Below are 57,671 nucleotides of genomic sequence, written 5' to 3' on the forward strand. Positions count from 1 at the left end.
GGTGAAAATCTCTCTAACCGATTTTATTGCTCGCGCTGTTGTTTTTTCACTTCAAGAACATAAACAAATGAATAGTGCCTATAGCGATAACGAAATTCATCTCTATAACCATGTTCATCTTGGAATGGCCGTAGCTTTAGAAAATGGGTTAGTTGTTCCTGTTATGCAACATGCTGAAAAGATGTCGTTAGTTGAATTAGCTGCAGAGCTTAAAACACGAGCAGCGGATGCTCGGCAAGGTCAGCTGAGTGCTGATAGAATGCAAGGTTCTACATTTACTATTACTAATCTAGGTGCTTACGGAGTAGAGTATTTTACACCTGTATTAAACCCGCCTGAAACAGGAATTCTTGGTGTTGGAGCTACTGAAGATGTACCGATGTATCAAGGAGACGAATTACAAAAAAGAAACTTGCTGCCTTTAAGCCTGACGTTTGATCATCGCGTACTGGACGGAGCACCTGCAGCCAATTTCCTTGGAACCATCAAACAATACTTAGAACAGCCTATTTTACTACTCTTATAGAAAGATGGTGCATTCCGTGAAACCTTTAGTTGTCATTGGCGGCGGCCCTGCAGGATATGTGGCGGCCATTACCGCTGCCCGGCAAGGGAAACAAGTTACGTTAATCGAACAAAAAGATTTAGGTGGAACCTGTTTAAATGAGGGCTGTATGCCAACAAAGTCATTATTAGCAAGCGCGGAAGCCTACGAGAAAATCAAGCAAGCTGAGCAATTCGGCATCACTCTTCCTTTGGAACAAGTGAAAATTAACTGGGATGGCGTGCAGCATCATAAAACAGCCATTGTTAAAAAACTGGTTCAAGGAATTGGCTATTTGATGAAAAAGAACAGTATTAAAGTCATGAAAGGTGAAGCTTCGTTTTTGACAAATCATCGTCTAGCCGTACAAAACGAAAACCAGGTAGAAGAGGTAGAGGCTGAACAGTTTATTATTGCTGCGGGTTCAGAACCTGCTAGCCTGCCATTTGCTCCTTTTGATGGAAAGTGGGTCATTCACAGTGGACAAGCGATGTCGCTGCCTGCTATTCCTTCATCTCTTTTAATAGTAGGAGGAGGTGTAATTGGATGTGAATTTGCAAGCATTTACAGTCAAATGGGAGCAAAAGTAACGATTGTGGAAGCTGCGGACCAGCTGCTTCCTGGTGAAGATGCCGACATCGCATTTACGTTACAGGAAGAGTTAGAGAAAAAAGGAGTAGCGATTTATACATCCGCTTCGCTAACAGAAATGCAGCCAGAACATAAAACGGCTCTATTTAAACATAAAGAAGAGCTGCATGAATTGCAAGCTGAGTATGCATTAATTTCAATTGGAAGAAAACCTAGAGTGCTAGGTTTGGGTTTAGAACAGGTTGGCGTACATTTTTCAAAACAAGGAATTGATGTTAATAAGCATATGCAAACGAATATACCTAACATCTATGCTTGTGGAGATGTAGTTGGCGGAATTCAGCTTGCTCATGTCGCCTTTCATGAAGGCACAGTTGCTGCTTTACACGCATGTGGAAAAGATAAGAGCGTAAATTATCGAGCTGTACCTCGCTGCATTTATACTCACCCTGAAATTGCAAGTGTCGGTGTGACAGAAAAGCAGGCTCGAAGCGAATACGGCGATATTCGCGTCGGAGAATTCTCGTTTACAGCAAACGGCAAAGCGATGATTGCCAATGAGTCCGTTGGAAAAGTGAAAGTAATCGTAGAACCACAGTTTAATGAAATTATTGGGCTTTCCATTGTAGGTTCACATGCTACAGAATTAATTGCACAAGGAACCATTATGATGCATGGAGAGTTGACCACAGATATAATGGAAGACTTTATCGCTGCCCATCCTACATTATCTGAAGCCATTCACGAAGCTCTTTTGCAGTCAGCGGGTCAGGCCGTTCACTCATGATTATACAAGTGCTCAAGTTATTAAGCTCTTTAAGGATGAAAAGTAAAAATGAATGATTTAAAAAGTAAACTAGAGGATGAAGGAATCATGGGAGAGGTATAGGGATTTTCCTGCATCCTCGTCTAGTTTTTCTATTAATTTTTACATAACGTAAGCTTAAGAATCTATCTTTGATAATGATAACGTTTTCTTTGTGATTTATAATAATAGTAACAAGCCTTGATTTACTATATTCAATCAAGTTTATAGGGGAGAGGTAAGAAATGGAATCTACACTTTCTTTAAACACATGGAAACGTTTTGTAAACGAAGGGGCACTTGAATCGTCAAGGTTAAACGACATTATTGTAAAATCATGGCATCGTTGTAAAAGCGCAGATGTTAATCCTTACCTAGATAAAGGCAGATCAATTTTAAGAAACGAAGATTTTCATTCTCGAAAACAAATGAATTCTTTATTTCTTGAAACGGCTTTGCCGCACTTAGAAAGAATAAGACAATCAGCGGCAGATTTAGGAATGGTTGCTCTATTAATTGACCCAGAAGGCTATATTTTATCTATTACAGGAAATAGACTTACACTGAATGAAGCAAGAAAAATTAATTTTGTGGAAGGTGCTTGTTGGACAGAGAAAGAAGTAGGAACAAATGCAATCGGTACGGCTCTGCAAACGGAAGAACCCATTATGATAACAGGTACAGAACATTATTCGATTGCTTCGCATCAATGGAGCTGTTCGGCGGCGCCTGTTCGAAATGACGACGGAAATTTAATTGGGATTATTAATATTTCCTGTCCCGTAAACAGAGCGCACCCTTATATGCTTGGAATGGTTACGTCCATTGCGTATACAATCGAACGGGAGCTAAGCATTCGAATGCATAAAGACGAAATTGAGTTGGTTCATGCTTCTATGAATTTTGTCGATAGCAAGCAGCTCTTGCTTCTTTGCAATTACAAGGAAGTAATTGTAGGAGCAAGTAAAACCGTTCGGGAATGTATACCTAAATGGTCAGGCCAACAGTTGAATACGATTGTACAACAGGGATTTCGTATAGTGATGGAAGTGCCTGTAATTTCAAAAAAATACGGTCATTCTATTGGAAAGATTGTTTACTTATCAGAAGAAACGACTTATAACCAAACAACTAAACAGATCTCTGCTCAATCATTTTGTTTTAAAGGAGAAGCAGGCATAAGCCAATCTTTTCAGCGAACACTAGAAGAAATGAAGCATGCGGCTCCTACGGATACAACGGTCTATATTTTAGGGGAAACAGGCACTGGAAAAGAAGTAGTGGCGAGAACGATTCATGAAAACAGCTCGCGTAAAAATGGACCTTTTATTGCTCTTAATTGTGGTGCCATTCCGAAGGAACTTATGGAAAGTGAATTATTTGGCTATGCGGAAGGAGCTTTTACAGGAGCACGGCGTCAAGGATATCAAGGGAAGTTTGAACAGGCTAATCATGGTACGATTTTTCTTGATGAAATAGGTGAACTTCCTCATTCTATGCAAGTTTCTTTGTTAAGAGTATTGCAAGAGCGCAAGGTCACGCCTGTGGGAAGCAATCAGGAAATTTCGGTAGACATCCGGATTATTACCGCTACTCATCGAGATCTTCGCCAACTTGTCAATGAAGGGAAGTTTCGAGAAGATTTATATTACCGACTTCACGTGTATCCCGTGCATGTTCCGCCTTTACGGGAAAGAAAAGAAGATATTCCGCATCTTATGCGGTACTTTTGTCAAACGAATGATTGGAATATGAATTTCCCCAAGGAATTAGTGGATAAATTGATAGATTACCAGTGGCCCGGAAACATTCGAGAATTATTTAATGTACTTGAACGCTTGAAGATTTCGCTAAACACGGACTCAGAAAAAGAGACAATATTGAATTATTTGAGTTCTTTAAACCTTGGTGGTCAGAGGAACCTCTCTCACTCTGATACTTCACAAGAAATAGAAGAAAACGATTTCACGTCCTTACCCGCACTCACATTTCGTGAAAAAGTTCAAAAAGACTTAATGATGGATGCTTTACGTAAAACGCAGGGAAATGTGTCACTGGCCGCTAAGCTGTTAGATATACCACGAAGTACATTTTATAACAGATTAAAAAAATTCAATTTGTAAGCTGAGAGTTTTTAACTGTTTTAAATTTAGAAGAAGTAAAAAACGAACCATTGATTGATCAAGATTTTTGATTAGTGGTTCGTTTTTTTTGTTATGATAAGCGTGGTTTCGATTTGTTTTAAGTTCTTCTAGCAGTTGATTGGAGGGCAAGACGAAGACTCCTGCGGGCTCAGCGGCCGCCCACGGCGGAAAGCGAAGTCTTGCACGGAAAGCAACTGCCGTGTCACAAGCGGTTCAGCTCATGTATCCTATTTGTTCGTCTTTAGATTGAATTGATTTCGTTATATCTCAATTTTTTAAAAATTTAATGAGAAATGTACGTATATTTTATTATCAGATTATTCTGTACTATATACAGTATATTGTATACAATATATAATCTAATCAATATCTAATTAACAAAACCAGAGGTGATGAGTGAATGACAGACAAACAGTTTGGAAATGTACAAGACGGAACAAAAGCGGTATGGGCAGGAGAAAAAGAATCGCTTGCTTATAATGCCACTCAAGTTCCCGTCGTCTTCAGCGTAGCTTATAATTATGATGATGTAGACGAATGGCAAGAAGTTGCGTTAGGAAACAAACCAGGCTATACGTATAATCGCATGAGTAATCCTACGGTTAAAGCTTTTGAAGAAAAAGTAAGGATACTCGAAGAAGCAGAAGAAGCGGTCGCATTTTCCTCCGGAATGGCGGCTATTAGCAGCACATTGTACACGTTTTTAAAACCGGGAGACAGAGTCGTATCAGTAAAGGATACATATGGAGGAACAAATAAAATCTTCACTGAGTTCCTTCCTAACATCGGAGTGGATGTAACCTTATGTAATACGGGGAATTATGAAGAAATTGAAGCGGAAGTCAATAAAGGATGTAAAGTGCTGTATTTAGAGTCACCTACAAATCCTACGATGAAAATTATTGATATTGAAAGAATAGCGAACGCAGGAAAATCGGTAGGGGCATTGGTCATTATCGATAATACGTTTGCGACACCAATTAACCAAAACCCTCTTCAATTAGGAGTAGATCTTGTTATTCACAGCGCCACAAAATTTTTAAGCGGACATGCGGATGCTTTAGGCGGGATAGTATGCGGCTCTAAAGAGTTAATGCAGCATGTGTATCACTACCGTGAAATCAATGGCGCGACCATGGACCCCATGTCAGCGTATCTTATTTTAAGAGGAATGAAGACGTTAAAATTACGTATACGTCAACAAGAACGAAGCGCTTTGGAAATTGCTAAATTTCTTCAAAAGAAAGAAGCTGTAGAAGCCGTCTATTATCCTGGGTTGGAAACACACCCTCATCATCATATTGCCAAAAAACAAATGAAAGGCTTTGGCGGAATATTAAGCTTTGTTTTAAAAGGAGAAATGGAAGCTATTAAAATTTTGCTGCCAAAGTTAACGTATGCAAATAAAGCCGGTAATTTAGGAGCGGTTGAAACGATTTACGGCCCGGCAAGAACGACTAGTCACGTAGAATGTACGCTTGAAGAACGTAAAGCTCTTGGAATATCAGAAGGACTGGTTCGCATATCTGTAGGAATTGAAGATACGGAAGATTTAATTGTAGACTTAGAACAAGCATTTGCTCACTTAGAATCTGCATCATCTATTAGTAATTAAAAAGACATGTATTACTTTTTTTTATAAAAATAAGGTAAGCAACTCTTTTTAGCTGGTAGACATTACTTCAAAATTGCAGAGATGTTGTGGAATAAAGCTGATAAATTAAACTGCACGTGTATTTTTTCGTCTGATTTTGTAGGTATGCTGATAAATTAGATAAAATAAAAATGTTTTTACACGCTTTAAAAATAAACTAACTTACAATAGCCTACAAATAAGGAATGATAGTATGTCGAAACAAGAAAGTGAATACACAATAAAAGATGCATCATTGTTTGGATTCAAATTAATGCAGGTAAGTAAAGCCATCTGGAGAGCTGCAGAAGATGATTGGGAGCAATGGGTGAAACCTTATGGTCTGAATGTAAATGAGCATCATATTTTATGTTTGGCTAGCAGCACGGGAGAAATCTCTATGTCAGAGTTAGCTAACTTAGGAGCTATGCATATCTCTACAGCATTTAATTTTTCGAAAAAATTAGAAAATCAAGGATATCTGCATTTGTTCAAAAGAGAAAATGATAAAAGAAACACCTACATCAAATTGACTGAAAGCGGAGAACAATTATTGCTTGATACGCTCAAAGGGTATGAACCACATAACAGTAAGGTATGTAAAGGCGCACTTCCTTTAAAAACGTTATACGGCAAATTCCCCGCTTTTCCAGAGCTCGTAACCGTTGTTCGCCACGTTTGCGGCGGCGAGCTAGTGACCGTTGCTGATCAACCTTTTGTGAATATAGAAGAAGCGGGAATAGAAGAAAATGAAGATAAGAAAGAAGTCCAGCTAACTAGTAATTGAACGCAGTGAATAATATGCAGACAATAGGGCTTCATGAAAATAAGTGAATAACAGGCGGAGCTGTTTTATACGTGAGAAATACGACGTATAAAACAGCTCTTTTTTATTTTTGGAATAATGATTCTCCATTATATTATGAGAAATTTAGGATAAGCTACCAGTAGTAAATTTTCTGAAGAGAAGGAGTGATTACCATGAATAAGTCAGACTCAATTTCTGTTTTTCAATTGATCCTTCTTTCAATGACGTTTATTGGCTTAAAAACTCATGTGATGCTCATATCTCCATTAATTAAAACGGCAGGACGAGATGCTTGGATCACCGTTCTTCTTACTTGTCTTTTAACGCTCATATGGGTTCCTTTACTCGTATATGTAAATAAAAAAACAAAGGGCGAACATCTTTTTCAATGGATGAAAAAACATATGAATAAGCCATTTACCAATATCGTTATTTTTCTTACAATCGCTTATTTGACCATTAGGGAGATTGTCACTTTACGAGAGACGACTACGTGGATTAATATTATTTTTCTTCAGCGAACACCTTTAATTATCCTCGTTTTACTATTTGGTTTTACCTGTTGCTTACTTGCCGCTACGAGCATTAGGACGATTAGTATTGTAAACGTGTTTCTTTTATGTTTTATTGTACTATTAGGTTTTTTTGTTTCTTTTACAAACTTTCAATTTAAAGATTATTCTTTATTGCAGCCTGTTTTAGAAAATGGCTATTTTCCTGTTATTAAAAGGAATTTTTTCTGAGAATAAAATCAAAGGGCTGAGATGGATAACGGATGAATTTGTACGAGCTGGTTTACGGGTAAGGCTGCCTAATCATTCCGATATTGATCTTGTAGTAGACAAGAAAAAAGTAAAAATTGAACCTGTTATAAAAGGTAGTAATTTAACATTTAATATAAAAGTTCGTGCAAAAGCAACGATTTTAGTTATGCCGCAGCACGAAAAACTATCGACTATAAAAAAAGAAGCTGAACAGAAAATTAAGAAACAAATTATTGAAACGTACACGCAAGGCTTAAGTATAAACAGCGATGTTTACAGGCTTTCTCATGTTCTTTATAAAAAAGAACTGCGTAAATGGAAAGCTGTTCAAAGCAACGGGGCAATTCCTTTAACAAAAGACTCAATACACGTGAAGGTCAACGTACAGGTTAAGCACGGAAACAAACAGCGAATAGGTCCAACTGTAGATTAAAATACTGAAAACCTGCATACCTCACCTAATAATGTCAAATCAAAAGTGGAAGAATAGATAAAATAGAAAAGACCAACCTAAGAACAAATCGAATTAGGAGATTATAGATGGAAACAATCAAACCAACTAAAATAGTTTCAAAAAAAACAAGCGTGAAAGAGAAATTAACAGCCCCCGAAATGGGTAAACTTTGGGCAACCTATATGGGCAACAGCATGTCTTCATATATTTTAAGTTATTTTCTTGAACACGTTGAAGATCCGGATATAAAAAAGCTGTTACAACATGCAAAAGGTTTAACGGAAGAATTTCAAACTAACGTAAAAGACATTTTCACAAAAGAGAATGTGCCAATTCCGTATGGATTTACACAAGAAGACGTGAACCTAGGCGCTCCAAAGCTGTTTGAAGATGAATTTTACGTGCACTATTTAAAATATGCTGCTAAAGCGGGACTAAGCATTTACAGTATCGCACTGCCCCTAATGTATAGAGAAGATGTAAAGACATTTTTAACGTATTGTATGAAAGCTACAATGGAGCTGATGGAGCAAATAAAAGCAATCTTAATGGATAAAGGACTTATTATTAAGCCGCCAATTATTCCCGCACCAGAAAAAGTGAATATCGCTACTACTCATTATTTAAGCGGGTTTATAGGAGATGTTCGACCTTTGCATGCATTAGAAATTGCTCATCTGTATGATAACATCGAGAATAATGTGACAAGCAAAGCCTTAATTTTGGCATTTAGTCAAGTTGTTAAAAGTGAAAAAATCCGTGCGTTATTTGTAAAAGGTGAAGATCTGACAAATAAAGCGGTAGAACGCTATATTGAAAAACTTCATCTAGATAATTTACCAGCGCCATCCTTTCTTGATCACTTAATTACTACTTCGACTTTTTCACCGTTTTCGGATAAATTGATGCTGTTCCATAAAATGGATATGTTCTCGATGAAAATGAGGGCTTTTGGAAATTCAGTGGCCGTCAATGGAAGACATGATTTGGCGCTGTTATATGGAAAATCAATGACAAATATCTCAAAGTTTGTAAAGGAGGCTGCGGATATTATGATGGAAAATGGCTGGATGGAAACACCGCCAGAAGCGGCAGATAGAGATCATTTAAACTCCAACTAGTTACTCAACGCGTCATAAAACAACGAGAACCAGTTTAGAAACAGGTTCTCGTTATGTTGTTAAGTTAAAGGAGCAGGGTTAAAAAGACATAAATCATTATGCAGCCCCCAATAATCACTCCACGTTTTCTTATGGCCGCTTGCTATTTCTATAATTAAGTGAAAAAGTTCCCAACCCACCTCCTCAATGGTTGCCTCTCCTTGTGCTATTCTTCCTGCATCTAAATCTATTAAATCATCCCATTGCTCAGTTAATGAACTTCTAGTAGATACTTTAAGAACAGGTGCCATTGCCAGGCCATATGGAGTTCCTCTCCCTGTTGTGAAAATATGCATGTTCATCCCAGAAGCTAACTGTAATGTTCCGCATACAAAATCACTCGCCGGAGTTGCTGCATAGATTAAGCCTTTTTTAGTCGGTTTTTCTCCAGGCGATAAAACTTCGACGATTGGAGTTGTTCCTGCTTTAGCTATAGAGCCAAGTGCTTTTTCTACTACGTTTACAAGTCCGCCTTTTTTATTTCCAGGTGAAGGATTTGCACTTCTATCAGCTTCGCCTCTTTTTAAATATTGATCATACCACTTCATTTCATTAATTAGAGATTGACCGACTTCTTCATTAATTGTTCGTGGCGTTAACAAATGAATAGCATCTCGAACTTCAGTAACTTCAGAAAATAAAACAGTAGCGCCTGCTCTTACTAGTAAATCTGCCGCATATCCAACTGCTGGATTGGCGGTAACACCGGAAAAGGCATCGCTTCCTCCACATTGTAAACCTACCGTTAAATCAGATAGGGGGCAGGTTACGCGCGTCCTGTTATTTAGCTTAATTAATTTTTCCTCTGCCATCTCTATGATTGTAGCAACCATTTGCTTAAAGCCTGTCTGGTCCTGCAAACGTGTTATATTTCCTGAATCCTCCTGGGGAATCAAAAGTTCAGGAAGAAGCTTTTCACACCCTAAGCCAACTACTAAAACTTCACCCCCGAAATTTGGATGGGTAGAAAGATTTTGTAATGTACGAATCGGAATGACGGCGTCCGGTGCATTAATGGCAACTCCGCAGCCATAATTATGAGTTAAAGCTACTACATCCTCTACATTTGGATAAGAAGGAAGAAGCTCTGTTTTGATTTTTTTAACCGCATAATCAAGTACTCCTGCTACACATTGAACACTTGTCGCAATTCCAAGTATATTTTTTGTTCCAACACTTCCATTTGTATTTTTATAGCCTTCAAATGTGTAACCTTCTAAAGGAGGTAAAGGGGCAAAAACTTTAGTTTCCAAAGGCAACTTTTCTAAAATAGGAGGATCAGGCAGGGTAACATATGATTCTTTTACCCAAGTTCCTTGAGAAATTGGTGAGGAAGCAGTTCCGATAATTTCTCCATAGCGAATAATTTTGTCATCTTTCTCAAAGTTTCTTAATGAAACTTTATGCCCTTGAGGGATATATTCTTTTAACTCTAACCCAGATGGAAACACAGTTCCTTTCGGCAATCCTTTTGAGTTTACAATAGTAGCAACATTATCGTTTTCATTTACTTTGATATAAAGGGGTTTTTCCGTTTGATTGATTTGCAAAGACATGATTCATCTCTCCTTAATCGCTTTTAATTTCTTTCTAAACATGTTCATCTTTATTTATTGCAATAAGCATGCCAAGTGCTTTAACGGGTAAAAAAAGCCTTTATATCGAATAAAAGTGATGAAATATACAACAATTGTTGTACATAAAGCAACAATTGTTGTGTCAATACGTTATAATAACTAGAATATTCTAACTAATAAGGAGGGAACGAATATGTCAAAAATTGCTTTTATTGCTCCAGATAAACAACTGTTTTTACAAGGGAGAAGAGTAATTCAAGAGTTAGGATTACAAGGAGAGGTTGAAATCTATCTTGCAAGGTTAAGTCGCGCCGTAAAACTCGCCAATAAATTAGAATCCAGTTGTGATGTTATCGTTTGCAGAGGAGGGACTGCAAGGTTAATTACTGATTCTGTAAGCAGAATTCCTCTAGTTGAAATTCCAATTACAGGACAAGATTTAGCTCAAGCCTTTTATAAAAGCAAGAAGGAAACAGGCTTAGAGAATCCTAAAGTGGCCATGCTCGCGTTTCAGAATATGAAAAATGATGTGGGGATTTTAGCAGATATTTTGGATATCAACCTTTCTATTTATCCTCTTAATTCAGTTGAAGATATTTCAACTTGTATTGAGCAACTTTCTTCAGTAGAAACAGATATTGTTATTGGCGGAATGAAAACAACTACTTTATCGCTTAGGAAAGGCTTTAAGGCAATTCCTATTGAATCTGGAAACTCCGCTGTTAGAACAGCATTTTTAGAAGCTAAAAAGATTTCTTTAGGAAGAAAAATTGAAAAAGAGCGTTCCCAAACAGTTAAAGCCCTTATTGATTATTCTATACAAGGAATTATTAGTATTAATAGAAATAAAAAAGTAGAAGTATTTAATCATGCTGCTGAGCATTTACTAGAATTAAAAAGGCAAGAAGTGCTAGGAAAGCAGATCGATGCTGCTATGCCTTTTTTACCTATTAAAAATTGTTTTGAAGGAGAAGAGCATCTAGGTATAATCAAAAAAATTAAAAATAAAAGTTTAATATTTAATATTGCTCCAATTAAAGTGGAGAAAGACATTATTGGAGCAATGATAACTTTTCAAGATATTACAAGTATTCAAGAAATGGAAGCTAAAATTAGAGGGGAAGTACTGTCAAGAAAGTTCGAGACACGCTATACATTTTCTGATATTTTAGGACATTCTAGGCAAATTTTTGAAGCCAAACGGATTGGACAGACAGTGTCTTCGGTAGATGCAACCGTTCTAATTTATGGGGAGTCTGGCACTGGGAAAGAGTTATTTGCTCAGAGTATTCATGCAGAAAGTTTGCGGAAAAACGGTCCTTTTGTTGCTGTTAATTGTGCCGCCATTCCGCCTAATTTACTGGAAAGTGAGTTATTTGGATATGTAGAAGGGGCCTTTACTGGGGCGACCAGAAAAGGAAAGCAAGGTTTGTTTGAGATGGCGCATCGAGGAACGATTTTTCTGGATGAAATCTCTGAGATGGATACATATGGACAATCGCGCTTACTGAGAGTTTTACAAGAAAAACAGGTTATGCGCTTAGGTGATAATAAATATATTCCTGTAGATGTAAGAGTTATTGCAGCAACGAACAAAAATTTATTAAAAGTCGTAGAAAAAGGCGAATTTCGAGAGGATTTACTTTATAGGCTTAAGGTCTTAACTATAAATATTCCACCGCTCCGTAAAAGAAAAAGTGATATTCGTTATCTTGCTCAGCATTTTTTAGTCTATTACACTAATCTCTATAAAAAGAAAAATATAGAAATTACAGAAAAAGCTTATTCACAATTAACTACCTATGAATGGAAAGGAAATGTAAGAGAATTAATGCATTTTATTGAAAGATTAGTAGTAATCAGTAAAAATAATGTAGTTTCGGCTCAGGATATGAAAGAGCAGCTAAATGAAAATGTTTTTGAAACAAATTACCTCGGTGAAGAAGCGGAAACTAACAATCATCTTCAATCTGAAAAAGAGCAAATTTTGCTTACTCTAAGGGAAACCCATTCCAATATATCTCAAGCAGCTAAATTGTTGGGAATTGATCGAAGTACACTTTACCGTAAGTTGAGAAACTATGAAATTGAAATAAAAAAAGCGTATAAATAGAAACAAAACACACCTCTAACAAAGAGGTGTGTTTTGTTTCTATTTTAAAATCCTTTATTTAATAATTTAAGTTTATTTATTTTATTGACAAACAATTTAATTTGTCTTACAATAAAAAAGTAAAAATTATCTGAAAATTTATAGGAGGATATGCATGTGAATATGAATAGAAAAGCACCTACAGGAATTTTAGGTTTCCCCGTTGCTCCCCTTAATAACCAAGGAAAATTAGATGAAAAAGCTTTAGAAACAAATATTCAATTTTTATTAGACGAAGGATTAGAGGCTATCTTCATCGCTTGCGGTTCAGGTGAATTTCAATCCTTAAATACAAAAGAATATACAGCAATGCTAGAAGTAGCTATATCTGTCGTCAACGGAAAAGTTCCCGTTTATACAGGTGTGGGCGGTAATCTTTCTACAGCTTTAGAATGGGCTCGTATTTCAGAGGAAAAACAGGCAGACGGCTATTTAATTTTACCTCCATACTTAATTGAAGGTGAACAAGAAGGCCTTTACAACTATCTAAAAGCAATCATTGAGCATACACATTTAAACGCAATTGTTTATCAAAGAGACAATGCCATTTTACAGTTGCCAACTTTAGAAAAACTTACAGAATTAAACCAATTAGTAGGATTAAAAGACGGATATGGAAATATGGAATTAAATATAGAATTAACCCAGTCTTTACGAAAGCGACTAGGCTGGCTAAACGGAATGCCAATGGCTGAAGTAACGATGCCAGCATACGCTCCAATTGGATTTGATTCTTATTCGTCAGCAATTTCTAACTATATTCCGCACATATCAAGAATGTTTTACAACGCTTTATTAAGTCACGATCAAGAGTTACTAAGTGAACTCTACCAAAATATAATTCTTCCAATTAACGATATTCGCAAGCAGAAAAAAGGATATGCTGTTTCATTGATTAAAGCAGGAATGGAAATTATAGGTCTACCTGTTACAGATACAGTAAGGCCTCCTATTGTTTCAGTAGATAAAGAACATTACGCACAGCTCGAAAAGATTTTAACACGAGCATTTGATCAATATCCTAAATCCTCTAAACAAGTTTTATCTTAACCAATAAAATGTAAACGCTTTATAAAAAGGAGAGTTCATATGACAATTAGTGTTCAAAACAAACAATACTTAAATTTTATTAACGGAAAAGGCGTGCCATCATCGTCTCAAGAGATGATGGAAAGTCTAAACCCAGCCAATAAGAAAGAGGCTGTAGGATATGTACAAAAATCAACTCTTGAAGATTTAAATCTAGCGGTAAAAGCAGCTCAACAAGCTCAAGAAAAATGGAAGCGCTTGTCAGGCGTAGATCGCGGACAGTACCTTCACAAAGCTGCGGATATTATGGAAAATAGACTAGATGAAATTGCGGAATGTGCTACCCGTGAAATGGGAAAAACCTTGTCTGAAACAAAAGGAGAAACAGCTCGCGGAATAGCTATTCTTCGATACTATGCGGGAGAAGGTATGAGAAAAATGGGAGATGTAATTCCTTCTACCGATGCTGAAGCATTGATGTTTACATCTCGAGTGCCGTTAGGTGTTGTTGGAGTTATCACCCCATGGAACTTTCCTATTGCTATTCCTATATGGAAAATAGCTCCGGCACTTGTCTACGGAAACACTATCATAATTAAACCAGCTACCGAAACAGCTATTACGTGTGCTAAGATTATCGAATGTTTTGAAGAAGCAAAAATTCCAGCGGGTGTAGTAAACATGATTACTGGCTCAGGGTCAATCATTGGTCAAGCTATTGCTGAACATCCAGAAATTAATGCGATTACATTTACAGGTTCCGATCGAGTAGGTAAACAAATTGGTCAAAAGGCTTTCGTTCGAGGAGCTAAATATCAGTTAGAAATGGGGGGGAAGAACCCTGTAATTGTAGCGGCGGATGCAGATTTAGATTTAGCAGTAGAAGGTACAATCAGCGGGGCATTCCGTTCGACAGGTCAAAAATGTACTGCGACGAGTCGTGTAATTGTTCAGCACGAGGTATATGAAAAATTCAAACAAAAGCTATTAGCAAAAACAAAAGAAATTACCGTTGGAGAAGGGTTAAACGGGGAAACGTGGATGGGGCCATGTGCAAGCGAAAATCAGTTACAGAACGTATTGTCATATATTGAAAAAGGAAAAAGTGAAGGTGCAACTCTTTTATTCGGAGGACGTCAGTTAACTAACGGGGAATACGAAAATGGATTTTACGTAGAACCTACTATTTTTGAAAACGTAGAATCGAATATGACGATTTCACAAGAAGAAATTTTTGGTCCTGTCATAGCGCTGATGAAAGTAGAATCCATTGAGGAAGCATTAGCACTAGCTAACGATGTTCAATATGGGCTAAGCGCTTCTATTTTCACTACAAATATTTCTCATATGCTTTCATTTATTAATGAAATGGATGCTGGACTTATTCGAATTAACTCGGAAAGCGCAGGCGTTGAACTTCAGGCACCGTTTGGAGGCATGAAACAATCAAGTTCTCACTCTAGAGAACAAGGGGAGGCTGCTAAGGAGTTTTTCACTGCTATTAAAACTGTTTTTATAAAAAGTTAAATACCTTTATTGTATTATGAACCTTTTATTCTCTTGAAAAGGAGGAAAATTCCTTCTTTTTAAGAGAGATAAACATAGGAAAAGAACAAAACAATAAGAGGGGGATGGAATAGGTGATTATGCAAGCTAAACCAAAATTGGAAGCGGGAAGCAGCAAAAAAAGCCATGTACGCTGGTTTGTCGTATTTATGCTTTTCGTTTTGACGACAATTAATTATGCAGATAGAGCGACGCTGTCCATTGTAGGAGACTCTGTTCAAAAAGAATTAGGCTTAAATTCAGTTTCAATGGGGTATGTTTTTTCAGCATTTGGATGGGCTTATGTAATTGGTCAGCTTCCTGGAGGGTGGTTTTTAGACAAATTCGGATCAAAGACAATCATTGCATGCAGTGTATTTTTTTGGTCTATTTTTACCTTTTTTCAAGGATTTATCGGCTTTTTTAGTGGCGGTGCTGCTATAATTATCTTATTTACGCTTCGTTTTATGGTTGGGTTAGCTGAAGCCCCTTCTTTTCCAGGAAATAGCCGTATTGTAGCGGCCTGGTTTCCAAAATCTGAACGTGGGACAGCCTCTGCAATTTTTAATTCGGCTCAGTATTTTGCACTAGTATTATTTTCGCCTATTATGGCATGGCTCACTCACAGATTCGGCTGGCATTTTGTATTTATTATTATGGGTGTCTTAGGGGGAATCTTAGCTGCTGTTTGGATGAAAGTGATCTATAGTCCAAGCAAACATCCTCGCATTACAAAAGAAGAAGTAAATTATATCCAGCAGGGCGGCGGGCTCATTGATATGGATGATAAAAAAATAGAAACAAAGAAAAATACCGGCCCGGGATGGAATCAAATTAAACAACTTCTTAAGAGCAGAATGTTGTTAGGGGTTTATATTGGACAATATTGTATTACGACGCTCACTTATTTCTTTTTAACATGGTTTCCTGTTTATTTAGTTCAAGCACGCGGAATGTCAATTTTGGAAGCTGGATTTATTGCTTCTTTGCCTGCTATATGCGGATTTTTAGGAGGGGTGTTAGGAGGAATTGTATCTGATTTCTTTTTAAAGAGAGGTCGTTCATTAACGTTTGCACGTAAAACACCTATTGTTATTGGCATGTTGCTTTCCTGTAGCATGGTTGCTTGCAATTATGTAGATGCTGAATGGATTGTTGTAGTAATTATGTCACTTGCTTTTTTTGGAAAAGGCTTTGGAGCATTAGGGTGGGCTGTTGTGGCTGACACTTCCCCTAAAGAAATAGCGGGTTTAAGCGGCGGGCTTTTTAACACATTTGGGAACATTGCTTCTATTACAACACCTATCATTATTGGGTACATTGTCAATGCAACAGGCTCTTTTAATGGAGCATTGGTTTTTGTGGGCGCTAACGCTCTTGTAGCTATTCTCTGCTATCTTCTTTTAGTGGGAGAGATTAAACGAGTAGAACTAAAGAATATCCCCGCAAAGGATGAAAGTACGTTTAATATGTAAGCGGATACATCAAAACCTAAATTAGGAGTGGAAATCATGAACAATTATGTCCTTACAAATAGTGAAATTCAAAACGAAAAAAAATCGTCTACGCCTCAAATTATAGATATGCAGGTCATACCAGTGGCTGGGTATGATAGTATGCTGCTTAATCTCAGTGGAGCTCACAGTCCCTTTTTTACTCGAAATATTGTTATTTTAAAAGACAGTACCGGAAGCACAGGGGTGGGAGAGGTACCTGGAGGTGAAAACATTCGTCAAACCCTTGAAGATGCGAAAACATTTGTAGTAGGTGAATCAATCGGAAATTATAATAACATCTTAAATACAGTACGTAAAAAATTTGAAGATCGAGATATGGCAGGCCGAGGCCTTCAAACATTCGATTTACGGACGACTATTCATGCTGTTACAGCGTTGGAGGCGGCGTTATTAGATTTAGTAGGAAAATTTCTTGATGTACCAGTTGCAGCATTATTAGGAGAAGGACAACAAAGAGAATACGTGGAAATGCTAGGTTATTTATTTTATATTGGAAATCGCAAAAAAACCGACTTGGACTATCTAAGTGGTGAAAATGAAAAAGTGGAGTGGTTCCGACTTCGTCATGAAGAAGCTCTGACTCCTGAAGCAATCGTAAAACTTGCACAGGCAGCTCATCAGCAATATGGATTTAATGATTTTAAATTAAAAGGCGGTGTACTTCAAGGTGAGCAAGAAATAGAAGCGGTAGCAGCATTAGCTGAAAAATTCTCTGAAGCTCGAATTACCTTAGACCCCAACGGAGCTTGGTCTTTGGAAGAAGCTATTCAACTATGTAAAAATAAACATCATATATTGGCCTATGCAGAGGACCCTTGCGGAAGCGAAAATGGATATTCAGCAAGAGAAACAATGGCGGAATTTCGCAGAGCAACTGGACTGCCAACTGCTACGAATATGATTGCTACAGACTGGCGTCAAATGGGGCATGCTATCCAGTTAAACGCTGTAGATATTCCTCTAGCAGATCCCCATTTTTGGACGATGCAAGGCTCAGTTCGTGTAGCTCAAATGTGTCATGATTGGGGTCTTACATGGGGATCACATTCAAATAATCATTTTGACATTTCACTGGCCATGTTTACTCATGTGGCTGCTGCCGCTCCTGGAAAAATAACGGCTATTGATACACATTGGATTTGGCAAGATGGTCAGCGATTGACAAAAGATCCTTTTAAAATTGAGAGAGGAAGAGTAGCAGTACCTAAGAAACCAGGACTTGGCATAGAGGTGGATTTAGAACGAATCGAGCAAGCACATCAGCTATATAAGAAAATGCAATTAGGAGCACGTGATGATTCAAAAGCTATGCAGTATTTAATTAAAAATTGGAGCTTTGATAATAAACGTCCTTGTCTGGTACGTTAAAAATTTTTTCAAAAATAATTATAGGGTGCTTTTAGCTCGAACAATTCTACGTCTTTGTTCGAGCTTCTGTTTTTATAATAACGAGCAGTTTAATACATAATCTTATGTAGATAAGAAATAAGAATAGTTAAGAAGTAGTGGTTGGTAATACATAAAAAAATTCTATATGATATAATTAGTCTTACAAATAAACAATATTCAGAAAAGGGTGGATGAAGATGAGTGGTTCGACTAAAAAAGTGTCATTTGAATCCGTTAATCGTAATACGCTGGCAAAACAAGTAGTCGACCGTATTATTCAGTTATTGGTCAGCGGGCAATTAAAGCCAGGAGACAAACTGCCAACTGAAATGGAGTTATTAGACGTACTGAATGTAAGTCGCCCTGTATTGAGAGAAGCCTTGAGTGCATTAGAAGTACTTGGTGTAATTACACGAAAAACTCGTGGAGGTACGTATTTTAATAACAAAATAGGAGCACATCCTTTTTCCGTTATGTTAGCGTTATCAATCGATAATTTACCTGCAGTAGTGGAGGCGCGCATGGCACTAGAACTGGGCCTAGTAACCATGGCGGCGGAAAAAATAAACGATGATCAATTAAGCCAGTTAAAAGAAACGATCGAGGAAATAAAAAAGAGCAAAGATAACAATTACGGTGCAGCGGATAAGGAATTCCATCGAATTATTGCTGTTAGCGCGGATAATCCAGTGGTAGAAGGTATGATTAATTCCCTGCTTTTCACTCATGAAAAAACAGATAGCGAAATTACCTTTAGAGAACCAGCACTTACTGTAGAACATCATACCGCTATTTATAATGCGTTAGCTAATCATGACCCAGATGATGCATTCAAGAAAATGTATCATCATCTTAAATATGTACGTGATAAAGTTCTTAAACAATATAATCCTACTAAATAAAAAAAACACACAAAGCAGATGTAAAGAATTTGTTTTGTGTGTTTTTTTATGAAGTGATACAGATACATGAAGTAAGAAAGAGAGTTTCCATTTTATAGGATCGCTTTTTTCAGTGAGTTATATATTTTAATTTAATGCATTCAGATATACGAATGCTATTTATTCGCTGCTCTTTATTTTAAAGAAATTACTATACATTTATAAAAGATTAAAAAGAAATTAAAGAAATTATAAATATTGTTAAAACTGATATTGGTAAAAAGCTTCTGCTGACTGAGTTTAAGGGGTATTAAGGAATCAAAAAAACTGCAGTTAACAACAAGAATTTTCACGAAAAAATATAGGATTTTTTTATAACAGCCATATTTTCTACGCAATCGATCGGAAAATAACGTTTATTTATTGTCTTTTTTGTTCATTTAATTGATTTTTTTCACGAAAATGAAAATCATTATCATTTAAAGGGATTTATTATAGTTAATAGACAAATATATTTTAGTAAGTTAAAGAGAAAGAAAGAATGGGAGGGAAATAAAGTAGAGGTGAGTAAAAAAAGGCATAACAAAAAAGAGTATTATAGAGCGTTAATTTTTGCCTGATAATACCCGTTGGCAATTTTGCGGATATACGTAAAGAAGTTTGACTCCATTTCATGCACAAGAGGGCGAAATGCATCCATACTTTCTTCTATGTAAGTTTGTTGTAAGTAACGCTGAACGGACGTTAATGATTTTTCGATTATATCTAAACCGAATTCATGTACAATGGAATGAATATCTTCTTTTTTAATGGAATAATGGCCAAAAGATTTAAAGAAATTCTTAAACTGAGCAAATGCATGTTCTCCACGGATTTTTTCGATTTCTTTTTGTTTTTTACTATCATGAGCACCAGTTAAATTGAAGCTTAAAATAAAACCATCCTTAATTTTTTCAATAATTGATTTTCTTGGCTGCTTTTCTTCTAATAATGTTTTGACACAATCATCTTTTTCTAGCACATCGATACGGAAAATTTTACTCAATTTACTAGCCATTTCTTTAATAGCAGCTTTATAGCCAATGTATTTCGGAAGAATGTGTTTTACCTCGGTGTAAGATAAAAGGGCTTCTGAATCTTTCTTTACGTTTACATCAGATTCGTATACATACAAAGCACGTAAAGCCAGGCGCAGCATGTTAATATTTTTGATAGCCAGCAATTGATAAATCACTTCCATTGAAACAGAAGTGTAACCACCTTTTGAAGTATATGTATTGTGATCTTTATCAAGCATTTCCGGAGTATATGATATGTTTTGAGCATCAGCAGCTTCTTTTATATGTAAATCTAAAAAATCCTCTAAATAGTTGTTTAAAGAAACTTGAATATAGTCTCCCCATAAACGATCCCAGCGAATGATGTCGTAGTCTTCTAAAAGCTTATTATTATTTTGAACGGTCCGAACGGAACATTGGATTGTATTAGCCAGTTCTTGCTCAGAAATAATTGAAATATGACCTTGGCTGTTACATTTGGCTACGTAAGCTAAAATTTGCTTCATCAGAGAACCCGTCCACTTTATGTCTACAAAGTTTTTCGCTAGACCAAATGAATGTTTTTCATAGTAATAGCTGTTGTCTCGTTTCGTCTCTCTATTTAAACCACTCATGACAATCAGCAGCTTGTTTGCTATCAGGGTGTGCCGTTTTAGTGCCAGCTTTTGTATACTCATGTAGTTACCTCCTTCCCAAAACTATATACGTCGTCTTTTACAGTATAGACACAGTCATATAGGCTGTAAAATGACATATTTGCACGGAAAAATGGTGCATTTTTTTAAAAGACTAGTGATACCAAGGGACGAGACATCTATTTACAAGGTGACATATTTGCACGGAGATGTGGAGCAAAAATAGCGTTATATTTCATAAACGTTGATAAAACAGCATTCTTAAGACAAATGTCGTATTATGACGGATGAAATACACAAAATGCGACAAATTCAAAAAAATTTTGATGTAAAAATGACATATTTGCACGGAGAATAGGAGCAAAAATGATAAAAATAAAGATTTGGGCGACAAAGTGACACATTTGCACGGAAAATAGGGACAAAAAACAAAAAAATGCCCTTTTTTAGACACAGAAAGTTCACATTTTTACAGAGAATAAATGAACATTTGCAGAAAAAATCGCGTTTTTTTAAAAAAGTGGCATATTTGCACGGAAATCTGGAGCAAAAAACACTTTTGCACGGAGATTTGGAGCAAAAAATGCAGAAAACGGAGGGGGAAAGTCGCTGTCCCAAGAAAAATTATGTAAAAGTGGCATATTTGCACGGAAGATTGGAGCCAAACTTATAGTAAATGCAGTATAGAAAGAAAAGTGACACTTTTGCACGGGAACCTGGAGCAAAAATTAGTTGTAACACTTCTTTTAGACACAAAAAGTTCACAAAATGATAAGAAAGGTGAAGTTTAATAACTATATCAGCAGGGGAAATAGTATGTTTATATGGAGAATTGGAGCAAAAAAACACTTTTGCACGGAAATGTGGAGCAAAAAATGCAGTAACTAATGGTAGGCTAAAAAAAGAATGCTCTTATAAAGATCATAAGAGCATTCTTTTTTTAGCCTATAGAACTTGTTACGTTTTGATAGATAGAAAGGGGAGCATATTCGTAATCACCGGCTAATAAGTCTTTTACTTCACTTTCTCCCACAGGAATAAAGGTGATCTGAAACACTTGGCCCACTCTTTTATAAGATTGGACAGCTAGTTTTTGTTCGACTAGCTCATCTAAGGCTGTTTCAATTTCGACAAGGTTTTCTTTTTTGCGTCTTTTTCGAAAGCGGACTCTTGTCGAAAAATATAAATAATCTCTTGTGACATTGTATGAAGATTTTGTTTCATAGCAAATGAGACGCTCTTTTTGCATAACGAATAGCAAATGGTAAGCGGCGTCTAAACTTAATTTTTCTACTTTATTTTTGTAAATACGCACCGTTTGGCGTTGAATATAGTCTCTATATATCACTTCATTGACGTGAATTTCAGCAATTCGCGTTCCGTTTGGCATCGTAGTAATATCCACAAAGTCAAAAATACCATAGGCAATTGTCTTATTATGCTGTACTTTTGACATGCTGTAGTGCTTCATTTTTGTAATTCTTTCTTCTATCATCTGATAATTGCGCTTACTGTCTGTTTTATAAAGTGCTTTCACAAGGTCACCAATCTTTACGTTAATGATTTTTTGTGTAGCGAACAACTCGTCGCGTTGGCTCATGATCTCTAAAAACACCTTATAATCAAACCGATCTAAATCACTAATTTTATTTCCATTTTCTTCAGCGTATTCTTTTTCTATTAACAATTCGTAATCTGTCCCGTCTTCAGAGTTATAAGTACTTAAGAAATATTCTTTTCCTTCTTTCTCTAATAGGGGTTGCTCGACGAGAAGCTTTGCTCTTGAGTTAGAGAAAAAAGGGTTCTCTACAGTTGAAAAAGGGCTCTCAATAATACTATGATTTCCATTTTGGAAGCTAGGGTCCAGTATAGTCAGCCCAATAATAATAGATATATCCGTATGAATTGCTTTTTCTCGCTGTGTTTTGGTTTTTTGATGAATATAAGGATAATCCGTTAAGAAGAAGCTATCTTCTTGACTCCATTCACGTAGAATATCAATTCGTTTATTAATGACTTCTTCCGGAGACGGTATGTTTTCAAACTGTTTGCAAAAGAGTTCTTTTCCGTTTGTTTTATAATAAGCTGTTAGCGCTCTGTATTCCCCAATCAGCTCTTTATTCTTCTTGGGCTTTTTTTGCTCATAGTCGCGTATAGCAGCATCTAACCATCTGCGTTTCGTACGATTGAGAAAGTCTTTTTTTAAAATCCTCAACGCTTCGTTTACATCTTTATTTTCAAAGTGCTGCTGATAAAGAGGGAGGATGGTGCTCTCTAAATCACCTTTTATACTTTCGTTATAAACGGATAAGAGGCGTAATTTAGATACTCTATCAATGACTTCGCGTATGAGTAAAGATGAATAATCCATACACATCTAACCTCCTTAATCTTAAGTTAGTCATTTTAATCCTTAGTTGGATAGTAGCTTTAAATCTATTGTAATGCACGAAAGTTCGATGCCACAAACAAAAGGCGGCTACTATCTATAGTCTATTTTTCATTATACACGTGCAAAGCAGGCGAAGGGGGGGATTTTCTTATTTTCTTTTTTGGTAATCTAAATTTGGTCATGAAGTATATACATCTGCTGCGTAGCTTATGTAAGGAGGATAACTCTGTTCGCAAGACTACTAATTCTGCTGCGGAGTTTAATGGATGAATAGCAAGCAATTTAAAATAAAAGGATATCAGCGGTTAAAAGAGAATACTTTCTAAAACTACTAAACATACCCTGGAGGTCATAAATGAACCCTATATTAAATGAAGTAGGCACGATTTTTATTCCTGTAAAAGATATAAAAAAAGCACGAGACTGGTATTGTGACGTGCTAGGTTTGCGGGCAGATGGAGACATTTTATACGATCATTTATATGTGATACCTATGAATGGAACAGGAATTGTATTAGATAGCAAAACTTATTCAAAAAATACGCTTTTTAAAACGCCGGCTTTTCATTTGAATACAAACGACATCAAAGAAGCTTATGAGTATATGAAACAGAAAAAAGTAGAGCTAACGACAGGAATTGAACATAATCACTGGTTTACATTTAAAGATCCAGATGGAAATCATCTTATGGTGTGTGAATGCTGAACCTATGGAACAATAAAAGGACCTTCAAGAGAAGGTCCTTTTATTGTATTGCCTTTGCATTTTACAACTTGATAGATTTGTTTCTGAATTGAATCATCCTTACAATATTTATCACAATTGTTTTTGTTACAGCATAAGCCGGAATCGCTAAGATCATTCCGAGTATTCCTGCAATATTACCCGCAACAAGCAATAAAATAATAATTGTTAAAGGATGAGTGTTTAATTTCTTTCCAATTACCAGCGGAGAAATAATGTTCCCATCGAGCTGTTGAACGATGACGACGACGATAATTACTAATATCGCTTTTGTAGGAGAGTATAATAAACCTACGATTAAAGCAGGTGCTACGCCAATAAAAGGGCCGACGTACGGGATAATATTAGTAAGGGCTCCTATTAATGCGAGTATCAATGCATAGGGTAAACCGATGATAAGGTAACCAATGAACGTACTAATACCGACAAATAAACAAACGAGCATTTGGCCTTGAATATAAGTAGCTAGCGTATTTGTTGTTTCTTTCATTGTACGCAACGTTTCTTTCCGGTAAGAAGCAGGAACCATACGCAGCGTATTTTTACGAAGTTTATGGCTGTCTTTAAGCATATAAAAAAGAATGAAAGGAACGGTTACAACCGTAAGTGTAATATTTGTTACGACGCTTAAAACAGATGAAATACTGTTTGTGAGATTCGTAGGTAAAGTAGACGCGTAGTTTAAAAGTGACTCTTCAATATGATCGAGGGACACATATTTTTGTTCAACGAGCCAGTTAAACCATCTTGAGTTAGATAAATCATTTATGTACTCTCTCGTTTCTACAATGTAAGACGGAATATTTTTAGCCAAATCAGTTAATTGTTTAGATAAAGTAGGTCCCACACCGCCTACAATAGAAGCAATTACGCCGATAAAAACAACGTATAATAGTAAAATGGCCAGTGTTTTTGGCACTTTTTTTCTTGTGAGAAATGACACAATTGGTTCGAATAAAAAGAAAAGAAAACCAGCTACAAGAATAGGGAAAAACAAAGTGGAGATAAATACACCGATTGGTAGAAAAACAAACGAAATATGTTTACAAATGTAAATCAGTAAAGCAATCATTAATAGTTCTAATGTCCAAAAATGCAGTTTCGATTTAAACAAAAAGTTACCTTCTTTCTTTACTATTTTTTACTATCATACATCAAAAAAGGAACCCACTGCACGTGAAAAGTGGGTTTTTTAGTCTATATAACTTTTATTTACATAAAAATTAGGATTTTTCCTCTTTATCTTTAGTGGTACTCTCTGGAGTTTGTTTGTCGTCATCCTGTATAATTCCTTCCGCCGCATTTTTAAATTCTCGCAGGGAATGTCCAAATGCTCGTCCTATGTCCGGTAATTTACTTGGTCCAAATACAATTAAGGCAGTAATCCCGATTACGACCATGCTTGTGGCTCCTGGCATGATATCCTCTCCTTTAAAAACAATGAATATATAAAATTTAAAAAGAGATAGTAAATAAAGTGCACGTTTATACTATTCACTTTTCTCTTTAAAATTCCTTTATTTTAAATGATGCGAAAATAAGGTACAGCGATTATGTATGATTTAAAGGCTTGTTGTGATACTTTTTTCTTTTGCATGCGAAGCTAATTATAGCATCAAAGACAGTCCTTCGTTTTATTAACCTTATATAAGCTCTATATAAAAAAATCTCCTTTAATTCTTATAGAAACATATAATAAACCTTATTTTTTAAAATGAAAAATCATTATGTGAAAACAAGGAAAGAAAAAATTGAAAAATATAAAGATAAATTGTTGTAAAATTTAGAAATAAGTAATAGAATTAAATAAAATGTTAACGTTAACATTTTTAGTATTGAAGATTATATCTTATTAATATAGTTATATATGAATAAAAATATTCATCAGTTTATGTATTTTTGTTAACGTTAACAAAAAAAGTGAAGGAGTGAATAGGAATGAAAAATTTTATGGATGACAATTTTTTATTAACAAATGAAACAGCAGCACACTTGTATAATACTTACGCAAAAGATATGCCGATTATTGATTATCACTGCCACTTGAACCCTCAGGAAATTTATGAGAATAAACAGTTTAAAACGTTAACTAACGTTTGGCTAGATGGAGATCACTATAAATGGAGACTGATGAGAGCCAACGGAATTGAAGAAGAAAAGATAACAGGATCAGCGAGTGACTATGAAAAATTTCTCGCGTGGGCTAAAACAGTTCCGATGACAATTGGGAATCCGCTATATCATTGGACGCATCTAGAGTTAAAGCGCTTTTTTGATATTGATGAAATATTAAATGAACATACGGCACCGTTTATTTGGGAAAAAGCAAACGAGAAATTACGCAGCGGTAAGTTTGGTGCAAGAGATCTTATTGCACGTTCTAACGTCAAAGTTATTTGTACAACGGATGACCCGACAGATTCATTAGAGTATCATATGAAACTAAGAGATGTGCAAGAGTTTGAGACTCAAGTACTTCCAAGCTTTCGTCCGGATAAAGGGCTTGAAATCAATCAAGAAGGGTTTAAGAGCTGGATTGCAAAGCTGCAAGATTGTTCACAGCATTCCATTCACACCTATGATGATTTGTTAAAAGCTCTTGAAAGTCGAGCTCGTTATTTCCATTCCATGGGCGGGCGTTTATCTGATCACGCACTAAATAAAATGGTATATACGAAGACTTCGAAAGAAGAAGTTTCGGAGATTTTCTTAAAAGCCTTAAAAGGTGAAGGCGTAAGTACTGAAGAAGAAAGTAAATACAAGTCATATACGTTAATCTTTTTAGGGAAGCTGTATAATGATCTAGGTTGGGCAATGCAATTTCACCTTCATGCTCTTAGAAACAATAACACAAAAATGTTTCACCAGTTAGGGCCGGATACAGGGTATGACTCGATGTATGACGGACAAGTGGCAGAGCCTCTCGTGAAGCTTCTTGATCAAATGGACGTACAAAATAGTTTGCCAAAGACGATTTTATATTCGTTAAATCCAAAAGATAATTATGTATTAGCAAGTATAATTGGCAGCTTTCAAGGAGACGGCATCCCTGGCAAACTGCAGCTCGGCACGGCTTGGTGGTTTAATGATCAAAGAGAAGGTATGTTAGAACAAATGAAAGCGTTATCAAACATTGGGTTATTTAGTCGTTTTATCGGTATGTTAACAGATTCCCGAAGTTTTCTTTCATATACAAGACATGAATATTTCAGAAGACTAGTATGCAGCTTAATCGGTACGTGGGTAGAAGAAGGGGAAGTACCTAATGACCAACAGCTGCTTGAGCAAATTGTAAAAGGAATATGTTATGAAAATGCTAAAGACTACTTTAGCTTCCCAGCCTACACGCTGCAAAATTAAAGACGCAAAATAGTTTAAAGAATTGCAAGGGGAGAAGGGGGATTACCATGAGTGTTGTGGCAACAGAAAGAAAGGTTGAAATAAAAGTAGAAGAGAAAAATCTTAGTGTAAAAGAAAAAATATCTTATGGTATGGGTGATTTTGGTAACGGTTTCATGTTTGATTTAGGGCAGTTGTATTTGTTGAAGTTCTTTACAGATGTGGCAGGCATCCCTGCCGCAGCTGCGGGAGGAATTTTTCTAGTAAGTAAGTTATTTGCGGCAGTTTGCGACCCAATTGTTGGTTCCTCCATTGATTACCGAAAAAACATAGGTGCTAAAGGGAAATTCCGGCCGTATTTACTATTCGGAAGTATGGTGTTGGCCATTTTAACCGTACTCACTTTTATTTCTCCAAACCTTTCACCGGCGGGTAAATTAATTTATGCGTACGCTTCTTATATGATTTGGGGAATTGGCTATTCATTTGTCAATATTCCATACGGATCGCTAGGCGCATCCATGACTCAAAATACTTCTGATCGCACGTCTCTTGCTGCTTTTCGTCAAACAGGATCATTAGGTGCACTGTTTGTAACCAGCATTGCTGTTGTACCGCTCATTCTGTTATTTCCAAATGAAAAAATCGGTTATCCCGTTGTCATGGGAATTATGTCGGTCATTGGAATCATCGCTTTTTATGTATGTTATCGCAATTGCAAAGAACGCATTGTCGTAAAAGAGAGTCCAAAAGAAAAATTATCAGTTAAGTCTATTTTTAAAACGTTTGTAAGTAACAAACCTCTTTTAATTTTAGTGTTTATGACGGTATTTACCATTTCAGCTTACAATATTAAATCAGCTATGCTTATTTACTTTGCACAATATAATTTAGGAAATGTTAAATTGATGGCTTACATGAACTTTATTATTATTGGTTCATCCTTTCTAGGAGTCATTATGCTGCCAAAGCTTGTTAGCCGATTTGGAAAAAAACAAGCGGCAATGATTGGCTTAGGAATCAGTATTGCAGCGGACACAGTGAATTTCTTTATGCCTTCTAACGTCGTAATTTTTACGATTTTAGCAAGTATTGCTTTTATAGGTATCAGTATTCCCAACGGGATTACCTGGGCATTTGTATCAGATATCATTGATTATGGTGAATGGAAAACAGGCGAAAGAAAAGAAGGCACAACGTATTCACTGTTCAACTTTTCTCGAAAGCTCGCTCAATCGCTATCCGGCTTCTTATCAGGTATTGGTTTAGGGTTAGTTGGGTATATCCCAAACGTGGCACAAAAGGCAGGTACATTAGTGGGGATTAAAAGTTTGCTGTTACTATATCCTGCTATTGCTTTATCCATTGCTGCAGTGATTATTGGTTTTATGTATAAGCTAACGGATAAGAAACACGCGGAGATTGTTCAAGATATTCATGCTAGGCCTTAGTCAAAACTGTCATAACATTCACCATTTGCTTATTATTCCTACTAAGTTGTGATATCCTTATAATAAAAATCGATACTGATTCATTAAAGGAAGGTAAATGAAATGGGTGTTACAATTAAGGATATTGCAAAACTAGCAAACGTATCACATACAACGGTTTCACGTGCATTAAACAATAGTCCGCTTATTAAAGAAAAAACAAAAAAGAAAATTTTAGATATTGCAAATACGCTTAACTATATTCCTGATTATCATGCGAAAAATTTAGTTCTACAAAAATCTCATACAATTGGATTGTTTTTTACGAGCATGGCAAACGGTACGTCACCAAGTTTTTTAGTGGATAGTATTAGAGGGGTAAGTAAAGTAATTGATGTTCAGTATAATTTATTTGTAAGAGGCATTGACGATTATGATGATTATACGTATATCAATAATAAACGTTTTGATGCGATTATTTTAATGAGTCAAAGCGATCGTGATAACACTTTTATATATAACGTAGTAGAGAAAGGAATTCCCTTAATTGTACTTAACCGCCAAGTTGACGATTCATCGATTATTAATATTCTTTCAAATGACAAAGAAGGAGCTTACAAGGCCGGCGAGTATTTGATTGAATTAGGTCACAGAGATATTGCGATCATAGAAGGAATAGAAGGCTTTAAATCAACTCAGCAGCGTAAGGAAGGATTTCTTAGCTCGTTAATTGATTATAATGTTTCTATTCGCCAAGAGTATATGATTCAAGGAAATTACGATATGCAAAGCGGATATGAAGGAATGAAAGCACTGTTGAGGTTGAAGCAGCCGCCTACTGCTGTTTTTTGCTCAAATGATGATATGGCAATCGGTGCGATGAATGCTGCATTCGAGTCTGGGCTAAACGTACCCAATGATATCTCAATTATTGGATTTGATGATATTGAATTAGCCAAATACACCACTCCTTCATTAACAACCGTTAAAAGACCAATTGAGAAAATCAGCATGACCGGAGCAAAAGCAGTTTTATCACTAATGAACAAAGATGACAAAAATATGCTGCAAAATAAAGTTTTGATTAATACCGAATTAATGGTTCGCCAGTCTGTAAAGTCACGCTCATCTATGTAGCCGGTTATGTAGTATAACCGGCCCAAAAATGTTAACGTTAACATTTTTAAAATTAAAATAATATAAAAAGCTATAAAAATAACAATGTTAATGTGTGCAAAGAAGGAGATGCTAACATGAAGTTAAACCGTCAGATACAAGTTGACACACGTATATACCCGGAAAAAATTCTACAGTTTGGAGAAGGGGTATTTCTAAGAGGGTTTGCTGATTGGCAAATTCATCAAATGAACAAACGAACTGAATTTAATGGCAGTATAGTAGCCATCAATCCACGAGTGACCGGAAATGCAGGTAAATTGAATAAGCAAGACGGTTTGTTTACGGTTTCTCTTCAAGGGATTCAAGGCGGTAAAGCAGTCAAAGAACATGAAGTGATTGAATCCATTAGCCGCGGTCTCAATCCATATGAAGACTATGAGGCGTATATTCAATTAGCAGAGAAAGAAGAGCTAAGATTTCTGATTTCTAATACAACAGAAGCAGGCATCGCATTTTTAGAAGAAGATCGCTTGGAACATACCCCGCAAACTAGTTTTCCAGGTAAGGTCACGGCATTTCTATATAAGAGGTTTAAAGCTTTTCAAGGAGATCCAACCAAGGGACTTATTATCCTTCCGTGTGAGTTAGTGGAGCGAAATGGGGACTTGCTGAAGGAAATGGTATTACGCTATGCCGACAAATGGAATTTAGAAGAGAAGTTTATCGAGTGGGTCCACGAAGCAAACGCTTTTTGCTGCACTCTTGTTGATCGAATTGTGCCAGGTTATCCAAATGATGAAAATACGCTCAATGAACTGAGTTATGAAGATGAGTTTTTGGTTATTGCAGAGCCATTTTACTTATGGGTTATTGAGGGACCAGAGTGGGTGAAAGAGGAGTTTCCCGCGGAAGAAGCTGGTTTACATGTGAAATTTGTGAACGACATTGCACCGTATGCGCTGCAGAAAGTCAGAATTTTAAACGGTATTCATACTGCTATGATGCCTGTTGCGTATTTAGCGGAACTAAATACGGTCAGAGAAGCAGTCGAAGATGAAGTAATTGGAACGTTTATTCAAAAGTGTCTATATGAAGAAATTATTCCTAGTTTATCAGTTTCGGAAGAAGAGTCTTTGTCATTTGCTAAATCTGCATTAGAACGCTTTCAAAATCCGTTTATTCATCACGAATTAATGAGCATCTCTTTGAACAGCATGACAAAGTTTAAAACGCGAAACATCCCAACTCTTAAAGAGTACGTTGAAAAGAAAGGAGCGCTGCCTGTCTTGCTTACATTTTCTCTCAGTGCCCTCATTTCTTTTTATAAAGGGAAAAGAGAAGGAGAAAAAATTGAACTATCAGATGACCCTACAGTTCTAGAAATGTATGAATTTCTTTGGAATACGTATGACGGTACTGAAAAAAGCATTTCTCACATTGTAAAAGAAGTGCTGGGATATAAAGAGCATTGGGGAGAGGATTTAAATATGATTCCTAGCTTAACAGGAGCCGTAACAAATGGAGTCTTAGCTATTGAAACTTTTGGAATGAAACAGGCAATGAAAGAAATTCTCTATGTAACCGCAACTAAACAGTAAGAGGTGAAGCATATGAAAGAAGTAATTCGTATTCATCAGGAAGATAATGTAGCAGTAGCTTTACGAGATTTTTTAGCACAAGAGAACCTTATGGTTGATGGAAAAGAAATTTCTCTAAAAGAAGAAGTGAAACGGGGCCATAAAATAGCTCTTACGTCAATTTCAGCGGGCGGCAACATTATAAAATATGGCTTTCCAATCGGGCATGCGACTCACTCTATTTCACCTGGTGAATGGGTGCATACGCATAACACAAAAACAAATTTAAATAATGTTAACGAATATGAATTTCATCAAAAGTTAGCAGCTCCTAAAGAAAAAAAACAATCGCTAACGTTTAAAGGATATCGCCGCAAAAACGGAGATGTTGGAATTAGAAATGAGCTCTGGATTGTTCCAACGGTAGGATGCGTCAATGGTATAGCCGAACAAATGATTAAACAATTTCAAAAAGAAATAGGGGATATCTCGCCTTTTGAGCATGTAACCGTTCTAAAACACAATTACGGATGTTCTCAGCTCGGTGACGATCACCGTAATACAAGAACCATGCTTACGAGAATGGTACAGCATCCAAACGCTGGAGGAGTATTAGTATTAGGGCTTGGATGTGAGAATAATAGCTTAACAGAATTTAAACAAGCGCTAGGTACAATTGATGAGAGCAGAGTGAAGTTTTTACAATCTCAAGACGTCGAGGATGAAGTTGAGGCAGGAGTCGCTTTGCTAAAAGAAATTTATGGTGCTGCTAAAGACGATAAAAGAGAAGACGTTGATATTTCAAGGCTGAAAGTAGGTCTTAAATGCGGTGGATCAGATGGATTATCAGGTATTACAGCAAATCCGCTGCTCGGCAAATTCTCTGACTGGCTCATTGCTCAAGGAGGCACAACGGTTTTAACAGAAGTGCCTGAAATGTTTGGTGCAGAAACCCTGCTGATGGAAAGAGCGGTTGATGAACAAACGTTTAATAAAATTGTTCATTTAGTTAATGACTTTAAAACCTACTTTCTCAATCACAACCAGCCGGTATATGAAAATCCTTCTCCTGGGAATAAAGCAGGCGGCATTACGACGTTAGAAGATAAATCACTTGGCTGTACTCAAAAAGCAGGCACGGCCCCAGTCGTAGACGTGTTAAAGTACGGAGACAGCTTACAAATTAACGGTTTAAATTTACTAAGTGCTCCTGGAAATGATTTAGTTGCCTCAACTGCTTTAGCCGCTTCAGGGTGTCATATTGTACTGTTTACAACAGGAAGAGGAACGCCGTTTGGAACGTTTGTGCCCACTATGAAAATTTCCACAAACACCGCTCTTTATAACAAAAAGCCGCACTGGATTGATTTTAATGGAGGAGTGCTGGTTGAAGGCGACACGGAAGAAGCTACGTTAGAAAGCTTTATTGAGTACATGATTGGAGTTTCTAGCGGAGAGCTTGTAAATAATGAAAAAAATGATTTTAGAGAAATGGCCATTTTTAAAACAGGCGTTACTTTATAAATAAGTCGGTTACTAGATTGTTAAACGAAAGGAGAAGAGCAAGTGAAAAAATATGTGCTTTCTTTGTTTGTGATGACTTTTATGCTTGTTTTACCTTTTTCTGCCCAAGGGGAAGCTCTTTCAGCAAGTGAAAAAATAACGGCGATTAAAGAACAAATTCAGCCTCCTTCATTTCCAAACCGTACGTTTAATGTTAAGCGGTACGGAGCAGCAGGAGATGGAAAATCTGATTCAACCGCCGCTTTTAAAAAAGCAATCGAAGCGGCTAACAAAGCAGGAGGAGGGCGGGTTGTTGTTCCACCAGGAACTTATGTTACCGGTGCGGTTTATTTAAAAAGCAACGTAAATCTTCATATAATGAAAAAAGCTACGATTAAGTTTAGTCAAAATCCTGACAAATACTTACCTGCTGTTTTAACAAGATGGGAAGGCGTGGAGCTATATAATTATTCACCACTTATCTATGCTTATAACGAAAAAAATATTGCGATTACAGGAGAAGGTACGCTAGACGGGCAGGGTGATAACGAACATTGGTGGCCGTGGAAAGGGAAAAAGGAGTTTGGATGGAAAGAAGGCGAGCCGAATCAACAGCAAGATCGCGATTTGCTGTTTAAAATGGCAGAAGAGAAAGTCCCTGTTAAAGAGCGCGTATTTGCTAAAGGGCACTATTTGCGACCTAGTTTTATTCAGCCTTATCACAGCAAAAATATCATGATAAAAGGTGTGACCATTTTAAATTCGCCAATGTGGCAAATCAACCCTGTCCTAAGCGAGAACATTTTAATTGATGATGTAAAAATTATAGGTCACGGTCCTAATAATGATGGAGTAGACCCTGAATCGAGTAAAAATGTGCTTATTAAAAATTCTTATTTTGACAATGGAGATGATTGTATTGCGATTAAGTCGGGACGTAACGCAGACGGAAGAAGAATCAACGTACCAAGTGAAAATATTATTATTGAAGGAAACGAAATGAAAGATGGCCACGGGGGCGTTGTGATCGGCAGCGAAATATCAGGAAGCGTCCGGAACGTATTTGCTCAGTACAATGTTATGGACAGTCCTAATCTAGACCGGGCGCTGCGCATTAAAACAAATTCAGTGCGCGGCGGTACGATTGAAGATATCGACTTTAGCAACAATACGGTCAAAAGCGTTGGCAGCGAAGTGATTCAAATAGATATGTACTATGAAGAAGGAGACACAGGGAATTTTACACCCGTCGTTCGTAATATCAACATAGAAAATTTGCAAAGCAACGGAGGCAAATATGGTGTATGGATTCGAGCTTACGAACGTTCTCCTGTCACCAACCTGACGATTCGCCATTCTAATTTCCAGCATGTTGCAACCCCATTGTTAATGGAGAATGTAAAGAATCCTGTGTTTGAAGAGTTTTGTATAAATGGAAGCTGCATGAACACAAACCGGTAAAAGGTGTGTTTATAATCAGCTGCAAGTCAGAGCTGGGACAACAGTATTTTAGCACAAAAAGTATCCGCACAATTAATCGAGAGAATTGATTAATTGTGCGGCCTTTTTTTGTTGTAATAGTGAAATCAGGTTTAATGTGGTATTTGCTTCTAGCTGTTAATTGCAGGGAAATCAACGGCGGTGTAACAAGCAGTCGAGCTCATTTATCCCATGTGTGCGTCTTTAGATGGAATTGATTTCGTTATGTCTCAATCTCTTTCATGTTAATGCTTCAAAACATGTACATAAATGATGTGTCTATGTATTAATAATGGTAAAAAACTGCTCTGTAATTTTTACTATTTTATAGAGGAGTCAAATGAATCTTACTAGTTGATAGATCACATGTGTAAAAGATATCACTTTTGATCATTGTTTTCTAAGCAATTTATTACCTGAATGTGGATATGGAAGGTACAAGGGAAGGTACATGAAAGAATTATAAAAACATTTGTCTTTGTAAGCGTTTTATTCTTTGTTTTAATAAAGAGCAAAAAAAGGATGTTTTTCTCTAAAATTTTACCATTGAATATTTTGAATAAAGTTCATAAAATAAACTTGTAAGCGTTTTAAAAGATTAGGAAGTATGTATCTTAAAAGTTGAATAGAGAATCATTTATGAAGAAACGAAATGTGATTTTTTTGCTTTTGATCACCGTTTCCAAGAATCCCTCAACAAGTAACAGCAAAACGTTCATTTAATGAAATAAAGAAATAGATAGGAGTAGAGAAAAATGTACATCGGCGTCGATTATTACCCTGAACATTGGCCAGAGAATATGATAGAAGAAGATATCCAAGGCATTAAAGAGCTAGGATCAAACATGGTGAGAATAGGAGAGTTTGCTTGGCACCTTATGGAGCCTAAAGAAGGGCAATATGACTTTTTATTTTTTGATAGCGTTATCAATAAGCTTAAAAAACAGAATATTAATGTTATGTTTGGTACGCCTACTGCCACTTTTCCGGCTTGGCTTGCGAAACAGCATCCTTCTATTTTATCAAAAGATGAAAATGGGGCGGCCAGGGCGTTTGGAGGAAGACGTCAATATTGTTTTAATTCTCCTCTTTACCGGCAGTATAGCGCTCAGATTACAGAACAACTTGTAAGGCACTACAGCTTAGAAGAAGCAATCGTAGCATGGCAGGTTGACAATGAATTTGGTCATGAAGGCAGTGATATGTGTTACTGCGAACAATGCCATAAAGAGTTTCAGCAGTTTTTGGAAAGAAAATATGAAGATATTAATGAGTTAAATGAGAAGTATGGCACTATTTTCTGGGGACAAACGTATAACGACTTTACCGAAGTGCCTATGCCTGTAAAAACAATTACGACACACAGCCCTTCATTAAAGCTAGACTGGGCGCGCTTTCGCTCTTTTTCGTTAAACAGATACGCTCACGAACAAACAGCGATTGTGAAGAAATATAAAGGTGATCACCAGCTGTTGACAACGAACGTATCAGGAGGCTTCTTTGATAAATGGTTTGATCATGAAGAAAATCTAGAAGTAATGGACTTTGTATCCTATGACAATTATCCGGTATGGGGCGGTCAAACAGAGCCAATTACCCCGGCTCATATTGCACTAGGGCATGATTTTAATAGAGGCTTGCTACATAAAAACTTCTGGATTGTAGAGGAATTAATGGGCGCTCAAGGTCATGATGTCATCGGTTATCTTCCGCGACCTAACCAGGCAAAGATGTGGTCTTATCAGGCTTTTGCTCATGGATGTACGAATATGCTGTATTTCCGTTGGCGCGGAATGACAAGAGGAGCTGAGCAATACTGCTATGGAGTTGTAGGTCACGATAATTACTACGGAAGACGCTACAAAGAAGTTCAGTCGTTATTTAGTGAAATCGTTCATTACGAACATGTACTGAAATCTGATATTAAATCGGATGTTGCCGTTTTATATGACTATGAAAATATATGGTCATGGCGCTTTCAGCAGCAAAGTGAAGGATTTGACTTTACGCAAGAGCTTCTTAGAGGATATACACCGTTTTATAAGTTGAATACACCTATTGATGTTATTCCTGCTGCAAGAGATTTTTCAAGCTATAAAGTACTGGTTGTTCCGGCTTTGCAAATAATTGATGAAGAACTAGGTAAGAGATTTACTGAATTTACTGAAAACGGCGGCGTGATTATTTTTACTTTTAGAACCGGTATTAAAGATAAACAAAATAACATTCACTTTAAACAGACACTGCCCGGATATGTAAAAGAAATAACAGGGATTGAAATTCATGAAGTGGAAGCACTGTCTTCTACTCAAAAAGCAGCTATTAAAGGGGTAGGACCGTATGAAGGAGAACAAGCAAGTGCTTCCGTGTGGAGAGACATTATCACGCCTGTAACAGCTGAAGTGCTGTATGAGTATGATGATCCATTTTATAATCAAGCGGCTGTAACAAAAAATCAGTTTGGTCGCGGAACGGTTTATTATGTAGGCTGTGGAATTGAGGAGCAAACGTTTGAAAAAATTGCGCTTGATATTGTAAAACAACAGCATATTGAGCATAGAGAAAGTGAAGATGGAATTGAAGTATATCCTCGCAAGCTTGGAGAGAAGAGTTATTACTTCCTTATGAACCATACGCCCGAAGTAAAAGTATTTAAAGATATTGTTCTGCAGCCTTACGAAAGTCGAGTTGTGGAAAATATACAGCCGTAATAGAAGATTAGAATCTCATAAAGCAATGAGATTCTAGTCACCAATGATATGAAAGCGTTTTATAGGAGAAGGGAGTTAAGTTATATGAGCATGGGTGTACAGTCAAAAGTTTCTCTAAAAACCGTATTATCATACGGAATGGGGAGTTTTGGAAACAATATTATTTATGCATTAACAAGTACATATTTAATGATTTTTTATACGGATAGCGTAGGATTAAATGCTGCAGCTGTAGGAACTTTATTTCTTATTGCTAGGATATGGGATGGAATTGCAGACATTATTATTGGAATGATTGTTGATAATACAGAAACGAGATTTGGTAAGTTTAGGCCTTACCTGTTAATAGGCGGATTTTTTGCAGCTGTTGCTACAGTCGCGTGTTTTATTAGTCCTGATCTTTCTCATACAGGAAAATTAATTTATGCTTATATCACTTATATCGCGTGGGGAACAAGTTTTGCTATCATGGATATTCCCTATTGGTCGCTTTCAGCAACGATTACACAAGATGTAAAAGAACGAAATAAAGTAGTAGCTTTTCCTAGAACCATTGCAGCAGTAGGGTCTTTGTTTGCTAGTTTATTAACTCTTCCACTAGCTCATTATTTTGGAAACTGGTTTATGCTTAGTCTTATTTATGCGTGTATCTTAATGATTACAATGATCATCACATTTTCAGGAGTAAAAGAAAACTATACCGTAAAAAGACAGGAAAAGCAGACGCCAAAAGCAGTTTGGAACTTATTTATTCAAAATAAACCGTTGCGCTATTTGATTTTCTCAATGCTTTTAGTTGAAACGATTTTAACAATTCGAACCACGTTTTCTATTTATTATTTTAAATATAATTTAAATGCAGAGAACATCGCGTCTCTTTACTTAACCTTATTTTTTACAGCACAAATTGTAGGGGCGATCGCGTCTCCTTTTATTTCAAATAAATTTGGAAAGAAACGTGCAGCAATAGGGGGAATCGCGCTAAATGCTGTAGCCACTCTTACAATGTTTGTAACCGGTTTTCACGTTATGCCGGTGATGATTTTAAGCTTTTTAGCTTCTTTCGGCGGTGGAGTTAGCAACATTGCTCAAACATCTATGCTCGCTGACTGTGTAGAATATGGCGAATGGAAAACGGGGAACCGAGCAGAAGGAATGGTTTTTTCTACAAATATTTTCAAAACAAAGGTTGCTTCAGCAGTGGGTGGAGCAGTAGGCGGATATATCCTTTCAGCAGTAGGATACGTGCCAAATCAAATTCAGTCACACAGCACACTTATTTGGATTGCTTTAATCTTTACAATCATTCCCGGGATTCTTTGCTTGTTATCACTTGTCCCACTCGCAAAATATGAGTTGACGGAAAAGAGATATTTAGAAATTTTACAGGATATGAAAAAGCGCTCAAGCCGCCTAAAAGAAAAACCGGCTATGAAAGTGTCTAGCTAATTCAAATCAGCACAAACATTGTACACAAAAATAACAAGAAAAAAAGACTGCATTTTCTCAGCTCCTCTTGCTATGATGTCAGGTAGACAGATATCAATGTAAAGAGGAGTTTTGTTTATGTTTATTAATTTTTCAAAAGAAGATAAAGATAAAATGCTGAATGAAATTCAAACGTTTTTTTATAACGAACGAGATGAAGAAATCAGTGAATTTGCAGCAGAAAATGTATTAGAGTTTATTAAAGAACATATCGGTCCTCACTTTTATAACCAAGCAATTAAAGATGCAGAAGGTATTATGAACCAAGTCATGCTTTCTGCAGAAGAAAATTTACATGCATTAAAAAAACCAATCGAAAAGTAGTTCAAAAAAGAAAATATGAAGTAGGACAAAAGCGTTTTATGTACAAAAACATAAAGCGCTTTTGTTTGTCTATGAAACAAATTATTTGTTCGCATAAGTGATATATGATACATTCGTTTTAAGATAATATTAACGTTAACGTAAAGGTTACGATTAAAGTGTTTTGATTTAACTCGATGAGGGCATAACTTCAGCAAGCAGGGACATAATGAGGTAATTATATTAGGAAAGAAGGGACTATACGTGAGCAACATTAGGAAAGATCAGCTAACAAAATCTATTGCGAAAGCAAATGAAAATCGTTTAACAGATAATAGTGATTTTGATATTTACCAAGATCTGGAAAATGTGCTTCAAGGAGTCGGCTTATCAGCAAAAGACAGCGGAGGAAACATTACGTTTTACGGAGAAGATTCGATTGTTCCTAGTACGCTGCGCCTTGCCTCGGCAGCAGCTATTGCACTAGTTGCTAAATCAGTAGCTGTCTCAAAAATTTGGAGAATACGCGGAGGAAAAGGTCAAGATATTCATATGGATTTACGAAAAGCTATTCGAAGATTATCACCTTTTTACGATAAAAAATGGGAAAAGCTTAATGGGTACGCACCAAGTAAAGCAAATGATCCATATAACCCATTAGGCTTTCGCTTTTATCAAACAAAAGATGACAAATGGGTGATGCCGCTGAATCCATATCCACGCTCTAAGCATGAAACGCTAAAGCTGTTAAATTGTATAGAAGACTCTGATGCAGTGGCAAAAGCAATTCGCGGATGGAATGCAGAAGAATTAGAAAAAGCTGCAGCGGAGCGAGGAGTTATCATGCCTGTTGTGCGGACAATTGAAGAGTTTATGAATGAGTCCGTGTATGAAGAAGTAGCGCAACTTCCTTTAATTGAAATTGAAAAGATTGGAGAAAGTGAGCCGATTTCTTTTTCAAAAGAATCCTAAAACGCCGCTAGATGGTATTCGAGCATTAGGGCTTGGTCATGTTATTGCAGGAGCAGGATTTGGTAGAGCTCTCGCTTTACACGGTGCGGACGTCTTAAATATTTGGAAGCCAACGGATTGGGAGCATGATACGATTCACGCCACGTCTAATGTCGGTATGCGCTCTTCAACGCTGGATATCGGTGAAAAAGAAGGAAAAGAAAAAATGGTTGAACTTCTAAAAGAAGCCGATATCTTTTTTGCGAACCGCCGATACGGATTTCTAGAGAGATACGGTCTAACAGCTGAAGAGTGTGCAGAACTAAAACCAGGAATCATCCACTGCACCGTTAACCTGCATGGAACGCAAGGAGAGTGGGCAAAAAGAAATGGATTTGATCAAACAGCGGGAAGTGTGACGGGAGTCATGGCGTCATGGCGTTAGAAGGATCTTCAGAAAACCCTAAGCTGCCTCCTATTGTAGTTGTCAATGATTATGCGGTTTCTTGGCTGCTTGAAGTCGGTGCTTTAATGGCACTGGAAAGAAGAGCAAAAGAAGGAGGAAGCTACCGTGTGCGTGTATCATTGGATCGGGTATCTTTATGGATTTTATCAATGGGCATCTATGACAAAACATACGCTCATCAAACAGCTGGTTCGTCAGAGAAGCATGAGTACATTGCACCGGATCTCTTTACAGCCCAAACGCCTTTAGGGTTGTAACAAGGGCTTACAGAACAAATCGAAATGTCGGAAACTCCAGGGGAATATAAGACGGTTCTGGTTCCTCGAGGTTCTTCATGCCCAGAGTGGTTGTGATGCCAAGAGGCTGAGACAAAAGTATTTTAGTTGAAGGAAAATCCGAACAATGAATCGAGATTCTTGATAAAGGATTCAACTCGTTCGGATTTTTTCATGGTGATGGTGAACGTGGATTTTGTATCTTCTGTTGCTTCTAGTTGTTGATTGAAGGGCAAGGCAAAGACTCCTGCGGGAAAAGCGGAACAGGTGAGACCCCGCAGGAGCGCAAGCGACGAGGAGGCTCAGCGGCCGCCTGCGGAAAGCGAAGCCTTGCACGGAAATCAATTCAATTCGCTCGCCTTTGGATTAAAATGATTTGGGTATGTCCAAACCTCATTTTGAGAGGCACATTTAAAATGAAAAATAAGAAAAAATATTTGAATAATTATATGATTTCTTATATAATAGCGAAAAGGATGAGGAGTTGACTTGTAATGGAAAACTATACGTCCCGCAAAATGACACAAGAAGAAGTAAAAGTATCAGACGCGACAGCAGCTCAACTAGTGCTAAACAAATCTCTTCGTGACTTTAAAAAAGCACAGCTTTTACTGCAAATTGATCAGTCTTTAGAAAAAAAAGATAAAGAAACTTTTTTACGTTTAACTGAAGAGTTAAAAGAAGTTTGTTAAATAACCTACTAACATAAATAATCAGCCTTTGCTTCTAGTGAGCAAAGGTATTTTATATGGAAAAAAACGGATAAATGTTTTGTTTTTTCTGAAAGCGGTAAAAGTATCGTATGGATGATAAAGCAAAAATCAAGAAGTCTCTTACTTTATTATTTTTTGCTTTATCATCTACAGCATCTAGATGGCAACGCATCATGAAAGAACAAAAAGAGAGAGGGTTCTTTATATGTATAACAAAATCTTAGTCGCCTTTGACGGTTCGGCACCTTCTATTCGTGCTCTTCAACATGCAAGTAAACTAGCTAAAAGCGTAAATGCTAATAAGCTGACAATTGTACATATTAAGGAAAGAATTCACTTGCAGCAGCCTGTTTTTAGCGTTGACTTAGACGCACTGATAGAAGAAGAAAATCGCGATATTTTATCTGAAGCTCACAATCATTTAACTCAATCAGGTATTCCATATGAGGCATACGGTTTAGAAGGCACCGCTTCAAAGAAAATTATCGAATACGCACATGACAATCAACAAGACGTCATTGTAATAGGAAGTAAAGGAAAGGGCTTTGTTAAAGAGACATTTTTAGGAAGTGTAAGTCACGAAGTTGCTCAATCCGCAGAATGTCCTGTTATCATTGTTAAATAAAAAGCATGTTCTCCCTGAAGAACATGCTTTTTGTTATGAGTTAATCTGTGTCGCCTTTAAATCGTCTAGTGCTTTAGCTGGTTGGAAATTTTCAATACGGTAAAAACGCAGGAGATCTCCAAGCAATACACTACTTTTATTAGAAAGCTTTAAGAAAATGAAAAAAACATGTCTAAATAACTAATAAGACGAGATAAGACCTAGCAGAAGATACAGCTGTAAAGCCTTACACTTCCATAAGTTATCTCTAAATTCGATAAATTAGCATATATACCGCTTGATTTACTTCTGTTATCCTTTTGTTTGCAGAAAAACTTATAGTGTCAGACGCACCGAGGTATAAAAGTTTTCGCTCTTTTGAGTATATGACTTTTTACAAAAACAACGCGATCTCTACACTTTTTTCTCCTAACAAAGTAAAAGGTGTAGAGAAAGTGATAAAAATACGTAGAGGATATAAGAACAGAGGTAGAAACGTTTTTTCCTTTACATGATAGCTAAAAATGATAGAAAGCAGGTATGCATGTGCAAACAACACAATTCAAGAAAAAGAACAGGCGAGGTGAGAAGACGGCTGGTTCGCACACGGACAAAAGTAAGAAAAAATTCATTTTTGAGACTAGTTCTCTAAAACGATGGCATATCATTATAAGTCTATTTATACTCGTAATCATTTTTACACTTTTTTCAGCTTTCGTTTCAGGCTTAAGCATTCACTTTAATCCGGTCTTGCCAACATGGGGGACTGAAGAAAAGAATGAATTTTCGACTATTTATCCGTCCGATAACGATAGCGGCCAGCTCTCTTCTTTTTCAGAAGATGAGTCTCATAAAAAGTTTTTAGAAAACCGGATTGTGAACAAAGATGATTTTTATGCGTTCTATGTTAATTGGGATAAAAATAGTGAACGTTCATTAAAAAATAATATTGACCAAATTGACGTTCTTGTTCCTCAATGGTTTTCATTAAATTCGAACTTGGAATTAAAAAGCAGTGTTCAAAAAGATATCGGAGATTTTGCTAAAAAGCATCATACAAAGGTTTTACCGCTACTGACAAACGAGTCAAATGGAAAATGGGATGAGCAAACGGTTCACCGCTTGCTGCAATCTCCTCAGGAACAATCCAAACTCATACATAATTTGCATCATCAAATTAAAGAAAATGGATATGATGGGGTAAATATAGATTTTGAAAATATCAAAACCAGCGACAGAGAGTTACTAACAGACTTTATGAAGAAACTTTATACAGCCTTCCATGAAGATGGGTTAATGGTAACTATGGATGTGCCTCCAGCTAATAAAGCATTCGATTATAGCCGTTTAGAACAGTATAATGACCGTATGATTTTAATGATGTACGACGAGCACTTTCAAAGCCCGGGTCCTATTGCTTCATTTTCTTGGTATCAAAACAATTTATCAAAATCGTTAAAAGATAAGATGATTGTTAGTCTTGGAAACTATGGATATGATTGGGATGAAAAGAGCAAGCAAGGCGGAGAGGTTGTATCATTTGAAGACGTCATGCGAATGGCTCAAAAAGCCCACTTGAATGTAGAGTGGGATGATAAAAGCAAAACGCCGTATGTAAATTATAAAGACGGAACGGGTACGCATGAGCTATGGTTTTTAGACAGCGTGACATTTTATAACCAGTGGAAAGCTGCTTCGTCAAGCGGTGCCAAAGGAGTTGCTTTATGGAGACTGGGAACGGAAGATCCGTCTGTATGGGATGTAGTAAAAGGACATAAAGTAAGTGAGATTCAGACAGTTAAAAATGGAGAAATTGCTTACAATTATGGAGAAGGAAGCATACTTCATACAAAAACAGATGCTTCTCCAGGAGAAAGACGTTTTGCTTTTGATTCGAAAGGATTTATTTCAGGGGAAGAGTACACAGCAATGCCGCAAGCTCCTGAGATTGAGCGGCTAAGCAAAATATTTAACAAAGAAATTGTTTTGACATTTGATGATGGGCCAGATCCTGAATACACAGAGAAAATTTTAAAAATTTTAAAAGCTCACGATGTAAAAGCTACTTTCTTTATGATTGGTGAAAATGCAGTATTTCATCAAGATATTGTTAAACAAGTATATGAAGATGGTCATGAAATTGGAAATCATACGTTTTCCCATCCAAATACCATCAATATTTCTAAAAATCAGCTAAAGTATGAAGTAAATGCAACAGAACGAGTCATTCAAGGTATAACTGGTCATTCATCTATTTTATATCGTCCTCCGTATGGAGATAATCAAAACACTTATAATGGTTACGATGAAACGGTATATGACCCAGCTTCATTTCAAAAAATGGCGGATACGACGAAGATGGGATATATAACTGTTAACTACGATATTGATTCGAGTGACTGGAAAGCTAAAAATAGTAAAGAAATTGTAAACCGTGTGATGAAGCAAGCAAAGAACGGTGATATTATTTTACTTCATGATGGAGGAGGAAACCGAGAAGCAACAGTAAAAGCACTGCCTCAAATCATTGAAAAGCTGCAGGCGCAAGGGTATACATTTATAACAGCAGGGGATTTGACGAACAAAAGCAGGGAAAGTACAATGCCCGCCGTTTTAAAAGCAGAGAATCCAATTATTCAAAACATCAAATTGATTCTAGCGAATATTGCTGCACTGCATACTGTTTTTTTTATTTTGTTTTATGGAACATTGATTGTATTTACACTGCGTTTGCTTATTGTATTTTATCTCGCTCTTAAACATAAAAGAAAAGCTGGAAAACTGCAGTTTGATGCTTCATATCAGCCTTTAGTCAGCGTAGTTGTCGCTGCGTATAACGAAGAGAATGTCATAAACAGGACAATTAAATCGGTGTTGAAGAGTTCATATCAAAACCTTGAAATTATTATGGTTGATGATGGTTCAACAGATGGCACATCAAAGGCTGTTACTGAAGCTTTTAAAAACAATGACAAGTTTCGTCTTCTTCGAAAGAAAAACGGAGGAAAGGCTGCGGCGATCAATTTGGGTATCCAAAAAGCACAAGGAGATATTATTGTGTCAATTGATGCCGATACCATTATTTCACCTGGAGCTATATCGCTTATGGTGAGACACTTTAACGACGAAAAAGTAGGAGCGGTATCTGGGAACATCAAAGTAGGAAATGTCCGGAATTTATTAACAACATGGCAGCATATTGAATATGTGTCAGGTTTTAATTTAGAGAAACGTGCGTTTTCCATGCTTAATTGCGTGACGGTTGTTCCAGGCGCAATAGGAGCATGGCGAAAAAAACTTGTTCAAGAATTAGGATATTTTACGGCCGATACATTAGCTGAAGATACAGACATGTCTCTGCGTATATTGCGCAGCGGTTATAAAATTTCAATTGAAGAGAAAGCAAGTGCATATACAGAAGCACCGGAAAAGCGTAAAGATTTTCTCAAACAGCGCCATCGCTGGAACTTTGGGACTTTACAGTGCTTATGGAAGCACAAAAGAGCTTTTGGAGGGCGTAAGCATAAAGCATTAGGTTTTATGGCTCTTCCTAATATGCTGCTGTTTCAATTCATTTTTCCTTTATTTGCACCATTTTTAGACCTTTTATTTGTTTTGAGGCTATGTACTGGAGATGTTAAACATTCGGCTCTTCTATATGGCTGCTACTTTATTGTTGATTTTCTTGTTTGCTTAGTGGCCTTTAGATTAGAGAGAATAAGCAGTAAACCATTGATTGCTCTAGTGATACAAAGAATTGTGTATCGCTACTTATTACTATGGGTAGCTTGGAAGGCAGTGTTAGCTGCATTAAAAGGGACAAGAGTAGGGTGGAATAAATTAAAACGCTCCGGAAATTTGCAGGTAACAAGAGACAGTTCAGCTGATAGAACTGGGTGAAATTGCACTATTTAACGAGGTTAATTAGCTTTTGCTGATTAACCTTTTTTTTATTAGAAAAATAGTAAAGGGTTCGCTTAATAATGATAGTTAAAAGAACCTTCATTTTTGCGCGTATCAATAGATCATTCACATCCCTTTCTTGTTCGTTGAAATGCTGTTCTACGTACGTGTACTAGTGTACCTATGATAAAATGTCAGAGAATAACGCTTATTTGACCAATTCAGTACAGCTGTATCTACAGAGGAAGCTGCTTAGAAAATTTTTCATAGTACAAAGACAATTATTTGTGGCGCATTTTTATTCTGCACAGTTTCTTCAACTATTACTTCTATAATTAAAGCAAGGGATGTGAATAAATGAATCGAATTTCTATTAAGCTTGGACTCTTGTTTTTAATGTTCATTTTACTAGTTGAAGCCGCTCTCTTTTTTTACTTATATAGCGGTCTTGCCAACACACGAATTTCAGAGGAATTAGAAAGTTTGCGTTTAAGAGGAAACAGTCATCGGGAAGTATTAGAGAAGCATCATGATTCGGCTACGCTTAACCATGTTGCACTGATGGAATCTGAAGCAGAAACTGATGTTGTCATAACGGATAAAACAGGAAAAATTATCAGTTTGTCCAGGCCTTTAATTCAAGGTGCAAGAAAAGCAGTAGAGAAATGGAAAGGAAAATCTCTTACATACAAAGGGGAAATTATGCAAGGCGACTGGAAAAGCAAACCTTATATCGCTACAGCATCACCTATTGAAAAAGGCCGTCAGCAGTTCGGAACGGTTTATATGTTCAAAAACACAAATGATATCCACGAAATGATTGCGAGACTACAGCATCATTTTTACGTAGCGGGAGCTGTTTCCATTTTATTTTCGATTGTGACTATTTTTGCTCTGTCTAAATTTATAACCGCTCCTTTAATCAAGATGAAAAAAGCAACAGAGAAGCTGAGTCAAGGAGATTTGTCTGTAAAGCTTGGTGCTCATTCAAGAGATGAACTTGGACAATTAGGAATGTCCATTCAGTCGCTAGCGAATGAGCTGCAGCGGTTACGAAAAGAGAGAAATGAATTTTTAAGCAGCATTTCACATGAACTTCAAACTCCTTTGATGTATTTAAAGGGCTATGCGGACGTAGCGAGAAGGCCTTCTAATACACCGAAAGAACGTGATAAATATCTTACTATTGTGGAAGAAGAAGCGGAAAGAATTTCACAGTTAGTCAAAGATTTGTTTCAGCTGGCGCAGCTGGATCAGCATACATTTTTTATTCAAAAACAAAAAGTAGAACTGGCTACGTATTTGCACACCATATGCGCGCATTTTCATTTAGCTTTAAAAGAAAAAGAGATGGAGCTGGACATAAGTTGCCCTCAAGGCCTTTACTTTTCACTAGATCCTGAAAGATTTCAGCAAGTGATTATCAATTTACTTGATAACGCAATGAAATATTCAAAAGAAGGGACTAAAATTGATTTAATTGTAAAAAAATCAGCTGAATCATTGACAATAACTCTTAAAGATCAAGGAATAGGCATTCCACAAAAAGATCTGCCTTACGTATTTGACAAGCTGTATCGAGTGGAAAAATCTCGCTCGAGAAAAAGCGGAGGATACGGATTAGGCTTATCAATTGCAAAGGAGATTGTAGAAGCTCATGGAGGAGAAATAACAATCATAAGCGAGATGGGAAAAGGAACGACTGTAGAGATTGTATTAAGAGAGGATGGATAGGATGGCAACTATTTTATTAGTAGATGATGAAGCAAGGATGCTGGATTTACTAGAACTTTATCTGCTGCCAAACGGATTTACATGTATAAAATTTGAAAAGGGCACAGAAGCGCTGCGCTATCTTTATGAAGGTAACAAAGCAGATTTGATGTTATTAGATATTATGATGCCAAGCGAAGATGGGTGGGAGATTTGCCAAAAAATAAGGAAAATGTCTGATCTACCGGTCATTATGCTCACAGCCCGCAGCCAAACGTTAGATGTAGTAAAAGGATTAAATATAGGGGCAGACGACTATATTACTAAACCGTTTAGCGAAGAGGAATTGGTTGCACGCATCAGCGCGGTTCTTAGACGTGCCTCAAAAGAAAAGAATGAAATCACCTATAAAGGGTTAGTATGGAGCAAGGAAGACCACGTATTACAATATAAAAATCAGCACATTCAAGTGACGCCTAAAGAGTTTGAATTAGTGGGGTTACTTCTTCAGCATTTAAATCGTGTGTTCAGCCGGGACGATTTGCTTGTGTTAGTGTGGGGATATGAGGCGGAGATTGGAGATCGTACTATTGACTCCCATGTGCGAAATGTTCGGGATAAGCTTAGAAAAGCGGGTTTTCCTGTAGACGAATACCTGCAAACCGTATGGGGAATAGGCTATAAGTGGGTTGATGTTATTTGAAAATGATATGAGCATAGCTATCGAAATTGGTGAAAAGATAAAGTAAGCCACCTTTTCTCTTTACATAGGGTAGGGGGGTATAGTATGATGAAGTCATGAAGGGAGGATGTTAGATGGTTGAAGCGAATCACATGAATAGTGAAGAAAAATGTTGTACGATAAATAGTGAAAGAAAAAGTCACCATTCTCCAGAAGTGAAAAAAAATCTAACAAGCCGATTAAATCGAATTGAAGGACAAATTCGAGGAATTAAAGGATTAATTGAAAAAGATACGTATTGTGACGACGTGATTACTCAAATCGCAGCTGCGCAGTCTGCTTTAAATAGTGTAAGTAAAATTTTGCTTGAAGGTCACTTGAAGCATTGCATTGTAGAACGTGTGCAAGATGGTGATGAAGAAGTAGTAGATGAATTATTAACAACCATTAAACGATTAATGAAATAAAGGAGATGCTAGAAATGGAAAACGTAACATTATCAGTACAAGGAATGTCTTGCGGTCATTGTGTCAAAGCTGTTGAAGGCGGCGTAGGCGAACTTAATGGCGTTAAAAGCGTAGAAGTAAGCTTAGAAGACGCGAAAGTAACAGTTGCATTTGATCCTAGTCAAGTAACGATTGAAGAAATTAAAGAAGCTATAGATGACCAAGGTTATGACGTAGCATAAACAGCATCGCGTGCGAATACCATCGCACGCTTGATTTAGGAAAAATATATACCCCTTATAGGTATATAACAGGAGGCGAAACGTGATGAGTGATAAACAAAAAGAAGCCACCTTGCAAATTACGGGTATGACATGTGCAGCGTGTTCTAACCGAATTGAAAAAGGATTAAAAAAAATAGAAGGTGTAAAAGAAGCAAACGTGAATTTGACTTTGGAAAGATCTACCATAATATTTGATCCGTCTAAAACAAGTCCACAGGCCTTTGAAGAAAAAATCGAAAAGCTTGGGTACGGAGTTGTAAGTGAAAAAGCCGAATTTGCTATTACGGGCATGACGTGCGCCGCTTGTTCGACTCGTATTGAAAAAGGGTTAAACAAATTAGAAGGCGTGACAAAGGCAAGTGTTAATCTTGCTTTAGAAACAGCTTCTGTTGAATACAGCCCTTCTCAAATAGTTCCGCAAGATATAACGCAGCGAGTTGAAAAGCTTGGATACGGAGCAAAGCTAAAGTCGGAAGAAAAAGAAGAAGAGCAAAGCTACAGAGAAAAAGAACTGAGTAAACAAAAAGGAAAGTTTTGGTTTTCATTTATTTTAAGCGTACCGTTATTGTGGGCAATGGTCAGCCATTTTACGTTCACATCGTTTATTCCTTTACCTCATATGCTAATGAATCCATGGGTTCAGCTCGCTTTAGCTACGCCTATTCAGTTTGTGGTAGGGAAGCAATTTTATGTAGGCGCATTTAAAGCTCTGCGCAACAAAAGTGCCAACATGGATGTTTTAGTAGCACTAGGCACAAGCGCAGCTTATTTCTACAGTCTATACTCTTCTCTTAAATCGCTTGGCTCATCTGCTCATACGGATCAGCTTTACTATGAAACGAGCGCTATATTGATTACGCTGATTCTTTTAGGAAAATTATTTGAAGCAAACGCTAAAGGCCGTTCTTCAGAAGCAATTAAAAAGATGATGGGCTTACAGGCTAAAACGGCCGTTGTAATAAGAGACGGAGCGGAAGTTGAAATTCCAGTGGAAGAAGTCCAAAAAGGCGAAGTTATTTTTATTAAGCCTGGTGAAAAAGTGCCTGTAGACGGAGAGATTATTGAAGGGCAATCGGCCTTAGATGAGTCCATGCTGACAGGTGAAAGCGTACCGGTAGATAAAAATATTGGAGATAAAGTAATTGGGGCCACACTTAATAAAAATGGTTTTCTAAAAATAAAAGCTACAAACGTTGGCAGGGAGACGGCGCTTGCGCAAATTATTAAAGTAGTAGAAGAAGCGCAGGGGTCTAAAGCGCCTATTCAGCGATTAGCTGATTATATCTCAGGTATATTCGTGCCAATTGTAGTCGGAATTGCACTTCTTACTTTCTTTGTTTGGTATATTTGGATTGCGCCTGGCGAATTTGCACCGGCTTTAGAAAAGCTTATTGCCGTACTAGTGATTGCATGTCCATGCGCGTTAGGCTTAGCTACTCCAACTTCCATTATGGCGGGGTCGGGCCGCGCAGCAGAATTTGGTATTTTGTTTAAAGGCGGCGAGCATTTAGAAGCAACGCATAAAATCGATACGATTCTTTTAGATAAAACGGGAACTGTTACAAATGGAACCCCCGAGTTAACCGATGTACGTATTGCACAAGGCTACGAAGAAAATGAGCTATTACAGTTAGTTGCATCGGCTGAGCGTTTGTCGGAGCATCCTCTCGCTCAAGCACTTGTAGCAGGTATAAAAAATAAAGGTATAGAGCTTCAAAATCCGTTATCTTTTGAAGCTATTCCAGGGTATGGAGTAAAAGCAACTGTACAAGAGCGAGAGTTGTTAGTGGGAACAAGAAAGCTTATGAAGCAACATAAAGTGAATATTGATACAGCCTTAGAAGAAATGACAAATTTAGAACGAGAAGGAAAAACGGCTATCCTCGTTGCTCTTGATGGAAAATATGCCGGCATGCTTGCTGTTGCAGATACCATTAAAGCGACTTCTAAAGAAGCAGTTTCCAGGTTAAAAGAAATGGGCTTAGAAGTGATGATGATTACAGGTGATAATCGTCAAACAGCTCAGGCTATTGCGATGCAAGCGGGTATTGAGCACGTTATAGCAGAAGTGTTGCCAGAAGGCAAAGCAGAAGAAGTGAAAAAGCTTCAGCAGCAAGGTAAAAAAGTCGCAATGGTAGGAGACGGTATTAATGATGCTCCTGCACTTGCGTTAGCTGATATTGGAATGGCCATCGGAACAGGAACGGATGTAGCGATGGAAGCCGCTGATATTACGCTGATGCGAGGAGACTTGATGAGCATTGCAGATGCGATTGAAATGAGTAGAAAAACAATTTCTAATATTAAGCAAAATTTATTCTGGGCAATGGGTTACAACACGCTTGGTATTCCAATTGCAGCAGTTGGGCTGTTAGCCCCTTGGGTCGCTGGAGCCGCGATGGCCTTTAGTTCTGTATCGGTTGTATTAAATGCACTGCGATTGCAGAGAGTGAGGCTATAAGATATGAAAAAGTGGATCGTCTCAGCTATTTTGTACGTGCCCGCAGTCATAGCAGTATATGCTATGTGGGCAATATAAACTAAAAAGTTTTGGAGTCATCGAGCCATTCTCGGTGAAAGTGATCTAAAAGCAAAGCTGCTAAAGAATATTCTTTAGCAGCTTTGTTAGGTGCAAGGAATTTTTTTGATTCAATTCATACCCTTTAAGATGAAGGTCTTCTGGATGCCTTTGCTGAGCAATTAATACATCACGTCCATCATCCATAATCCAAATGAAATAATGACGGCTAGAACCATCTCCATAGGTAATGGTCATTTTGCAATCGATGCTCCCAGCAGATTCTTCATCTAAGAGAATTTTCATATGCTGTGCCTTTTTTATACTATTGGTGAATGCATTCATATCTTGTTCATCGATAAATGTTTTGAGCGTTTTCATTTTAATGGACGTTACTTCTATCTTTTGTACGCTAGATGAGAGCGTGGAGTGTGCGGAAGCAAAGGGAGCTCCCATCACCAAGCTAAACGTAAGTAAGAGTGAGGATAGAGCAAAGCGTATTTTTAGCATGTTTCTTTCCTCCTTTTATTTTTATACTTTTTCCTTGTGGTAAGTGTTTCATACGAAGGCCTTTTTTAGGCACAGGAATTTTTCATACCCAATTACCTTCATCTTCACAAAATCTGCACAAATTCTGGCTACAATAAAGAAAAGAAGAAGAGTAGGCAAAGATAAGTTGTTTTTAATGATTAAATGATTTTTATTTTAAAGTTTATTATGTGGAAAAGAGGGACTGTTATGAAAAAACAGCTATTTATTCTTGGTGCATCTGTCATTATTGGACTAAGCGGATGCGGAAACGATTCTAGTCATGAAAAGCCTTCAGCTGACAAAAAAGAATCCATGCGCGATCACTCAGAGATGAATCACTCTAGTTCAGGAGAGGTTCCAAAAGGATTAAAGCAAGCTGAGAATCCAACATATAAAGTTGAAGATAAAGCCGTTATAAAAGCAGATCATATAAAAGGCATGAACGGGGCTGAAGCAACGATTGTTGGTGCTTACGACACTACGGCCTATACCGTTTCGTATACGCCAAAGACTGGCGGAAAAAAAGTAAAAAATCATAAGTGGGTTATTCAAGAAGAAATAAAAGATGCGGGTAACGAACAGTTAAAGCCAGGGAGCGAAGTAACGCTTGAAACAGATCATATGACAGGTATGAAAGGGGCAAAAGCAACGATTGATTCAGCCGAAAAAACAACGGTATATATGGTAGACTACACACCGACTACAGGCGGGGAGAAAGTGAAAAATCACAAGTGGGTAACCGAAAGTGAACTTTCAGCCAAATAGACTGTTAGCGAAAAAAGAGGCTGGTACAAAAGTATTTTAGGTGAAGGAAGATCCGAACGATGAATCGAGATTCTTGATTGAGAATCCGACTCGTTCGGATTTTTTTATGGGTATGGTGAACGTAGGTTTCGTATAGTGTCTTCTAGCGGTTGATTGGAGGGCAAGTCGAAGACTCCTGCGGGGAAAGCGGGATAGGTGAGACCCCGCAGGAGCGTAAGCGACGAGGAGGCTCAGCGGCCGCCCGCGGAAAGCGAAGTCTTGCACGGAAATCAACCGCGGTGTAACCAGTAATCCATACGAGCTTCTTTACCCTATTTGTTTGTCTTTAGATTGAATGATTTAGTTAGGTCACGATTTCTTTTTTGTTTGCTTCTTGTTTTATATGATATAGTGATAAATTTCTTACATGATGGATGAAGAAAACGCATGTTTCTTTCAAAAGAAGTTGTGGTATTAAGTAGAATGCTACGGTAATAAAACGAACAAACTACTGATGAAAGGAGCTAGCTATGAGTGAACATACAGTAAAGCGAACAGGACGCACACGATGGTTCATTTCATCTTTGTTAAGCAGTATGATTATTTTAAATTATTTTGATCGTGTAGCGGTGTCAGTGGCCGCTCCTGCAATACAAGATGCATTTCACTTAACGGGAACAGAGCTCGGAATTGTCTTTTCTATTTATACGTATTCTTATACGATCATGCAAATACCTGCCGGAAGCTTGCTTGATCGGTTCGGAGTAGCATGGGTAACAAGAGTGGGTATGGTGATTTGGAGTTTATTAACGATGTCGATGGCATTTTTGCAAGGAAAACTTCTTCTCTATATCGTCCGGTTTTTAATAGGAATAATGAGTGCTTCAGCTTTTCCAGCAGCGTCAAAAGCTACGTCTCTATGGTTTCCTCCAAACGAAAGAAGCTTACCAAATTCTTTGTTTGATTCAGCGGCCAAATTTTCAAATGTACTTGGCGCGCCTCTTGTAGCGTTTCTCATCACTAAATTTGATTGGCGCACAGCATTTTTATCCATTGGAATTATAAACGTGCTGTTTACGCTGCTGTTTTGGTTTTATTACGAAAAACCAGAAAAGCACAGACGCATATCAGATGATGAGTTGAAGTATATTCAAGAAAATAATTTAAATGCGAACGATGAACAAACATCAAAATTTTTACATACCTTAAAAGTATTATTTACGAATCGAAAAGTTTGGGGGCTAATGATTGGGTTTACAGGCTATGGATATACGTTTAATTTACTGTTAACGTGGCTGCCAACTTTTTTAAAAGAAAAATACGGTATGGATATCATGTCATCGGGTCTGCTTACGGCAATACCTTGGCTAATTGCTACATTTGCTGGCATTTTAGTTGGCGGTTGGCTTGTTGATTACCTCATAAAAAAGGGATATAACAGTCAAAAAGTATATCGCACGATCATTGTTGTAGGATTATGCTTAGGGTTTGTTTTTTTAGGCTCTATTTTAACTAATAGTGTTGTAGTAGCGATGATTTGTATCTCGATTGGACTGGCAGGTATATCTGCAACGGCACCAATCGGCTGGTCAATTTCTGCTGAAATTGCGCCTGCAGGCTCTATTTCTCTTCTCAGTTCTATTGTTAATTTAGCTAATAATTTGTTTGGTGGAATTATAGCTACAGCTTTAACGGGATATCTATTGGATAAAACTGGTTCTTTTAATCTAAGCTTTATTGTAGCAGGAATTGTATTGTTGCTAGGCTTAATTTTCTATATTTATGTGCTGGGAGATATTAAGCAAATTAAAATTCAAAAAAACCAACGTACGAAGTAAAACCCCATGACTCGTTATGGGGTTTTACTTTTGATTATAAATAACGACCTTGCTCATGCACTTAGTGATGTGAAAAAGTCTAGTCTTCTGATCTGACGCTATTAAAAGGAGAAACAAGATGAATTTGTTTGTTTGAAACATATGAAGGGACTTGTTTTAAAATAGAATTGTTGGTATAGCATGTTCTTAAAAAGGTTAAGATGGTTTTTATGAAGAAATTCTGTGTCTATTTTTGTGATGTCAGCAGAAGTAGATATGAACCGCACTATAAAAAATAGAAAGGCAGAGGAACATGAATCATAAAGAAAGTGAAAACAATACTGAGTTAAATCAAAGTCATTTGTTAAAGGAGCCTCAACGTATAGAATTATCTAAGTATCAAATTTTAAAAGCACTGATACCTGTTATTATACTTGGGATTGTCGTTTTAGTTGCCATATTACAAAACGATGGTCTTCTTAATTGGATTTAGGCATGCAATAAAAAGAAACTGCATATAGTATAATTTAAATCGCTTGTACACAGTAGAGGGAAAGAGGGAGATACATGCCAAGAGTAACCGTTTTAGGATACGGAAGTTTTGAAGTGGCAAAAGGAAAAAAGCTTGTCTTGGCACTCGAAGATAACGGTATAAATATTCTTCATCGATGCGGCGGGAAAGCTAAATGCACGACTTGCAGGGTAGAAGTGCTTGAAGGTGAATATTGTGATTTAACACACGTAGAGAAAAATGCATACTCAGAAAGTTCAATTGAAGATCACTTGCGCTTATCATGTCAAATTCGTGTAAATGAAGATATCATCGTTCGGCCAATACTAACGGTAGAGAGCTCAGGACGAGAAGCAGGACCTCGACCCGCAGAGTAGTCCTGTGATCGCAAAAAGCAGCGTGTGGAATGTTCAGCATGCTGCTTTTTTCATTTTTATTAAAAAATAACAAGAACAGCTGCGGGGAGAAAAAGCTGTTCTTGTTCAAGTAAAATACCTACGGAATGATTCCTTTAAATTTTAGCATTCTGTAAGAGAAGTAGTAAATCACTCAAAAGAGTGATTATGAAGGCTTTTTTCGAACCGCTATTTGTAAATAGGTTTAATTGGATGCTTCAATCACATCTCCATTTTTGTAAATATGATACCACCCTATGGTACCTGATCCGCCTTCATCCATCCAGTCTTTGTTTTTTGCTACGAATTTGTAGTAAGCTTTATCGTTGTTATCTTTCCGTAAGCGGTCGTCTGTACTGAAGACAATGTTGTCACCAAGTTCTTTTTTACCGAATGTAATAGCTGTGCTGACAGGAAATTGCTTTCTTTCTACCTTGTTCTCATCTAAAGCTGCCCATGTTAAGGGACCAACAATACCATCTGGAGACAAGCTGTGATCGATTTGAAATTCTTTTACTACATTTTGTGTTTGCGTACCGAAAATTCCATCAACTGATGTGTTATACTTCACATCTTTTAAGCTTTGCTGTAAGTCCTTTACGTAGCTAGAGTGAGAACCTTTACGAAGCGTAGGCCTTGTTTCTGCTTTAGTTTCAATTTTTTGTGAGTAGGTATCTTTAGCAGCTGCTTCAGTAGTTGGAGTGCTGAATGCTACGCATGTTGTTACAAGGGTGAGAGTAGAAAGCATGACAAGTGTTTTTTTCGTTAACATGAAATAACCTCCTTGTTTTTAGCAACTATTTGTCGCTTTTCATGAGTTTTATAACTAATCAGTAGCTATAAAGTCAATTTATTATAGCGCAGACAGTTTTCTATTTGTTTTTATATTCCTATGATTATATAAGATAGTCATAAAAAACTAGTGAAGTAGATAAATCGTTCTATGTTTTCACTATAATTTCACTTTTCTCTGATACAGTACGGAATGAAAAATAGCATGTGGAGTGTCTTGCATGATCATAGTGTGTTTTGCTGTATAGCACCCATAATAAATAAACGAATGAAAAGACTGCAAAGGGTCTTAGATCTCTTTGCAGTCTCTTCATGTTCAAGAGCTCTGCGTTCAAATAATAACCAGAAAGGAATTATGTGATGTCACCTCTGTATTCCCAGCATATAAGGAATCTTTTTTCGAAGCAAAAGTTTAATAAATTATCGCGTAAACAAATCTTTCTCTATATACTAGGAATTTGCTTTTTGTGTATAGTGCTAATAGTAACAAACCATAATTATTCGCTTTATAAAAAACCGATAGCGGAGGTAGTGAAGACGAATGTTGTAGAAAAAAACACATCTGCTGATTTAAATCATAATAAAGATACCGTGTATTCTCAGGAAATTGTTGCTAAAATCATGAACGGAAAATATAAAGGAAGGCTTATCCATTTAGAGAATACGTACTCATACTCAGGTGCTTATGATCAAAAGTACACTGTCGGAACAGCTCTTTTTGTCTCCTTAGAAAAGAATTCACAGCATGCTTTAAGCGGCACGATTGAAGGAGTGAAGCGGGACACGCAGGTTACCGCTGTCGCGGGTTTATTTATATTAATTTTGCTGGCTATTGGAAGGAAGCAAGGTTTTTATTCAATCATTAGCTTATTTATTAATATTGTCCTTTTAATCGGGGCCCTCAATGTATATTTAGCACTAGGGAATGTGAGCTTGCTAGCTGTATGTATTGTTGCGGTCGTTCTTTTTACAGTTATTTCTTTATTATTAGTAAGCGGTAATCAAGAAAAAACGCATGTAGCAATTATTTCAACTTTAATAGGTACGTTTGTTTCTCTATTAATTGCGTACATCGTCATGCAGCTAACAGATTCGAACGGTCTTCATTATGAAGGAATGGAGTTTGTAACGATTCCTCCTCAAAAAATATTTATGAGTGAGGTACTAATTGGATCATTAGGAGCTGTCATGGATGTAGCTATTACCATTACTTCTTCTGTTTATGAACTATATGAAAAGAATAAAGAGATAGCGCACAAAGACTTACTGAAATCGGGCAAGGAAATTGGCGGAGACATCATGGGAGCGATGACGAATATTTTATTTTTTTCATATATAAGTGGAACAATTCCAATGGTTCTTCTTTATTTGAAAAATGGCTCTCCTTTAGGATACACGTTTTCGATGAATTTCTCGTTAGAGTTAATCCGTGCTCTTACTGGCAGCATTGGCATTGTGCTAACGATTCCACTTACACTCTATCTTTCGATTCTTTTTATTTTTAGGAAGGGGAACAGAAAGTGAACGTTTTACTATTGCTTGCTCTTATTTTAT

General features: G+C 37.0%; 51 protein-coding genes (2 of these 51 cut by a window edge). 44 read left to right on the top strand and 7 right to left on the bottom strand.

Annotation, left to right across the window (positions count from 1 at the left end; all coding sequences use genetic code 11):
* The 9 genes from ACN6NE_RS20780 to ACN6NE_RS20820 all read left to right on the top strand — a co-directional run.
* Window positions 1-526, top strand: partial view of a dihydrolipoamide acetyltransferase family protein gene (locus tag ACN6NE_RS20780; protein WP_129708285.1) — the end only. 704 nt of this gene lie to the left of the window's left edge; 526 of the gene's 1,230 nt are visible here — the last part of the coding sequence; its start codon lies off the left edge, out of view; its stop codon occupies window positions 524-526.
* Window positions 527-542: 16 nt separating this feature from the next.
* Entirely contained in the window at window positions 543-1,922 is a 1,380-nt protein-coding gene (gene lpdA / locus ACN6NE_RS20785; RefSeq protein ID WP_474327001.1) for a dihydrolipoyl dehydrogenase, read from the top strand.
* 263 nt (window positions 1,923-2,185) lie between these two features.
* Window positions 2,186-4,063 carry a sigma-54-dependent Fis family transcriptional regulator gene (locus tag ACN6NE_RS20790; protein WP_129708291.1) on the top strand — a complete coding sequence of 626 codons (1,878 nt, stop codon included), beginning with the start codon at window positions 2,186-2,188 and terminating at the stop codon, window positions 4,061-4,063.
* A 139-nt stretch (window positions 4,064-4,202) separates the two neighbouring features.
* Window positions 4,203-4,334 carry a hypothetical protein gene (locus tag ACN6NE_RS20795; protein ID WP_276319816.1) on the top strand — a complete coding sequence of 44 codons (132 nt, stop codon included), beginning with the start codon at window positions 4,203-4,205 and terminating at the stop codon, window positions 4,332-4,334.
* A gap of 150 nt (window positions 4,335-4,484) precedes the next feature.
* Window positions 4,485-5,699, top strand: a complete 1,215-nt coding sequence (locus ACN6NE_RS20800) for a cystathionine gamma-synthase family protein (protein ID WP_129708293.1) — start codon at window positions 4,485-4,487, stop codon at window positions 5,697-5,699.
* Window positions 5,700-5,931: 232 nt separating this feature from the next.
* The gene (locus tag ACN6NE_RS20805; protein ID WP_129708296.1) at window positions 5,932-6,504 is read left to right on the top strand and encodes an HTH-type transcriptional regulator Hpr; all 573 of its coding nucleotides are present in this window, start codon (window positions 5,932-5,934) and stop codon (window positions 6,502-6,504) included.
* 194 nt (window positions 6,505-6,698) lie between these two features.
* Window positions 6,699-7,268, top strand: coding sequence for a GerAB/ArcD/ProY family transporter (locus tag ACN6NE_RS20810; protein WP_240702659.1), 570 nt, complete (start codon window positions 6,699-6,701; stop codon window positions 7,266-7,268).
* Entirely contained in the window at window positions 7,231-7,722 is a 492-nt protein-coding gene (locus ACN6NE_RS20815) for a Ger(x)C family spore germination C-terminal domain-containing protein (RefSeq protein WP_474327005.1), read from the top strand. Before ACN6NE_RS20810 ends, ACN6NE_RS20815 begins: the two co-directional genes overlap by 38 nt.
* A gap of 107 nt (window positions 7,723-7,829) precedes the next feature.
* Window positions 7,830-8,864 (top strand): DUF3231 family protein, encoded by a 1,035-nt coding sequence (locus ACN6NE_RS20820; protein ID WP_129708302.1) that lies wholly within the window; start codon window positions 7,830-7,832, stop codon window positions 8,862-8,864.
* Between the two features lie 59 nt (window positions 8,865-8,923).
* On the opposite strand, the gene garD is transcribed toward ACN6NE_RS20820, so the two are convergent.
* Window positions 8,924-10,459 (bottom strand): galactarate dehydratase, encoded by a 1,536-nt coding sequence (gene garD, locus ACN6NE_RS20825; protein WP_129708304.1) that lies wholly within the window; start codon window positions 10,457-10,459, stop codon window positions 8,924-8,926.
* A 214-nt stretch (window positions 10,460-10,673) separates the two neighbouring features.
* Between garD and ACN6NE_RS20830 the strand changes: the two genes are divergently transcribed.
* The 6 genes from ACN6NE_RS20830 to ACN6NE_RS20855 all read left to right on the top strand — a co-directional run bounded on the left by ACN6NE_RS20830 (window position 10,674) and on the right by ACN6NE_RS20855 (window position 19,014).
* Complete coding sequence (locus ACN6NE_RS20830; protein WP_474327008.1) at window positions 10,674-12,593, top strand: sigma 54-interacting transcriptional regulator; 1,920 nt, start codon at window positions 10,674-10,676, stop codon at window positions 12,591-12,593.
* Window positions 12,594-12,749: 156 nt separating this feature from the next.
* A complete protein-coding gene (gene kdgD / locus ACN6NE_RS20835) occupies window positions 12,750-13,682 on the top strand; it encodes a 5-dehydro-4-deoxyglucarate dehydratase (RefSeq protein ID WP_165351728.1) in 933 nt (310 codons plus the stop codon).
* A gap of 39 nt (window positions 13,683-13,721) precedes the next feature.
* Window positions 13,722-15,188: an alpha-ketoglutaric semialdehyde dehydrogenase GucD gene (gucD, locus tag ACN6NE_RS20840; RefSeq protein ID WP_129708310.1), complete on the top strand. Its 1,467-nt coding sequence runs from the start codon at window positions 13,722-13,724 to the stop codon at window positions 15,186-15,188.
* Between the two features lie 119 nt (window positions 15,189-15,307).
* Window positions 15,308-16,681, top strand: coding sequence for an MFS transporter (locus ACN6NE_RS20845; RefSeq protein ID WP_474327732.1), 1,374 nt, complete (start codon window positions 15,308-15,310; stop codon window positions 16,679-16,681).
* 36 nt (window positions 16,682-16,717) lie between these two features.
* On the top strand, window positions 16,718-18,091 hold the full coding sequence (gene gudD / locus ACN6NE_RS20850; RefSeq protein WP_474327011.1) for a glucarate dehydratase: 1,374 nt from the start codon (window positions 16,718-16,720) through the stop codon (window positions 18,089-18,091).
* Window positions 18,092-18,309: 218 nt separating this feature from the next.
* Entirely contained in the window at window positions 18,310-19,014 is a 705-nt protein-coding gene (locus tag ACN6NE_RS20855) for a FadR/GntR family transcriptional regulator (protein ID WP_029714538.1), read from the top strand.
* A gap of 574 nt (window positions 19,015-19,588) precedes the next feature.
* Here the strand turns inward: ACN6NE_RS20855 and ACN6NE_RS20860 are convergent.
* Together ACN6NE_RS20860 and ACN6NE_RS20865 are read right to left on the bottom strand one after the other, a co-directional pair.
* Window positions 19,589-20,728, bottom strand: a complete 1,140-nt coding sequence (locus tag ACN6NE_RS20860; RefSeq protein WP_034264556.1) for a hypothetical protein — start codon at window positions 20,726-20,728, stop codon at window positions 19,589-19,591.
* Window positions 20,729-21,626: 898 nt separating this feature from the next.
* Window positions 21,627-23,057: a hypothetical protein gene (locus ACN6NE_RS20865; protein WP_028413700.1), complete on the bottom strand. Its 1,431-nt coding sequence runs from the start codon at window positions 23,055-23,057 to the stop codon at window positions 21,627-21,629.
* A 376-nt stretch (window positions 23,058-23,433) separates the two neighbouring features.
* On the opposite strand from ACN6NE_RS20865, the gene ACN6NE_RS20870 reads away from it, so the two are divergent.
* On the top strand, window positions 23,434-23,784 hold the full coding sequence (locus ACN6NE_RS20870) for a VOC family protein (protein WP_474327014.1): 351 nt from the start codon (window positions 23,434-23,436) through the stop codon (window positions 23,782-23,784).
* Window positions 23,785-23,845: 61 nt separating this feature from the next.
* Here the strand turns inward: ACN6NE_RS20870 and ACN6NE_RS20875 are convergent, their stop codons facing one another.
* Window positions 23,846-24,937 (bottom strand): AI-2E family transporter, encoded by a 1,092-nt coding sequence (locus ACN6NE_RS20875; protein WP_025751972.1) that lies wholly within the window; start codon window positions 24,935-24,937, stop codon window positions 23,846-23,848.
* 109 nt (window positions 24,938-25,046) lie between these two features.
* The gene (locus tag ACN6NE_RS20880) at window positions 25,047-25,241 is read right to left on the bottom strand and encodes a twin-arginine translocase TatA/TatE family subunit (RefSeq protein ID WP_474327017.1); all 195 of its coding nucleotides are present in this window, start codon (window positions 25,239-25,241) and stop codon (window positions 25,047-25,049) included.
* A gap of 520 nt (window positions 25,242-25,761) precedes the next feature.
* On the opposite strand from ACN6NE_RS20880, the gene uxaC reads away from it, so the two are divergent.
* The 21 genes from uxaC to ACN6NE_RS20985 all read left to right on the top strand — a co-directional run bounded on the left by uxaC (window position 25,762) and on the right by ACN6NE_RS20985 (window position 51,270).
* On the top strand, window positions 25,762-27,183 hold the full coding sequence (gene uxaC / locus ACN6NE_RS20885) for a glucuronate isomerase (RefSeq protein ID WP_474327019.1): 1,422 nt from the start codon (window positions 25,762-25,764) through the stop codon (window positions 27,181-27,183).
* A gap of 47 nt (window positions 27,184-27,230) precedes the next feature.
* Window positions 27,231-28,613, top strand: coding sequence for a glycoside-pentoside-hexuronide (GPH):cation symporter (locus tag ACN6NE_RS20890; protein ID WP_474327021.1), 1,383 nt, complete (start codon window positions 27,231-27,233; stop codon window positions 28,611-28,613).
* Between the two features lie 102 nt (window positions 28,614-28,715).
* Window positions 28,716-29,729: a LacI family DNA-binding transcriptional regulator gene (locus ACN6NE_RS20895; RefSeq protein WP_474327023.1), complete on the top strand. Its 1,014-nt coding sequence runs from the start codon at window positions 28,716-28,718 to the stop codon at window positions 29,727-29,729.
* A 116-nt stretch (window positions 29,730-29,845) separates the two neighbouring features.
* On the top strand, window positions 29,846-31,309 hold the full coding sequence (locus tag ACN6NE_RS20900; protein WP_474327025.1) for a tagaturonate reductase: 1,464 nt from the start codon (window positions 29,846-29,848) through the stop codon (window positions 31,307-31,309).
* A 12-nt stretch (window positions 31,310-31,321) separates the two neighbouring features.
* Window positions 31,322-32,812, top strand: coding sequence for a UxaA family hydrolase (locus ACN6NE_RS20905; protein ID WP_474327027.1), 1,491 nt, complete (start codon window positions 31,322-31,324; stop codon window positions 32,810-32,812).
* A 42-nt stretch (window positions 32,813-32,854) separates the two neighbouring features.
* Entirely contained in the window at window positions 32,855-34,252 is a 1,398-nt protein-coding gene (locus ACN6NE_RS20910; protein WP_474327029.1) for a glycoside hydrolase family 28 protein, read from the top strand.
* Between the two features lie 773 nt (window positions 34,253-35,025).
* Complete coding sequence (locus tag ACN6NE_RS20915) at window positions 35,026-36,981, top strand: beta-galactosidase (RefSeq protein ID WP_474327031.1); 1,956 nt, start codon at window positions 35,026-35,028, stop codon at window positions 36,979-36,981.
* Window positions 36,982-37,065: 84 nt separating this feature from the next.
* Entirely contained in the window at window positions 37,066-38,430 is a 1,365-nt protein-coding gene (locus ACN6NE_RS20920; protein WP_129708340.1) for a glycoside-pentoside-hexuronide (GPH):cation symporter, read from the top strand.
* Between the two features lie 117 nt (window positions 38,431-38,547).
* On the top strand, window positions 38,548-38,793 hold the full coding sequence (locus ACN6NE_RS20925; protein WP_129708343.1) for a DUF2164 domain-containing protein: 246 nt from the start codon (window positions 38,548-38,550) through the stop codon (window positions 38,791-38,793).
* Window positions 38,794-39,036: 243 nt separating this feature from the next.
* On the top strand, window positions 39,037-39,744 hold the full coding sequence (locus ACN6NE_RS20930; protein WP_474327034.1) for a hypothetical protein: 708 nt from the start codon (window positions 39,037-39,039) through the stop codon (window positions 39,742-39,744).
* Window positions 39,713-40,168, top strand: a complete 456-nt coding sequence (locus tag ACN6NE_RS20935) for a CoA transferase (protein ID WP_474327035.1) — start codon at window positions 39,713-39,715, stop codon at window positions 40,166-40,168. The genes ACN6NE_RS20930 and ACN6NE_RS20935 overlap by 32 nt, the downstream gene beginning before the upstream one ends.
* On the top strand, window positions 40,159-40,446 hold the full coding sequence (locus tag ACN6NE_RS20940; RefSeq protein WP_474327037.1) for a hypothetical protein: 288 nt from the start codon (window positions 40,159-40,161) through the stop codon (window positions 40,444-40,446). The genes ACN6NE_RS20935 and ACN6NE_RS20940 overlap by 10 nt, the downstream gene beginning before the upstream one ends.
* Window positions 40,447-40,685: 239 nt before the next feature.
* Window positions 40,686-40,952, top strand: coding sequence for a hypothetical protein (locus tag ACN6NE_RS20945; RefSeq protein WP_474327039.1), 267 nt, complete (start codon window positions 40,686-40,688; stop codon window positions 40,950-40,952).
* Window positions 40,953-40,958: 6 nt separating this feature from the next.
* Window positions 40,959-41,156, top strand: a complete 198-nt coding sequence (locus tag ACN6NE_RS20950) for an IDEAL domain-containing protein (protein ID WP_057243902.1) — start codon at window positions 40,959-40,961, stop codon at window positions 41,154-41,156.
* 226 nt (window positions 41,157-41,382) lie between these two features.
* Entirely contained in the window at window positions 41,383-41,802 is a 420-nt protein-coding gene (locus ACN6NE_RS20955) for a universal stress protein (RefSeq protein WP_280160091.1), read from the top strand.
* Between the two features lie 525 nt (window positions 41,803-42,327).
* Entirely contained in the window at window positions 42,328-45,681 is a 3,354-nt protein-coding gene (locus ACN6NE_RS20960) for a trifunctional glycoside hydrolase family 18/polysaccharide deacetylase/glycosyltransferase family 2 protein (protein WP_474327042.1), read from the top strand.
* A gap of 360 nt (window positions 45,682-46,041) precedes the next feature.
* Window positions 46,042-47,418 (top strand): sensor histidine kinase, encoded by a 1,377-nt coding sequence (locus tag ACN6NE_RS20965; RefSeq protein ID WP_474327044.1) that lies wholly within the window; start codon window positions 46,042-46,044, stop codon window positions 47,416-47,418.
* A gap of 1 nt (window position 47,419) precedes the next feature.
* Window positions 47,420-48,100, top strand: coding sequence for a response regulator transcription factor (locus tag ACN6NE_RS20970; protein WP_129708357.1), 681 nt, complete (start codon window positions 47,420-47,422; stop codon window positions 48,098-48,100).
* Between the two features lie 113 nt (window positions 48,101-48,213).
* A complete protein-coding gene (locus ACN6NE_RS20975; protein ID WP_013056612.1) occupies window positions 48,214-48,546 on the top strand; it encodes a metal-sensitive transcriptional regulator in 333 nt (110 codons plus the stop codon).
* A gap of 14 nt (window positions 48,547-48,560) precedes the next feature.
* A complete protein-coding gene (gene copZ / locus ACN6NE_RS20980) occupies window positions 48,561-48,767 on the top strand; it encodes a copper chaperone CopZ (protein WP_057243898.1) in 207 nt (68 codons plus the stop codon).
* 85 nt (window positions 48,768-48,852) lie between these two features.
* Window positions 48,853-51,270 carry a heavy metal translocating P-type ATPase gene (locus tag ACN6NE_RS20985; RefSeq protein ID WP_474327048.1) on the top strand — a complete coding sequence of 806 codons (2,418 nt, stop codon included), beginning with the start codon at window positions 48,853-48,855 and terminating at the stop codon, window positions 51,268-51,270.
* Between the two features lie 138 nt (window positions 51,271-51,408).
* Here the strand turns inward: ACN6NE_RS20985 and ACN6NE_RS20990 are convergent, their stop codons facing one another.
* Window positions 51,409-51,837 carry a hypothetical protein gene (locus ACN6NE_RS20990; protein WP_474327050.1) on the bottom strand — a complete coding sequence of 143 codons (429 nt, stop codon included), beginning with the start codon at window positions 51,835-51,837 and terminating at the stop codon, window positions 51,409-51,411.
* Window positions 51,838-52,065: 228 nt separating this feature from the next.
* Here ACN6NE_RS20990 and ACN6NE_RS20995 point away from each other — a divergent pair, with 228 nt between their 5' ends.
* The 5 genes from ACN6NE_RS20995 (at window position 52,066) to ACN6NE_RS21015 (ending at window position 55,307) form a co-directional block, all read left to right on the top strand.
* Window positions 52,066-52,623, top strand: a complete 558-nt coding sequence (locus ACN6NE_RS20995) for a YdhK family protein (RefSeq protein ID WP_474327052.1) — start codon at window positions 52,066-52,068, stop codon at window positions 52,621-52,623.
* Between the two features lie 149 nt (window positions 52,624-52,772).
* The gene (locus ACN6NE_RS21000; protein ID WP_276319803.1) at window positions 52,773-52,907 is read left to right on the top strand and encodes a hypothetical protein; all 135 of its coding nucleotides are present in this window, start codon (window positions 52,773-52,775) and stop codon (window positions 52,905-52,907) included.
* A gap of 225 nt (window positions 52,908-53,132) precedes the next feature.
* Window positions 53,133-54,440 (top strand): MFS transporter, encoded by a 1,308-nt coding sequence (locus ACN6NE_RS21005; protein ID WP_129708370.1) that lies wholly within the window; start codon window positions 53,133-53,135, stop codon window positions 54,438-54,440.
* Window positions 54,441-54,732: 292 nt separating this feature from the next.
* Window positions 54,733-54,912, top strand: coding sequence for a hypothetical protein (locus ACN6NE_RS21010; protein ID WP_057243893.1), 180 nt, complete (start codon window positions 54,733-54,735; stop codon window positions 54,910-54,912).
* Window positions 54,913-54,986: 74 nt separating this feature from the next.
* The gene (locus ACN6NE_RS21015; protein ID WP_474327055.1) at window positions 54,987-55,307 is read left to right on the top strand and encodes a 2Fe-2S iron-sulfur cluster-binding protein; all 321 of its coding nucleotides are present in this window, start codon (window positions 54,987-54,989) and stop codon (window positions 55,305-55,307) included.
* 223 nt (window positions 55,308-55,530) lie between these two features.
* On the opposite strand, the gene ACN6NE_RS21020 is transcribed toward ACN6NE_RS21015, so the two are convergent.
* Window positions 55,531-56,097: a peptidoglycan-binding domain-containing protein gene (locus ACN6NE_RS21020; RefSeq protein ID WP_474327057.1), complete on the bottom strand. Its 567-nt coding sequence runs from the start codon at window positions 56,095-56,097 to the stop codon at window positions 55,531-55,533.
* Between the two features lie 551 nt (window positions 56,098-56,648).
* Here ACN6NE_RS21020 and ACN6NE_RS21025 point away from each other — a divergent pair.
* Both ACN6NE_RS21025 and ACN6NE_RS21030 read left to right on the top strand, forming a co-directional pair.
* Window positions 56,649-57,641, top strand: coding sequence for a YibE/F family protein (locus tag ACN6NE_RS21025; protein ID WP_129708378.1), 993 nt, complete (start codon window positions 56,649-56,651; stop codon window positions 57,639-57,641).
* Window positions 57,638-57,671, top strand: partial view of a YibE/F family protein gene (locus ACN6NE_RS21030; protein WP_129708381.1) — the 5' portion only. Its footprint extends 749 nt past the window's final position; the window shows 34 of its 783 coding nt (coding positions 1-34); the start codon lies at window positions 57,638-57,640; its stop codon lies off the right edge, out of view. Before ACN6NE_RS21025 ends, ACN6NE_RS21030 begins: the two co-directional genes overlap by 4 nt.

This window comes from Priestia sp. 53B2, from assembly GCF_056099005.1.

Coding starts and splice junctions, on each gene's coding strand:
- ACN6NE_RS20790 (WP_129708291.1), top strand. CDS start 2,186: ATGGAATCTACACTTTCTTTAAACACATGGAAACGTTTTGTAAACGAA.
- ACN6NE_RS20800 (WP_129708293.1), top strand. CDS start 4,485: ATGACAGACAAACAGTTTGGAAATGTACAAGACGGAACAAAAGCGGTA.
- ACN6NE_RS20805 (WP_129708296.1), top strand. CDS start 5,932: ATGTCGAAACAAGAAAGTGAATACACAATAAAAGATGCATCATTGTTT.
- ACN6NE_RS20810 (WP_240702659.1), top strand. CDS start 6,699: ATGAATAAGTCAGACTCAATTTCTGTTTTTCAATTGATCCTTCTTTCA.
- ACN6NE_RS20815 (WP_474327005.1), top strand. CDS start 7,231: ATGGCTATTTTCCTGTTATTAAAAGGAATTTTTTCTGAGAATAAAATC.
- ACN6NE_RS20820 (WP_129708302.1), top strand. CDS start 7,830: ATGGAAACAATCAAACCAACTAAAATAGTTTCAAAAAAAACAAGCGTG.
- garD (WP_129708304.1), bottom strand. CDS start 10,459: ATGTCTTTGCAAATCAATCAAACGGAAAAACCCCTTTATATCAAAGTA.
- ACN6NE_RS20830 (WP_474327008.1), top strand. CDS start 10,674: ATGTCAAAAATTGCTTTTATTGCTCCAGATAAACAACTGTTTTTACAA.
- gucD (WP_129708310.1), top strand. CDS start 13,722: ATGACAATTAGTGTTCAAAACAAACAATACTTAAATTTTATTAACGGA.
- ACN6NE_RS20845 (WP_474327732.1), top strand. CDS start 15,308: ATGCAAGCTAAACCAAAATTGGAAGCGGGAAGCAGCAAAAAAAGCCAT.
- gudD (WP_474327011.1), top strand. CDS start 16,718: ATGAACAATTATGTCCTTACAAATAGTGAAATTCAAAACGAAAAAAAA.
- ACN6NE_RS20855 (WP_029714538.1), top strand. CDS start 18,310: ATGAGTGGTTCGACTAAAAAAGTGTCATTTGAATCCGTTAATCGTAAT.
- ACN6NE_RS20860 (WP_034264556.1), bottom strand. CDS start 20,728: ATGAGTATACAAAAGCTGGCACTAAAACGGCACACCCTGATAGCAAAC.
- ACN6NE_RS20865 (WP_028413700.1), bottom strand. CDS start 23,057: ATGGATTATTCATCTTTACTCATACGCGAAGTCATTGATAGAGTATCT.
- ACN6NE_RS20870 (WP_474327014.1), top strand. CDS start 23,434: ATGAACCCTATATTAAATGAAGTAGGCACGATTTTTATTCCTGTAAAA.
- ACN6NE_RS20880 (WP_474327017.1), bottom strand. CDS start 25,241: ATGCCAGGAGCCACAAGCATGGTCGTAATCGGGATTACTGCCTTAATT.
- uxaC (WP_474327019.1), top strand. CDS start 25,762: ATGAAAAATTTTATGGATGACAATTTTTTATTAACAAATGAAACAGCA.
- ACN6NE_RS20890 (WP_474327021.1), top strand. CDS start 27,231: ATGAGTGTTGTGGCAACAGAAAGAAAGGTTGAAATAAAAGTAGAAGAG.
- ACN6NE_RS20895 (WP_474327023.1), top strand. CDS start 28,716: ATGGGTGTTACAATTAAGGATATTGCAAAACTAGCAAACGTATCACAT.
- ACN6NE_RS20900 (WP_474327025.1), top strand. CDS start 29,846: ATGAAGTTAAACCGTCAGATACAAGTTGACACACGTATATACCCGGAA.
- ACN6NE_RS20905 (WP_474327027.1), top strand. CDS start 31,322: ATGAAAGAAGTAATTCGTATTCATCAGGAAGATAATGTAGCAGTAGCT.
- ACN6NE_RS20915 (WP_474327031.1), top strand. CDS start 35,026: ATGTACATCGGCGTCGATTATTACCCTGAACATTGGCCAGAGAATATG.
- ACN6NE_RS20920 (WP_129708340.1), top strand. CDS start 37,066: ATGAGCATGGGTGTACAGTCAAAAGTTTCTCTAAAAACCGTATTATCA.
- ACN6NE_RS20925 (WP_129708343.1), top strand. CDS start 38,548: ATGTTTATTAATTTTTCAAAAGAAGATAAAGATAAAATGCTGAATGAA.
- ACN6NE_RS20940 (WP_474327037.1), top strand. CDS start 40,159: ATGGCGTTAGAAGGATCTTCAGAAAACCCTAAGCTGCCTCCTATTGTA.
- ACN6NE_RS20950 (WP_057243902.1), top strand. CDS start 40,959: ATGGAAAACTATACGTCCCGCAAAATGACACAAGAAGAAGTAAAAGTA.
- ACN6NE_RS20955 (WP_280160091.1), top strand. CDS start 41,383: ATGTATAACAAAATCTTAGTCGCCTTTGACGGTTCGGCACCTTCTATT.
- ACN6NE_RS20965 (WP_474327044.1), top strand. CDS start 46,042: ATGAATCGAATTTCTATTAAGCTTGGACTCTTGTTTTTAATGTTCATT.
- ACN6NE_RS20970 (WP_129708357.1), top strand. CDS start 47,420: ATGGCAACTATTTTATTAGTAGATGATGAAGCAAGGATGCTGGATTTA.
- ACN6NE_RS20975 (WP_013056612.1), top strand. CDS start 48,214: ATGGTTGAAGCGAATCACATGAATAGTGAAGAAAAATGTTGTACGATA.
- copZ (WP_057243898.1), top strand. CDS start 48,561: ATGGAAAACGTAACATTATCAGTACAAGGAATGTCTTGCGGTCATTGT.
- ACN6NE_RS20985 (WP_474327048.1), top strand. CDS start 48,853: ATGAGTGATAAACAAAAAGAAGCCACCTTGCAAATTACGGGTATGACA.
- ACN6NE_RS20990 (WP_474327050.1), bottom strand. CDS start 51,837: ATGCTAAAAATACGCTTTGCTCTATCCTCACTCTTACTTACGTTTAGC.
- ACN6NE_RS20995 (WP_474327052.1), top strand. CDS start 52,066: ATGAAAAAACAGCTATTTATTCTTGGTGCATCTGTCATTATTGGACTA.
- ACN6NE_RS21005 (WP_129708370.1), top strand. CDS start 53,133: ATGAGTGAACATACAGTAAAGCGAACAGGACGCACACGATGGTTCATT.
- ACN6NE_RS21010 (WP_057243893.1), top strand. CDS start 54,733: ATGAATCATAAAGAAAGTGAAAACAATACTGAGTTAAATCAAAGTCAT.
- ACN6NE_RS21015 (WP_474327055.1), top strand. CDS start 54,987: ATGCCAAGAGTAACCGTTTTAGGATACGGAAGTTTTGAAGTGGCAAAA.
- ACN6NE_RS21020 (WP_474327057.1), bottom strand. CDS start 56,097: ATGTTAACGAAAAAAACACTTGTCATGCTTTCTACTCTCACCCTTGTA.